This window comes from Gemmatimonadetes bacterium SCN 70-22 (assembly GCA_001724275.1).
Lineage (GTDB): Bacteria > Gemmatimonadota > Gemmatimonadetes > Gemmatimonadales > Gemmatimonadaceae > SCN-70-22.
Genome location: MEDZ01000015.1, coordinates 115,343 through 165,556 on the forward strand (window position 1 = coordinate 115,343; position 50,214 = coordinate 165,556).

Genomic DNA, 50,214 nt, shown 5'->3' on the forward strand with positions numbered 1-50,214 from the left:
GCCCCACGAGCCAGCACCTCCTCCTGGGACTTCGCTCCCTCGATCAGCGACCGGGCAGCCCGGATCGCGTCGTCGTCGTCGATGGAGCGGCGCGCCTCGACCGCGGCCCCGAAGACGTAGCGCGTCACCTCGCGGGCGATCAGCAGCGAGATGATCGGCGCCGCGTCGTCGTAGATCGCCCGGTCGAAGGTGAGGCCGCGCTGCTGCATCACCCGCCAGAGCCCGTCGCGCATCGCCGGGGTCACCTCGAAGCCCGGCGAGGCCGGTGCGCTCGCCGACGCCTTCACCGAGAGCGCATACGCGGTGAGCGCGTCGCGGAACTCGGGAATGCGCCTGCCTAACGCACCGGCCAGGGCGAGCTCCTGCGGCGATTGCACGGTGTCGCCCACGACGACGTCGGGCGTGATCCCGCCGCCGCCGACGATTTCGCGGCCGGCATCGGACTCGAACCGCTCCACGCGCGCCCTCGTCCCGTCACCCGCGCCGCCATCGTCGTCACGGCGGCGATCGATGCTGCGCCCCGATGGGGTGAACCAGCGGGCCACCGTCAACTTGAGTGCTCCACCCGACGACGTGGGATACAGCGATTGGGCGCTCCCCTTGCCGAACGTGGTGCGCCCCACGAGAAGCGCCCGGTCATGGTCCTGCAGCGCCCCGGCAACGATCTCCGACGCGCTCGCGCTCCCGTCGTCCACGAGGACGACGATGGGGAGCGACGGCCAGCGCTGCGGTGCCTCGTCCTCGAACGTGGCGTTGGCCTCGGCGGCACGCCCCTTGATCCGGACGATCACCTTGCCGGGGTCCAGGAAGAGGTCGGCCACGCCGATCCCCTGCGACAGCAGCCCCCCGAGGTTGCCGCGAAGGTCGAGGACGAGCGAGCGCATCCCGAGCTTGACCAGCGAGTCGATCGACTGGGCCACCTCGACCTGCGTCGAGTCGGAAAAGACCTTCACGTCGATGTAGCCGACGCCCCCATCCAGCATCGCGGTGCGACGCACGGCACGGCGGTGGATCTCGCCGCGTGTCAGGCGCACCGGGATCGATGCGTGCGACCCCGGACGCTCGATGGTGATGTCGACCGACGTTCCCACCGGTCCGCGGAGCATGCCGCGCGTCTCCTCACCCGTGAGGCTGCGCGTGCTCTTGCCGCCGATCTCGATGATGCGGTCACCCGCCTGGAGCCCCGCCCGCTCCGCCGGCCCACCGGGGAGCGTGGACAGCACCGTGGGCCAGCCGTCGCGCACGTCGGTCTGCACCCCCAGCCCCGTGTAGTTCCCGGTCGTCGTCTCGTTGAGCCGCTTGAGGCGCTCGGGCTGGAGGTAGAGCGTGTTGGGGTCGCCCAGCTCCTCGAGCATCCCGTCCAGTGCCTTGTCGAACAGGGCCGGGGCCGGGATCGAGTCGACATAGTAACGGCTGACGTGTGCCAGGACCTGCTCGAAGAGGCGCTCCCCGGCCACCGGGACGACCGTGCCGCGCAGGCCGCGGCCCAGGAGCCACCCTCCAAACAGGAGGGAGCTCCCGAGCACGGCCAGTACCACGAACAGGCGCGAGCGCATCGACATGGTGCTGCCTATAAGACCCGGGTCAGGGCAAAAACGTTTCAGGCCAGCGGGCCACGAGCCGGGCCCAGATACGCCCCGCCACGTCGTCCACGCTCCCGCTCGCGTCCACCAGCGTCACCGGCCCGCACTCCGGGTGTTGCACCTGCCAGGCGGCCTCCGCGAACGCCCGAAAGGCGGCGGCGACGCGCGTGTGGAACGCATCGCCCGACCGCTCGATCCGGTCGTGCTCCCCGCGCGCGGCGATGCGGGCGAAGCCCTCCCCGTCCGGGAGGTCCAGGAGGATCGTGAGATCGGGGACGAGTCCCGCGGTGGCGAATGCGTTCGCGTCCCGCACGCCCCCCTCGGCCAGCCGCCGCCCGGCGATCTGGTAGGCGTACGTGGAGAGGAAGAAGCGATCGAGGACCACGAAGTGCCCGCGGGCGATGGCGGGCCGTATGACCTCATCCACGAGCTGGGCGCGCGACGCCATGAACAGCAGCGCCTCCGCCCGCGGGGTGATGTGCATCGCCGGGTCGAGCAGGAGGCGACGAATCTCGTCGCCGGCCGGCGTCCCCCCCGGCTCGCGCACGGTGGAATGGGGGATCCCCGCCAGCTGCATGCGCGCGGCCAGGCGCCCGAGCTGCGTCGTCTTGCCGACGCCTTCCGTCCCCTCGAGAACGATGAGCGCCCCGGCGCCGGCCGGCATCGTCAGGACAGGGTGATGATGGGAGAGGCGGCGCCGCTCTTGATCCCCTCCGCGATCCACGTGTTCACCTGCATCATCAGCTTGTCGAAGTTCTCCTGGGCGGCGACGGCCTGCTGGTAGGCGGGGCTCGCCTGCACGCGCCCGAGGAGTTCGTCCATCTCGCGCTCCATCTCGGCGGTGGGCTCCTGCCCCCCCTCGATCATCGCCTGCGCGTTCGTGCGGAGCTCCTCCATCCGGCGCAGCATCGCGACCGCGTCCGTGTCGGCGCCGAGACCATCGTTGGACCGCTTGAGCGCCTTGTACTGGTCGCTCTGCCCGAGGAGGCGGCCGAGTTCCTTGGCCTTCGTGTCAATCATGTCAGGAGTCGTGAGTCGTGGCGTGATGCCCGCTGGCGGCGCACAGGCGCCTCCTGGCTGGCCGTCCGGACGGACGGAACGCTTCCACACCGCATCGGCCGCAGCGTTGCGCGGCAGTCATCGATTGGCCATCGGCCGGGTCGCGAAGACGAATCGCTCCCGCCCGGTCAGGTCGGACAGCACCCGCACCTCGCCGAAGTCTCCACCCTGTTCGACCATGCGAGCGACCGCCCGTGCGCGACGCGAGTCCGTCTCGAGAGCCAACAGCCCCCCGGGACGCAGCAGCGCACCGGCACCACCGACGATCGCCCGGGTAACCGCCAACCCCTCGTCGGGGCAGGCCAGCGCCAGCGGCGGCTCCCAGTCTCGAACCGAGGCGGGGAGCTCCGGGACTTCGGCAAAGGCAATATAGGGAGGATTCGAGACGAGCACGTCCACCGAGTGCACGAGATCGCCGAGCGGAGCGAGCGCCTCACCCATCCGGAACTCGACCGTCCCGACGAGCGACGCCGCGAGGCGGCGTGCGTTCTCCCGTGCGACCGCGATGGCATCGGCCGAGACGTCGCTTGCGACCACGCGCCCGAAGCTCCCCTCCGTGGCGAGCGCCAGGGCGATGGCCCCTGTCCCCGTCCCGACGTCGACCGCAACCCCTCCGGCGCGCCCCTGCGGCGTGGCGAGGATCAGGTCGACCAGGTACTCCGTTTCGGGGCGCGGGATCAGGACGCGCTCGTCCACGTAGAGCGTGAGGGCGCGAAACGGCGCCGAACGCACCGCATAGGCCAGCGGAGCCCCATCGGCGCGACGTTCGGCCGCCTGTGCGATGGCCGCGAACTCCTCGGGCGCGAGCACCAGGGCGGCGGCGGTCGACGGCCAGAAGCGCGGCTGTCGCATCACGGCGGCGACGAGCTCGCGCGCCTCGCCGGCCGCCAGCGGGCCGAGGGAGGGGTGCAGGACGGCGGTGGTCCGTGCAACGGCGTCGGAGACGGTGGCGCCGGCGGAGGATGCCTGGCGGGTCACGCCCTGCGCCTCAGGCGGCGGAGGCGTCGCCGGAGAGCTTCTCCTCCGTGTCGGCGAGCCTGAGCGCTTCGATCAGCTTGCCGATGTCGCCATCCATCACGCGCGAGATGTCGTACAGCGTGAGGTTGATCCGATGGTCGGTGACGCGGCTCTGCGGGAAATTGTACGTGCGGATCTTGGCCGAGCGGTCGCCCGTCCCGACCTGCGTCTTGCGCATGCGGGCGCGCTCGGACTGGATCTCGGACAGACGCTGGTCGAGGATGCGTGCGCGAAGCACTTCCATCGCCTTGGCCTTGTTCTGGATCTGCGAGCGCTGGTCCTGCTGCGCGACGACGATCCCCGTGGGGAGGTGGGTGATGCGGACGGCGGAATCAGTGGTGTTGACTCCCTGGCCACCGGGCCCCGATGCGCGAAAGACGTCGATGCGGAGGTCTTTCTCGTCGATGTGGACGTCGACCTCTTCGGCCTCCGGGAGGACGGCGACGGTGGCCGCGGAGGTGTGAATGCGCCCGGCCGCTTCGGTGGCGGGGACGCGCTGGACGCGGTGCACGCCCGACTCCCAGCGCATCTCGCCGAACGCGCCGTCGCCGATGACCTTGAAGACGACTTCCTTGATGCCGCCCAGCGTCCCGTCGGAATGCGACATGACCTCGATGCGCCACCCGCCATGGCGTTCGATGTAGCGGGAGTACATGCGATAGAGGTCGGCGGCGAAGAGGGCGGCCTCATCGCCGCCGGTGCCGGCCCGGATCTCGACGATCGCGGGACGGTCGTCGAGCGGGTCGTGGGGGACGAGCAGCGGCTTGAGCTCCTGGTCCATTTGCTCGAGGGCAGCCGAGAGCCGCTCGACCTCGGCGGTGGCCTCGGCGGCCATCTCGGGGTCGTCAATGGAAACGAGCTCGCGCGCCTGCGCGAGCTCGTCCTCGGTCTTCCGGATGCGGTTCGCCAGATCGACGACGGCGACGAGGCGCTGATGTTCCCGGCCCAGCGACGCCAGCTTCCTGGGGTCCTTGGCAGTCGCGGGGTGGGAAAGTTCGCGTTCGACTTCGGCGGCGCGGGCGACGGCGTCCGCGAGACGGTCGCGGAGGCTCAGGCCGACTTCCCGGCGTACTTCTGGCGGAAGCGCTCGACGCGTCCGGCGGTGTCAACGAGCTTCTGCTTCCCGGTGAAGAACGGGTGGCAGTTGGAGCAGATATCGAGATGGAGCTCGCCCATCGTGGAGCGCGTCTGCCAGGTGTTGCCGCAGGCGCACTTCACGGTCGCGGTGGCGTACTCCGGATGGATGTCGGCTTTCACGTCGGCCTCAGGGAACTTGGAGAGAGCTGAATAATATAGCGACAGAGGCTGGACGCATTCAAGGCGACCGGGGGACTGTGATCCACGCCACAGCCTCCCCGTGAATTCGCGGCAACCGTAACGCCGCGGCCGCCAGGGCCGGAATCGCCCGGCGCCCCTGACCCGGCGGGAGGGCCGTCGCGCTGTGACGTGCCCCGCTGGCCGGCGTCAGTGGTAGAGTACCTTTCCGATTCCCCGCTGCACGAGCGCCCCCATGGCTCTCCCATTCGCAATCGACCCGACCCCAGCACGACAGGCTTCCCGGATGGACTATAGCAACTTCCTCCGCTCCATTCCGATCTTCTCGCGGCTCGACGACGCGGAGCTCCAGCGGTTCTCCGAGTTGACCCGGGAGAAGACCTACCCCAAGGGGAGCGTGATCGTCTTCGAGGACGACCCCGGCGATTCGCTCTTCATCGTTCGCGACGGCCGCGTGAAGGTGGTCCTCATCGGGGAGGATGGGCGCGAGGTGATCCTCGGCGTCCTCGGCGTGGGCGAACACTTCGGCGAGCTCTCGCTCATCGACGACCAGCCGCGCTCGGCGCACGTCATCGCGATGGAGGACACCAACCTCCTGGTCCTGCGCCGCGACGACTTCCGCCGCCGCGTGGAGGCCAACCCGGCCGTCGCCTGGTCGCTGCTGGTCGAGCTCGCGCGTCGCCTGCGTCGCGCCGACGCCAAGATCCACGGCCTCGCCCTGCTCGACGTCCCCGGGCGCATCGCCCGCCTCATCCTGGACTTTGCCGACGAGGCCGGCAAGGAGACCATCGAGAAGCCGCTCACGCACCAGACGATCGCCCACATGATCGGGGCGAGCCGCGAGACGGTGTCGCGCACCATCCGCGACTTCCAGATCCAGGGACTCATCCGGGTCGAGCGGCGGCGGATTTCCGTCGCCAACCGCGCCGCGCTCAAGCAGCTGGCGCAGGCCCGCATCTAGCCTCGCCGGCACCCCGGCCCACCGGCCGGGGGCGCCGCCGCGAGCGCCTCCCCCTTCCTCACCCCGCCCGACTCCAGCACCTCCGGCTGCCGACATGCGTGTCCGTTTCTGGGGAACTCGTGGTTCCTGTCCGTCCCCCGGCCCGGCGACGGTGCGCTATGGCGGCAACACGACGTGCGTCGAGGTCCGCACCGACGACGACGAGCTGGTGATCCTCGACGCGGGCACCGGCATTCGCGAGTTGGGGCGCACGCTGGTGGCGCAGGCCGAGGGACGCCCCATCCGCGGCGACGTCTTCTTTTCGCACGCGCACTGGGACCACATCCAGGGGCTCCCCTTCTTCACCCCGGCCTTCCAGACGGGGAACCAGTTCACGCTCTGGGGTTCGCCCTCGCTCGAGCGCTCGCTCGAGGTGGTGCTGCGCCAGCAGATGAGCCCCGTCGTCTTTCCGGTCGCCTTCGACCAGCTGAGCGCGCGCGTGGAAGTGCGCGAGCTGGCGCGCCACCAGCACTCGGGCCCGGGCTACGATGTACGGACCATCAACGTGCGACACCCCGGGAGTGCGCTGGGCTTCCGCCTGTCGCCGACGGCCGACCCGTCGCGCTCGGTGATCTTCATCCCGGACAACGAGCTGGATCGCGACGGCGACCAGGCCGACGCGGCATCGACGCGCGACGCCCTCGTGGACTTCGCGCGCGGGGCCTCCATCCTCATTCACGACGCGATGTACACCGGGGCCGAGTACATGGAGCACCGCGGCTGGGGACATTCCTCGTACCGCGACGCGATCGACTTCGCGATCGCGGCCGAGGTCGAGACGCTGGTCCTGTTCCACCACGAACCCGATCGCAGCGACGCGGCGCTGGACGAGATGCTCTCCCTCTGCCACAAGATGGTTGCGGAGCGCGGCGGGGCGGTGCGCGTCATCGCGGCCGCCGAGGGGATGGAGCTGGCGCTCTAGCCGCCTAACGCCGGAAGAGGTAGGCCAGCTTCACGAAGAAGCCGTCGTTGCGCCGGCGGAGGTCGATGTCGTCCGGGACACCGGGGGATTGCCACCCGTCGCCGTAGCCGAAGAAGGCGATCGTCCCGGGCGAGGGTTCGTACTGGACCAGCCAGTCGGTCCGCAACGTCCGCGCGTCGGTGGCCCCGATCGCGCGTCCCGCCATGTCATAGAGCGGGAGGGTCGTCCCCCGCAGGCGCAGCGCCGACACGCGGTCGGCGCGATACTGCGACACCACGCGGAAGAACAGGGCGCGGGTCGGCTGGTACTCGGCCTTGAGGCGGGGGATCGTCACCCGGGCGTAGGTCGAGCCGTCGAGCTCGCGGCGAATGCGCGACTCGGTGATCGTCGCCTCGACCCGCGTTCCGGGCGTGGGGCGGACGAGCAACGACGCCGTGGTGCGCAGCTCGCGCCCCTCGATCCCCTCCACGAAGACCGGGACGGCGCCGTAGAGGACGGTGACCGACGCGTTGAACCGCCCATACACCGGGGTCGTCACCCCCAACGACCCCTTCCAGAGCCCCTCCAGGCGGGTCGAGGGATCCCAGGGGACGAGCTCCCCCTCCACGGTCGGGGCCTGGACCCCGGCGGCGACGCTCGGGTCGATGACGTAGAAGTTCCGGTTGACCGAGGGGTTCAGCTGCCATCCCCCGCGCAGCGTGACGAAGCTCCCCACCTGCTCCTCCCCTTCCAGTTCGGCGTCGCGGGCAAATGATCCGTAGCGCCAGAGGCGCGTGGGGCCGAAGAAGGTGGTGAAGTTCTGGACGAGTGACGACGGCTCGCCGAGCCAGGCGAGGCGGTTGAACGCGCGGGCCTGCTGGTAGCCGACGCGCGGGACGAAGCCGGCGTCGCTCTGGAAGCGATCGCCAAGGGCGTTGAGCTGGTAGTTGAACCCCCAGGTGCGCCCGGTGCGGTCCAACTCCGCGCGCCAGACCGGGGCGCTGCGCACGTCGTTGGCGTGCGACGTGAACGACTGCCCCAGCTGCGTCTCGAAGTAATACAGCTTGCGGAAGACGAGGCGGTTGTCGAGGGCGAGGACCGTGTTCCCCTCCCCGCCGCGCCGGCGATCGGTCAGGGTCACCCCGGCCACCGAGCTGCCGCCGTAGTCGGCGCGCAGTCGCGCGATGTTGAACAGCGCGTCGTCGCCCGACACCTCATCGAGGGCCGACAGGAGGGCGACGCCGAAGCGCCCGCGCTTGCCCGTCAGCTTGGTCCCGGCGATCGGGTTGGCGATGCGGCGCGAGTACACCAGCTGGTTCGGCGTGGCGAAGAGCTCGATCCCCTCGAGGAAGAACGGACGACGCTCGGGAAGGAAGAGGGTGAACCGCTCGTTCACGGTGACGAGCCCCGCGTCCGACTCGACCTGGGAGAAGTCGGGATTGACCGTCGCCTCGACGGCAAACGACGGAAAGCCGAGCCTGGCGTTGAGTCCGGCGTCGAACGTCCCGTCGTCGCGGGTGAAGCGCCCATCGGCGGCGCGCGCCCCGGCCACCATCCCGGTGACGAACGGTTGCAGGTCGGTCACCACGCCACGCTCGATGTCGTCGAATCCGACCAGGAGCCCCGACTGCGCGAGGAGCGACGAGGCGCCGCGCTGCGCGTCGGTCCAGGTGTCCTCCGCCGAGCGGGCGGGGATGTTCCGGACCACCTGCACTCCCCATTTCTGCGCCCCGGAGGGGAAACGCAGGCTCTTGAAGGGGATCCGCATCTCGATCACATAGCCGGTCGCGGTGAGGCGGCCGCGCGTCTCGAAGCGGAAGTCCGGGTTGAGGTCGACGCTCCCCCCGAACATGCTCCCCGCGCTCACGGCCCCCTCGGTGCGCACGCCGTCCAGCTGGACGCCCAGCGCGTTGGCCCCGAAGAAGAACGCGCGCCGCCGGTCGTTGAAGGTGTCCAGGTAGATGGTGACGCGGTCGTCATTCCCGATGTTGTCCCGCTTGGAGAGCGTGGCGCGGACCGTCCCGGGATCGGTCGCGGTGGCGATGATGCCGAAGTAGATGGCCTGCGGCGTGTACAGCACGCGCACCTCGGTCGGCTCGGCGGCGGGGCGCTGGTCCACCGGCTGGTACTGCGAGAACCCCGTCAGGCGCACCGCGCTCGCCCAGGCGGCCTCCGTGAGCTCACCGTCGACGACCGGGGCCTCGCTCGCGCGGGGCACCGTGACGGTCGGCGCGCCGCGCCCCGGAAAGTTGCCCGCTGCCTGGGCGCCGCCGGCCGACGGGTGCAACGCGGCGAGCGCAAGGAGCGTTGCGCCGAGCGCGCCAGGCATGGCACGAGACGAGCATCGCACGGCGCCGCGGGCACGGGACATCGAACCGGGCACGAGGCGGGGGGCGCCGGGCACGGCGAAAGGCAGGAGTGGCAGGAGTGGCAGGAGTGGCATGCGTGGCAGGAGTGGCAGGAGTGGCATGCCACGAAGTTAGGCGAGTCCGGCGCCGGGGGGAGCCGCCACTGGTGTCGACCGCGACGGGGACGCCGGTCCGCAGTTCAGCCGGGCGTTCCCCACCCTCCGCCGCCGGGGGTCAGGATGCTGATGACGTCGCCCGCAGCGAGCTCGAGCCGGCACTTGGCCGGGATCGGCTCGCCGTTCCTGAGGTTGAGCCCCGGGAGCCCCGCCGCGCCCCCCGCCGCGCCTAACGGCGCGCGCCGCCGGCGCTCGGTCACGAGCGTCACGGTGCACGGCTCGAGCACGCGGTAGCGCCGGACCACGCCGTCACCCCCGGCGTGCACGCCCGCGCCCCCGGACCCGCGACGAATGGCGTACTCGTCGATGCGCATCGGATAGGCGTGCTCGAGCGCCTCGATGGGGGTATTGCGCGTGTTGCTCATCCCGACGTGCACGGCACTGGGCCCCGGGCCGCGCGACGCCCCCCCTTGTCCCCCACCCAGCGTCTCGTAGAACGTCCACCCTCGCCCGCCGAACGTGATGTTGTTCATCGTCCCCTGCCCTTGTGCCGGGACGTCGACCCCCGCGTCGGCCAGGGCCGCGAAGATCGTGTCGGTCACGCGCTGCGACATCTCGACGTTCCCCGCGGCCACCGCCGCCGGCCAGCGGGCGTTGATCGCCGACCCTTCGGGGACGATGAGCTCGATGGCGCGGGCAATCCCGTCGTTCGTGGGGACATCGTCGTCCAGCAGGGTGCGCAACACGAAGACCGCCGCCGAGCGCGTCACGGCGAACGGGGCGTTCACGTTCCCCGCGACCATCGGTGACGTCCCGGTGAAATCGAGGCGCAGCCGATCGCCGAGCGCCTCGAACGCGACCACGATCGGCACCTCGTCGTCGGTGACCCCGTCTCCCTCGAGGGCGTCGCGCGCGGCTCCCCGCACGCTCCCCAACTGTGCGATGCGTGCGCGGGCGCGGCGCTCGGTATAGGCGAGCAACGCCTCGCACGCACCCTCCACCACCCCCGCCCCCTCACGCGCCCGCAGGGCGAGCCAGCCATCACGCCCCGCCGCACAGGCCGCGCGCTGGGCGCGCAGGTCGCCCTGCCGTTCCTCGGGGGTGCGCACGTTGGCCAGGAGTAGCGACAGGACCTCCGCGTGCCACTCGTCGCCGCGCGCGATGCGCACCGGGGGAATGATGATCCCCTCCTGTACCAGCTCGGTGGCCCCGCGCGGCATGCTCCCCGGCGAGATGCCGCCGACGTCGGCGTGATGCGCGCGAACCGCCGCATAGCCCACGATCGCGTCGCCCTCGCCGATCACCTCGACCATCGTGAGGTCCGGAAGGTGCGAGCCTCCATGGTTCGGATCGTTCAGGAGGAAGACGTCGCCCGGGCGTGGCGCGCGTGCGCGCACCGCGCGCACCGCCTCGGGCATCGCCCCCAGGTGGACGGGGATGTGTGCCGCCTGCGCGACCATCCGCCCCTGCGCATCGAACAGGGCGGAGGACGCGTCGCGGCGCTCGCGAATGTTCGGCGAGAGCGCGCCGCGTTCGAGCACGGTCCCCATCTCCTCGGCAATCATCGCGACCGCGTTGGAGAAGACGGTCAGGGCGAGGGGGTCGAAGGACATCGCGAGGCGGACGGGAGATGGGAGACGGGCGTTCGGGGTCGCCTACGCCGGGGGTCAGCCGGCGGACTCGAGGATCCAGCCGCCCATGTCGAGCGCGCGGGCGGTCCACCCGGGGGCGACGAGGAGCGTCGCGTCGGGGAGGGCGATGACGGCGGGTCCGCGAACCACGGCCGACAGCGCCCCCCCCGAATCCACGAAGCCCCCATCCCCCCACCGATTGGCCCCCTGGCGTCGCAGGACGAGCGCGGGGGCGGTCGAGGAGCGCGTGCAACGCAGGCTCACGACGTGGGCGGGGAGATCGAGGGTGAAGCCGTAACGCCGCGCGTGCATGGCGGCGAAGCGCGCATCGACCGCCGCCGGCGGGTCGTCGAGGGTGAAGGGAACCTCGAGTTCGTGTCCCTGCCCGCGGTAGCGGATTCGGGCGATGAACCGCGGGGTCCCCTCGCCCCCGGCGCGAGCGGCGCCCTCCTCGGCGAGCCGGGCGAGGGCGTCGCCCGGGAGATCGAGGAGCGGGCGCAGGACGCTGGCCAATCCCACCCGCCGTTCGGGGGCGACCGCGAGGCCGAGCGCCGAGAGCACGCCGGCGTGCGGCGGGACGAGGATGCGCGTCATCCCGAGGCGGTCGGCGAGGGCGCAGGCGTGCAGCGGGCCGCCGCCGCCGAAGGCCACGAGGACGCACCCGCGCGGATCGACGCCGCGCTCGACGCTGACGCGTCGCAGGGCGCGCGCCATCTCGGCGTCGGCGGTGTCGATCATGGCCTGCGCCGTGCGCTCGGGCGTGGCGCCTAACGCGGCGGCGAGGCGCGACACGGCGGCGCGCGCCCCCTCGGCGTCGAGGTGCACGTCGCGCGCCATGCGGTCGGCCCGGATGTTCCCGAGGGTCACGTGCGCATCGGTCACCGTGGCCTGCGTCCCGCCGCGTCCGAAGGCCACCGGGCCGGGGACGGCGCCGGCGCTGCGTGGCCCCACCCGCAGCGCGCCGCCGTCATCGACCCAGCCTAACGATCCGCCGCCCGCCGACACCGTCTCGACGAGCACGCGCGGGAGGGCGATCGGGATGCCGGCCACCGCACCGCCGGCCTCGACGAGCGGCTCGCCCTCGAGGATGAGGCCGACGTCGGCGCTGGTTCCGCCGATGTCGATCGACAGCGCGCGGTCGAAGCCGGCGAGGCGCGTGACGAGTGCCGCCCCGGCCACTCCCCCGGCCGGCCCCGACAGGGCGAGCGAGGCGGCGTGGCGCGCCGCGTCGCGGGCATCGCGCATGCCGCCACTGGACGAGACCACACCGGGCGCCGGCATCCCCAGCGCCGCCACGCGCGTCGTCAGGTTCTCGAGGTACCGCCGCACCCCGGGGCGCGCATACGCTTCGCACGTGGTCGTCGCCGTGCGCTCGAACTCCCGGATCTCGGGGAGCACGTCCGACGAGCACACGATGTCGACCGCGGGGAGGCGGGCGGCGATCGCCTCCGCCAGCCGCAATTCGTGGACGGGGTCGGCGTAGGCGTGCAGCAGCGCGATGGCCACGATCTCGGGATCGAGCGCGGCCACCTGCTCCGCGACATTGGCCGCCTCCGCGGGCGTCAGCGGGTCCTCGACCCCGCCGGGGACGAGTCGTTCGTGCACGGCGACCACGTGGGCGGCATCGACGAGGGGGGGCGGGTGACAGGCCGCGAGGTCGTACAGCGATGCCCGCTCCTGTCGCCGGAGCTCCAGCAGGTCGGTCGCCCCGCGCGTGGCACAGAGGGCGACCCGTGCCCCGCGCCGCTCGAGGAGCATGTTGGTCACGACCGTCGTCCCGTGCACGATACGGGCAACCCGAGGCGCCGGGGGGCCCTGCGCCTGCAGCGCTTCCTCCACCCCCTGGCTCTGGTCGTGCGGGGTACTGAGCACCTTGCCCGAGCGTGCCGTCCCGTCGTCGAGGGAGACGGCGACGAGGTCGGTGAAGGTGCCGCCGACGTCGATCCCGATGGAGTGCCTCATGCGCGGTTCCGTGGCCCGGCCGAGGGCCACTCCGCCGCAGCTGCCGCCTGCTGCGCGAGGTACACCACGCGCAGCACCAGCAGGTACGCGGCGAGGCACACCGGGACGGCGAAGGCGGCGATTGCCCCTGACGGCTGTCCGAGCGGCGTGAGGGCGAGGATGCCGCCGGTGACGGCGAGGGCGACCGAGAGGCGCACGAGGAGGAGCAAGCGGTCGCGCGCGCGCCTTCCCGACCGGGCAAGGGGGATCAGCGCCGCCACACCCAGCCAGAGCGGCTGGGTGAAGAAGAGGTTCTGGTTGCCGTGGGTGGCGACGTGCTGGGTCGCGATCCACAGGAGGAGGAGGAGGAGGCCGAAGAAGCCCGCGGCGACGGCCCACGCCATGGCGAGCGTTCCGGCGTCCGCGTCGCCTGGAAGAGCACGTCCTCCGACGCCACGAGGGGGACCATGGCCCCCGATGCATCCGGGATGCGCACGTCGCGCAGGCGGCGTTGCACCTCCATGGGGATGAACATCGCCTCCCAGGCCGTGATCGGGCGGTCGGTCGGGGCCCCCAGCCCGAGGTCGATCCCGGTGCGCGTCCAGAACATCCCATCCATCAGCCGCAACGAATGGTCACGGTAGGTCATGGCGGTCGGCTGCGGCTCGGTGGCGCGGCGAATCGCCCCACCGAGCACCAGGTCGAGCGCGTCGCGCACCCGCGTCGAGCAGTTGTCCCGGTAGTAGTCGTACCGGTAGAACTTGTTCTCGTCGCGGGCGTTCCACTCCACGACCCGCCGTAGGGAGTCCTTCTGCGCCGGGGAGAGGTTGAGCCACTGGATGGTGACCGATCGGTTGGCCATCTGGTAGGCCACCAACGTCTGCACCGCATCGAACGGGGCCATCCAGTACAGCATCTCCCCGCGCAGGAAGCGCGGAAGGAACCCCGGCTGGTCGAAGGAGAACATCCCCCAGTTGTAGACCAGGTCCGTCCCGGTGCTGCGGTCGCGAATCCCGATCGCGTTGTGGCCGAAGCGTTCCCAGAGGAGGTCGCCCTGCCCCATCGTCATCACGTAGACGTCGAGCTCGCTCCCGGCGACGGCCGGCGACGGGGGAGCCACGGCGCCTGGTGACGCGGCGACGCTCGGCTGGGCGGATGCGGCTGGCGGCACTCCGGCGGCGAGCGCGCCGGCCGCGAGGGCGGCCGTCGCCAGCGCGACTCGCCGCCGCCAGGGGCGCCGCCACCAGGGGCGCCGCGGCGTGCAATGGAAGGTCACAGCCGGACTTCCTTCCCTTCCTCTGCGGACTTGTAGGCGGCCTCGAGGATGCGGTGCACGATGAGCTGGTCCGTCGGGGCCTCGTACTCCGCGTCGCCGCGCAGCACCGAGATCCAGTGCGCCAGCTCCGCGCGGTACGACTGGATGAACGCGCTCTCGCGGGCCGCGGCGCCGGTGGGCGAGACGTCGACGGCCTTGCCGTTGAGCTCCTTGACCACGCGCAGCGGGGCCAGGCGGGCGCTCCCGCGCGAACAGAGCGTCTCGAACCACCAGCGCTCGTCCTCGCCGACGTACGCCCACGAGACGTCGAAGGTGAAGGCGACGCCGTTGGCGCACTCGACGCAGAGGATGGCCGACTCCTCCACGGCGTTGGTCCCGCGGGGGCGGTCCACGTGGGCCCAGACGCGCTGGGGAGCCGGGAAGTCGGCCATCCACATGGCGAGGTCGATGAGGGGGAACCCCTGCTCGAAGAGCGCGCCCCCCCCAGCCTCCTGCCGCCGCAACCGCCACCCCTCGATCTTGCCGCGAGGGTGATAGGCCCCGGTGCGCACGCCGGTCAGCTTCCCCAGCTCGCCGCCGGACAGGAAGCCGACCAGCGCCTGGACGTCGCTGCGGAAGCGATGGTTGTTGGCGACGGCCACCTTGCGGTCGGCCCGCGCCGCGGCCGCGAGGATCCGCTCGACGCCCTTGACCCCGAGCGCCAGCGGGCGCTCGGAGAGGACGTCGACGCCGGCGGCCAGCAGCTGCAACACGTGCGGCTCGTGCAGGTGGCTGGGCGTGGCCACGATCGCCGCATCGAGCTCGTCGTAGTCGATCAGGTCGTCGATGTCGGTGAAGACGTCGGGAATGCCGAAGCGGTCGGCGAGGGCCCGCGCCTTGGCCCGGTCATTGTCGCACAGGGCCACCAGCTGCGCGCCGCGCAGCTTGGAGAGGACCGAGAGGTGCGCCACTTGTGCGATGGCGCCGGCGCCGACGACGGCGATCCGAACGGGGGGGTGCATCAACGAGTCTGGGGTCGGCGTTAGGCAGTGAGGGCGTGCGTCGGAGGTCCGGCGGGTCCGGCCCCCCGCGGGACGGGGAACGGATCACGGGGACCGCGCCACCGTGGCACCGGGATAGTACGCCGACAGGATCGCGCGCACATCGTGCCCGGCGCGGGCGCGGGCAATCGCACCCCACTGGCACATCCCGACGCCATGGCCGTTACCCGTGCCCCGGAGCGTCAGCTGCATCAGCCGCCCGTCACGCCCGACGACCGGCTCCGGCGAAAAATAGGTGGAGGACAGGATCTCGCCACGTGCCGTTCGCAACGTCGTGCGCAACTCGGTCCCGCTCAACCGCACCGTGCCGGCGTCGGTCTCGAGCGACAGGGTGGCGACCCGCCCCGAGCGCGTCCGGGCGGTGACCCGCACCTCGCGCACCCCCCTCCCTGCCGACGCCCCGGTCCCCGCCACCAGCGTGGTGCGCGCCGCGAAGGCGGGGCCAGCCGCCGCCCCGTCCTCCGCGTGCGCGCGAACGTAGCGCGCGACCGCCTCGTCCAGGGCACGCCGGTCGAAGGTGCGCTCCCAGTGGAAGCGGGGCGAGATCGCGCACCAGGGCCGATCGCTCCCCGGCGGGGTGTCGCGCACCCCGCGCAGCCACGGGGCGTCCCCACCCTCCCCCCACGCCTCCGACGCGGGAACGGTGTGACCGCCGCAGGTGGAGTGATACGGCGCGGCCACCACGCGCCCGCCGTACGTCAGCACCAGCCCGGCGGTCGCCGTGATGGCCTCGTCGGCCAAGGGGTGTTCCGCCGCGATCCCCCCGTACACCTGGTCGAAGGCGCCACTGGTGAGGTCGTAGCGCCGGGCGCCCGCCTCGCGCTGCCGGACGACGGCGTAGCTGCGCGCCGCCACCGCCTGCGCCTCGAGGGCGGCCATCTCGTTAGGCGAACGCACCCCGAGCTCGAGGGGGACGACCCCGCGCAGGTACGCCTCCAGGGGGACGACGTTGACGACCAGGATGGCCGTGTCGACGGCGACGAAGGCGAGCATCCCGCGATAGCGCCGCCCGTCCCACGCCACCGCCCCCGACGCCGAGTCGGCCACCAGGACGAAGGGCTCGTCGCTCCAGGCCGTGGCCCGCGCCCCGCCGGCGAGGACGACCCGCGTCCGCAGCTGCCGGCGCTCGATGAGGACGTCGGGGCGACCGTTCCCCCGGGCGTGCACGCGCCCCCACGCGTCGCGGATGGCCCACCCGCCGTCGCCCTCCGGCGCCGCCTCGTACGCCGCCGATCCGACCACCACGCGGAGGTCGCGCGGCGGCGCGGTTCCACCATGCGCGGCGGGCGCCGGCGTCAGGGCGGACGCGACCAGAGAGGAGGCGAGCAGGGAGGACGCGACCAGGGAGGACGCGACCAGGGAGGACGCGACGAGCGAGAGGGGCGCGAGGAGCCGCATGTACGGGGGACGAACTTCCCCCGTGCGCCGTCAGCGCCCGAAGCTTCCCACGCTCCCCGCGGCGACGGGGAGGACGCGTCCGGTCCGCACGATGGGCCCGGGCGGCGGCGCGTCGAGGACCGACGACGCCGACGCCCGGAAGTCGTAGTCGTCGACAACCTCGTCGAGCCGAACCTCCAACACGGTTCCCGGACGAGCATCGGTGGTGATCCACGTCACCCCGTCGATGTCGTCCGCCTGCGCCTCCAGCCGCGCCTGTGCCACGCCGCGGGCGTCGGCCGGACGGTCGACCATGGCCCGCGCCCGGCGCCCGAGCCACGACTCGTAGCGCTCCGCGGTGATGAGGCGTTGCAGCTGCTGGACGCGCTCCACCCGCTCGCGCTTGACCGCGTCGGGGACGTCGTCCGGCATGTCCCAGGCGCGCGTCCCTTCCTGCGGCGAGTAGGCGAAGGCGCCCACGCGCTCCAGCTGCGCCTCCTCGAGGAAATCGAGGAGCTCCTGGAACTCGTCCTCGGTCTCGCCCGGAAACCCGACGATGACGGTCGTGCGGATCGCGACCCCCGGGATGCGCTCGCGAATGGCCCGCAGCCGCTCGCGCTGGCGCGCCTTCCGCTCGGGGCGGCGCATGCGGGCCAGGACGGCGTCGGCCGCGTGCTGCATGGGGATGTCGAGGTAGCGCACGATGCGCGGCTCGCCGGCGATGAGGTCGAGCATCGCCGGCGACAGCCCGGCGCTGTAGATGTACAGCAGGCGGTACCACGGGATCGCCGTCTCGCGCAGGAGCGCGCGCAGCAGCTCGGGGAGGGCGGTGCCGTCGCGCACGTCGCGCCCGTAGTGCGCCAGGTCCTGGGCCACGAGGTTGACCTCGCGCGCCCCCTGCGCCTCGAGGAGCTGCGCCTCGCGCACCAGGTCGCCTAACGCGAACGACCGGTGCCGCCCGCGCATCAGCGGGATGGCGCAGAAGGCGCACCCGTGGTCGCACCCCTCGCTGATCTTGAGGTAGCGGATGTGGGGGAGCTCGCCGGCGTACACCCGCACCCCGGGATGCTGCAGGAGCGGGGCGTCGGCCAGCAGGCCGCGCGCCTCGAGCTCGGGAACCAGCCGGTCGCTCTCGGCCGTCGACAGGAAGAGGTCGACCTCGGGGAGCGACTCGGCCAGCTCGTCCTTGTGGCGGGTCACCATGCACCCGACGGCCGCGACGAGCTGGCAGCGCCCCTCGTCCTTGTGCCGGGCCGCCTCGAGGATGGCGTCCAGCGACTCGCGCTTGGCGGCGTCGATGAAGCCGCACGTGTTCACGACGATCACGTCGGCCTCGCCCGCCGCCTCCGAGCGCTCGGCGCCGTGCGCCAGCAGCTCGGCGATGTAGCGCTCCGAGTCGACCGTGTTCTTGTCGCAGCCCAACGTGATGACCGAGAACTTCATGCTAGTACTGCCTCGTCCGGTCCACTTCCCAGCGGCTCTTCTCGCCTCGCTCGAGGCTCGCCAGGCATTCCAGGAATCCCTTCGCCGCCCCCTCGACGGTGGTGAGCCCGCTGATGTGCGGCGAGACCATCACGCGCGTGTCCTGCCACAGCGGCGATTCCACGGGGAGGGGCTCGACCCGGAAGACGTCCAGGGCCGCCCCCGCGAGCCATCCGCGGTCGAGCGCCTCGGGGATCGCCGCCTCGTCGACCACGGCGCCGCGCCCCGCGTTGATCAGGACCGCGCCGCGACAGGCCGCCAGGACGTCGCGGCTGATCAGCCCATCGGTCTCCGCCGTGAGGGGGAGCGTCACGATGAGCCAGTCGGCGACGGCCGCCACGTCCTTGAGCGCCGACACCTGTGCCGTCGCGTAGAAGACCGTCGCGTCGCCCTCGCCCGAGCGCGACACCCCGTACACCCGGCAGCCGAGCGCGTGGAACAGGCGCGCGATGTGGCTCCCGACGTCGCCCGTTCCCACCACCACCGCCGTGGTGCCGCGCAGGAGCGTGAGGTCGCGCGGCGCCCAGCGATGCAGGCGCTGGCACTGCGCGAGGTCCACGAGCTGCTGCGAGAAGGCCAGTGCGCGCGCCAGGGCCCACTCGGCGATCATCGGCCCGAACGACTCGCTGGTGCGCGTCAGCACGATGTCGCGCGGCAGTTCCACCGGATACAGCCAGGCGTCGACCCCGGCGCCGGTGCAGTGCACCCACTTGATGTTTCCCATCGTTGGCATCGGCGGACGCCTGAACCCGACGTACGCCTCGCCCCACGCCAGGTCCTCGGCCGTCAGGTCGGTGTACCGGTTGCCGCGGATCTCGAGGTCGGGACGCGCCGCCTGCAGCGCCTGCGCGAGTTCGGCATGGGCATTGGCCCCGATGACGATGCGTCGCGGGGCGAACGCGCCGGAGGGAGACGAGGACATGGGAAGGACGTGATGGAAACGGACGGGCGGGAGGCGCCGACACGCGCCTCCCGCCCGGGAAAGGTAACCGGTGCGGCCCCTACCCGGCCGAGTCGCCGGGCGAGGCGCCTCGCCCCCCGGCCACCGGCGCGTCGAGCGGGATGCGATCGCGGGCGATGCGACGCGCGGGCTCGATCCGCCAGTCGGCCAGGTGGATCCACCACCCCACCGCCGGGAGGGTCCCCGGATCGATGCGGTTGTTGATGCCGGCGACCATGCGCGGCTCGTACAGGAAGACCGCCGCGGCGTCGGCGATGATCCGGGCGTAGGCGCGCCGGTACATCGACCGCGCCCGTTGGGCGTCGAACTCGTGCACCGCCGAGTCGAGGAGGGCGTCGACCGTGGCGCTGGCGTAGCCGCCGAAATTGCCCCCCTGCCGGTCGGGAGTGCGGTCGCTCCCGTACATGGTGCGCACGTCGGACGGACTGGGGTTGGCGTGGCTGCCGTTCATGGCGGCGTCGAAGCGCCCCGACATGAGGCGCTCCACGAACGCGTTGAACTCGAGCTCCTCGATCGTCACGTCGGCCCCGATCGCCTTCCATTGCGCCTGCAGGAGCACCGAGGCCTGGCGGCGCGGGGCGCTGGAGGTCGGGACCGCCAGCGAGAACGCGAGCGGGCGCCCGCCCTTCTCGCGCACGCCGTTGCCGTCGAGGTCGCGCCACCCTAACGAGTCGAGCAGCGCCATGGCCGCGGCGGCGTCGTGGGCGGGGATCGCGATCGCGGTGTCGGCCGTCCACTGCGCACGCACCACGGGGCCGATGCCGAGATAGGCCAGCGTGTCGAAGACGTTGCGGGCAATGGCCTGGCGATCGACGCCGAGCGCGAGCGCGCGACGCACGGCGGCGCTGCCGAGCACCGGGTGCGGCGGCTGGCGACGGCCGCGGGCGCGGGTGTTGAAGGTCACGAATGCATAGTCGAGCCCCTGGTACGGCACGGGACGCGTGGTCGTGGAGGCCGCCACCTTGGCGAGCGGCTCGCCCCGGAGCATCTCGACGACGTCGGCTTCCTCGTTCACCAGGCGCGCCCACATCGCCGTGGGGTCGGGCGAGACGCTCCACATGACGCGGTCGATGGACGGGCGCCCGCGATAGTTCGCCGTGTCGGCCACGACCTCGATCACCTTGCCCCGCTCCCACCGCTTGAAACGGAAGCGCCCGTTCCCCACCGGGGCCCGCGCGAAGGGCGACTCCCCCAGCTTGTCGCGTGGCACGCCAGCCAGGAGGTGCTCCGGGACGACCGGGAGGTTGTAGACGAAGGTGAAGAACTGCTCCGGCGAACGCCGCGCGAACCACGCGACCGCGGTGAGCGAGTCGGGGGTGCTCACCGAGTCGACGTTCGACATGCTCTCGCCCAACGGCGCGCCGACGCGCGGGTCCTTCAGCAGTTCGAGCGAGAACCTGACGTCGCGCGAGGTCACGGGCCGGCCGTCGTGCCAGCGGGCGCGTGGATCGATGGCGAACGCGATGGAGAGCGAGTCGGGGGCCCACGTCCATCGGGCGGCGAGCCGTGGCTCGTAGCCCGCGTCGCCAACGGTGCTCATCGACGCCGGCGGGGCGGCGAGGGGTTCGAAGAGCTGGTCGACGACCTGCTTGGCGACGAGCTGCTGCACCAGCGTCGGGAGGAGGACGTCCGCGTCAGCGGCGGTCGCGATGACGACCGTGCCCCGCCCCCGGCCGTTCCCCACGCGCTCGCCGGCGCAGCCCAGGACGGCGATGGCAGCGGCGGCAGCGACCAGGGCCGGGACGAGGCTGAGCGAGCGAGACGCCATCGGAGAAGCTTCTGGTGGGAGGTCGATGCGCCAAGGACGCGCATCGGTGGGCGCGCGCAACGGGCTCGGGAGCGGGGAGCGACGCCTGGTGGCGCCCGGTGGCGCCCGGTGGCGCCCGGTGGCGCCCGCTGGCGACGAGGGGCGAGCGCCCCGTCGTCAGCGGTAGTTCCCGAACATGAGCTCGACCCCGAAGTCGGTGGAGCGCAGCAGGGCGATCGCCAGCTGCAAGTCGTCGCGGGAGGGGGAGCTCACGCGCACCTGCTCGCCCTGGATCGCGGCCTGGACCTTCTTGAGCTTGGCCTCCTTGATCGTCGCCGACACCTTCTTCGCGGTCTCGGCGTCGAGCGACATCTTGAGCCCGATCACCTTGCGGACGGTATCCCCGCCGGCGGCCTTCGTCTCGCCCACGTCGAGGTTCTTCACCGGGACCCCCCGCTTGATCAGCTTGCTCTGCAGGATGTCGAACAGCGCCCGCATCCGGAACTCGTCGTCGGCGGTGAGGGTGAGGGTCCCGTCCGCCCGGGAGAATTCGATCGTCGCCTTGGATCCCTTGAAGTCGTAGCGGGTGGCGATCTCCTTGTCGGCCTGGTTGACCGCGTTGTCGACTTCCTGGAGATCGACGCCGGTGGTCACGTCGAAGGAGCTCAGTTGGGCCATGGTGTAGTACGGTGCGCGCCGAGGAAGGTCAGGGTTCGCGTTCGGGACGGAAAGCGAGGTCGAAGGCGAGCCAGACGAGCTTGGAAATGGGGTAGAGCACGACGGGGGCGAGCGCCATGCCGAGCGGGGCGCCGACCTGGATCGCGTCCCAGGGGACCGTCGGCCACATGAACACCAGCACGGCGACGAAGATCCCCGTGAAGAGGAGTTCGGAGAGGACGAGGTTGAACATCATCCCGCCGAGGAAGTAGTCGGGCTCGCCACGCTCCAGCGCCTTGTGGCAGTGCCCGCACGCCTCGCGGAGGCGGAACCAGTGCACCAGGACCGGCCCTCCGCCACAGTGCGGGCAGCGGAGGGTGACGGCCCGCCCGACCAGCCGGAACAGGTGCGTGAAGCCCTCGAAGGTGAGGTCGAGGTGCTCGTTGGCATCGCGCAGCGATGCGGGCACCGGCGCCAGCGGACCTCCTGTCTCCCGTCCCCCGCCTCCCGTCGGATGCTCAGCCAAGATACGATTCGAGCGCCCGCGCCCGCGACACGTGGCGCAAGCGCGAGAGGGCCTTTTCCTTGATCTGGCGCACGCGCTCGCGCGTGATGCCTAACAAGGCGCCGATCTGCTCGAGCGTCATCGGTTCCTCCCCGTCGAGGCCGAAGTAGAGCCGGAGGATCTTGGCCTCGCGCTCCTTGAGCGACGACAGCGCCTCCTCGATCGATTCCGTGAGCGCTTTCTCGAAGGTCTGCTCGTCGGGAGTGGGGTTCAGGTTGTCGGGGAGGTAGTCGAGGAGCTTGTTGTCCTCGCCCGGCGTGAGCGGCGCATCGAGGGAGAGGTGCGCCTGCGAGATCGACATCGTCTTGGCGACTTCCTCCTCGGTGATGTCCATCCCGTCGGCGATCTCGGCGTGCGTCGCCTCGCGCCCCAGTTCCTGCAGCAGCGCGTTGGCGCGCTTGCCGATGCGGTGCAGCGTCCCGGCGCGGTTGAGCGGGACGCGGACGATGCGGGACTGCTCGGCGAGCGCCTGGAGGATCGCCTGCCGGATCCACCAGACCGCGTAGGAAATGAACTTGATCCCCTTGGTCTCGTCGAACTTGTGGGCGGCCCGGATGAGCCCGAGGTTCCCCTCGTTGATCAGGTCCGAGAGCGAGACCCCCTGGTTCTGGTACTTCTTCGCGACCGACACCACGAAGCGCAGGTTGGAGCGCACCAGCTTGTCCAGCGCATCCTGGTCCCCCTGGCGGATGCACTGCGCGAGCGACACCTCCTCCTCCCGCGTGATGAGCGGGTAGGCGCTGATGTCGCGGAGGTACTGGTCCAGCGAGCCTTCGTCGAACGACGACTTCTTGGAAGCGATGCGTCCTGCAGCCACGTGGGCTCCTGATGATCGGCGGTCGGGCGACGCCGAGGCGTCACCGGAAAGTGGGACGACTGCCCGTGGGTAAACTAGCGGACTCGATCGCCAAGTCGACTCCATCGCACGTGCGTGAGGAAGTCGAGGCGCGAGGTCGAATCCGGGAGATAGCTGTAGTAGACCACCATCGGTTGCCCGCGCACCAGGGAGTCCGGGACAAAGCCCCAGTAGCGCGAATCCAGTGAATTGTCGCGGTTGTCGCCCAGCACGAAGAGGTGCTCGCGCGGCACGACGAGCGGCCCCCAGTTGTTGCGTGAGGGGTGGTAGGAGAACGACGCCTGGGCCGAGCGCACCAGGTAGTCGCGCTGCCAGCGGAACTCGTCGCCCGCCGGATCGGCGCCGGGATCGGTGTGGCGTACGTAGGTCTCCTGCAGCCGCACGCCGTTGCGGTAGAGGATCCCGTCTTCCATCCGCAGCGTGTCGCCGGGGATCCCCACCAGGCGCTTGACGAAGATCTTGGACGGGTCGCTGGGCCACTGGAAGACGATGACGTCGCCGCGGGCCGGCGTGCGGACCGCGGGGAGGCGCCTGCCCGTGAACGGGACCTCGGCGCCGTAGACGAGCTTGTTCACCAGGAGGAAGTCGCCCACGAGGAGCGTCCCTTCCATGCTCCCGCTCGGGATCTTGAAGGCCTCGACCACCAGCGCCCGGATGACGAGAAAGAGGACGACGGCGAGCTGGAACGACTTGGCCCAGTCCCACAGGAAGCGCAGGACGCGTGGCGTGCGCTGGTTCACGCGATCGAGCGCCGCGGCCCGATGCTGGTCGGTGATCGTGACGCGCGTCTCCGACGAGGCCGTGTCGTGGATCATCGTCCCCCTCCTCTCCAGCTGATTCGCGCCCCCAACGCTTCCGCCGCACTGCGCACCGCCCCTTCGCTCGCCTCCGGGACGGCGATCGTCGCCACGGTGAAGCGCCCCTCCGTCGCCACCGCCATGCGGTGGATGGTCACGCCACTTCCCTCCAGCTCCCGGCGCAAGCGCGAGGCGAGGTCCGGCGTCGACGCGGCCGCAACGATCGCCACCCCCCGCGCCGCGCCGCCGCGCCCCTCCCGTTGCTCCTCGCGCACGCCCTCGCGCGATCCGTCACGCGATCCGTGACGCGATCCCTCGCGCGATCCCTCGCGCGATCCGTCGCGCGACGCCACGGACGCCGGTTCGGCAGCGGGGAGAGCGCCTAACGTGCGATCGACGACGTCACGGATGACGTCGCGACGCACCCCCCAGCGCCCGAGCTTCTGCTCGACGCGGCGCACCAGGTCGTCTCGTTCGGAGGAGGACAGCACCATCGGATTGTCGGCAATTAATTCGCGCCCCGCAGGGCACGCAACCACTCGAAAAGATACGAGCGGCGATGGGCGTTGTCCCGCCCCGCCGCCCCGCCCCCGCTAGTCGCCGTACGTGTCGATCTGCGCCCGCTGCAGCGCGCCGGAATAATCGACGTAACACACCTTCGTCTCGGAGTAGAACTCGTACACTTCCCACCCCCCTTCACGGTGGCCGTTCCCCGTCTGCTTCACGCCGCCGAAGGGGAGGTGCGCCTCGGCGCCGATCGTTGGAGCATTCACATACGTGATCCCGTTGTCGAGCTCCGACATCGCACGGAACGCCAGCTCCACGTTGCGCGTGTAGAGCGACGACGACAGGCCGTACTTCACGTCGTTGTTGACGGCGAAGGCCTCGTCGGCGTTGTCGACCCGGATCACCGAGAGCACCGGACCGAAGATCTCCTCCTGCTCGAGGCGCGACCCCGGACGGACATGCGTGAAGATCGTGGGCTCGAAGAACGTCCCCTTGGCCAGCGCGCCGGAGGTGGCGCGCTTGCCGCCGATGGCGAGCTGGGCGCCCTCGTCCTCCCCGATCTGCACGTAGCGTTCGACCTTCCGCACCGACTCCTCGTGAATGAGCGGCCCGACATCCGTTCCGGGCTGGCGACCGTCGCCCAGCCGCAGCTCCCGTACCCGATCGACGAGCATCCCCACCAGGCGGTCATGCACCCCGCCCTGGACGATGAGGCGCGACGTGGCGGTGCAGCGCTGCCCGGTCGTCCCGAAGGCCCCCCAGAGCACCCCCTCGAGCGCCAGATCGAGATCGGCATCATCCAGGACGATCTGGGCGTTCTTCCCCCCCATCTCGAGGGAGAGGCGCTTGTGCATGCGCCCACAGACCTCCCCCACCTTGCTACCAGTCTCGGTCGATCCGGTGAACGAGATGAGCGGAATGTCGGGATGCTGCACGATCGCCGCCCCTACCGTCTCGCCGACACCGTGCACGAGCTGGATCACCTCGGGCGGGAGCCCCGCCTCCAGCATGATCTCCACCAGCACGGTCCCCGTGTGGGGGACGTCCTCGGCGGGCTTGAAGACGCACGCGTTCCCGCACACCAGCGCCGGGAACATCTTCCACGTCGGGATGGCCATCGGGAAGTTGAACGGCGTCACGATCCCGGCCACGCCGATGGGGCGGCGATAGCTCATCGCCCACTTGTTGCGAAGCTCGCTGGGGACCGTGTGGCCGAAGAGGCGGCGCCCCTCGACCGCGGCGTAATACGCCGTGTCGATCCCCTCCTGCACGTCGCCGCGCGTCTCGGCCAGCGGCTTCCCCATCTCGCGGGTCATCAGGTTCGCGATCTCCTCCTTGCGCGCGGAGAGGAGGTCGCCGACGCGACGCAGCACGTCGCCGCGAAGCGGTGCCGGCGTCTTGCGCCAGAGTTCGAAGCCGCGCTGCGCCGAGGCGACCGCCTGCGCCACGTCCTCGCGCCCGGAAAGTGGGAACCGTCCGATGACGTCGGAGTTGTCCGCCGGGTTGATGTTCTCGAAGTAGTCACCCGTCGAGGGGGCGACCCACTGTCCAGCGATGAAGTTCTTGAAGACCGTGGTCATGGCGAGCGGAACGAGCCGTCGAGCGACGGCGAGTGATGGACGGGGCGAGGCGCCGGGCGCCGCATGCCCCGAAAGCTAGCCGGGAACGGCGGCAGGCGAAGTGTCCCGCGGGGGGCCGCCCCTGTCGAGCCGCCGCGAACGCCGAAAGCGGCTACTCGCACATCCAGATGGCGGGGTGCTCGGGCGACTCCCTGGCGTAGCCCGTGCGTGGGAGCACCTCGACGGCGGCAAGGACCATCCCCCAGAGGATCAGGAGGAGCGACAGGACGTGGGCGCGCGCGCTGCGATGACGCCAGGTCCACACGGAGGTCCAGACGCCGGAGAGGGCGACGACTCCGGTGGCGGCCAGGTAGCCGAAGAGCCCGGCGCCGCAGCGGGTGCCATAGGGCCAGAACAGCATCCCCACGCCCAGGGCCACCGAGAGGAGGAGGCGCAGCATCACGCCGAGGGTGGACGTGGAGCCCTGCTTGGCGACCACGTCGGCGCGAGCCTGCTGTGTGGGTGCCCCCTTGGAGGGGAGGAGCGCCTCGTCCGAGATCGACTCGAGCTGCTTGTCGATCTTCTTGAGTTGATCGTCCCAGTTGGTCATGGGAAGAGACGGGAGTGGGGAGACGGGAGACGGGAGTGCGCGAGGCAGGTACGCGTGACGCAGTGGTGCGCGGGACATCGGAGCGCGGGCCGGCTCTCCCGTCTCGGGTTCCCCGTCTCGCGTCCCGATCTCACCGTTCGCGCTCCAGCCCGTAGCGCTCGATCTTCTTGTACAGGTTCGAGCGCGGCATGTCGAGGGCGCGCGCGGTTTCCGAGACGTTCCACTCGAAGGTGCGGAGCTTGTGGAGCAGGTAGGCGCGCTCGGCGGCGTCCTTGAAGGCTTCGAACGTCTCGATGTCCAGGAGCGAGCCGAGACTGGCGCCGTCCGGGGGGCGGGGGCCGCCCAGCCGGGCGACGTCGGCGGCGGTGATGCGATTGCCTGGCGAGAGGATCAGGAGGCGTTCGATCGTGTTGCGGAGTTCGCGCACGTTCCCGGGCCACTCCATCTGCGCCAGCGCCTCCATCGCCCCTCCGTCGAGGATGCGGGGCGGGGCGCCGTCGCGACGGGCCAGCTGGTCGACGAAGTGCTGGGCCAGGAGCGGGATGTCCTCGCGCCGCTCGCGCAGCGGCGGAACGTGCAGCGGGACGACGTTGAGGCGGTAGAACAGGTCTTCCCGAAAGCGGCCGGCGGCGATCTCCTCCTGCAGGTCCTTGTTGGTCGCCGCCAGGACGCGCACGTCGACCTGGATCCGCTTGGCTCCGCCGATGCGCGTCACCTCGCCGTCCTGCAGGACGCGCAGGACCTTCGCCTGCGCCGACGGGCTCATGTCGCCGATCTCATCGAGGAAGAGGGTCCCCTTGTCGGCCTGTTCGAACTTCCCGGCACGATCCTGCACGGCGCCGGTGAACGACCCCCTCATGTGCCCGAACAGCTCGCTCTCGATGAGCTCCGAGGGGATCGCGGCGCAATTCACCTCCACGAAGGGCTTCTGGACGCGTGGGGAGAGACGGTGGATTGCCCGGGCGACGAGTTCCTTGCCCGTCCCGTTCTCGCCGGTGACGAGGACGCGGGCCGGCGTGGGAGCCACCTTCTCGATCTGCCCCATCAGGGTGCGAATGGCGAACGAGCGCCCGACGATCTCGTAGCGCGACTCGATCGACGCCCGGAGCTGCGCGTTCTCCTCCTGCAGCGACAGGTGCTGCAGGGTGTTGCGCAGGAGGACCAGGATGCGATCCGTGTCGAGCGGTTTCTCCAGGATGTCGTACGCCCCGAGCTGCGTCGCCTCCACCGCCGTCTGGATCGTGGCGTGCCCGCTGATCATCACCACGGTCGCCGTCGGGTCCAACGCGCGAATGCGCCTGAGGGCCTCGATCCCGTCCATCCCCGCCATCTTCACGTCGAGGAAGGTGAGTTGCGGGCGCCAGCGCTCGTACTCGGCGATGCCGTCGGCGGCGTTGGTGACCGCCTTGACCTCGTAGCCTTCGTATTCCAGCAGCTGGCCCAGGGCGGCCCGGACTCCCTGCTCGTCGTCAACGATCAGGATGCGACGGCTCATGACACGGCCTTGTAGAGGGTGACCCGCCCCTTCCCCACGCGCACGTCGCCCACGTACGGCGGGATCGCGAAGCCGATGGCCCGTGCGGGATCGCCCGGGGCGACCGCCCCGCGATCGAGCTGCCGCACCAACGAGGCGATGGCGGGCGACGGAACGGCGAACTCGTTCACGCGCACGTCCTGCACGATGAACAGGGCGCGCCCGGGCGCCGCGACCTCCAGCGTCCCCTCGAGGAGGACCCGCTGGCGCGACTGGAGCATCCGAGCCACGGGGCCAAGGGCGTCGATCCCCTTCAGTGCCGCCGGATCGAGGGTGGTGCGCAGGACGAGCCGATCGCCCACGACGGCCGCCTCCACCTTCTCGGCGAAGGCCGGCAGGCGCTGCGCGCGATCGGCCAGCACCAGCGCCGACGCCTCGGCGGCGGTGAGGTTGGTGAAGACGGGGCCGGACTTGCGTCCGAGCGCTTCCAGCTGCTGGCGGCCGCGCTCGCGCCGCTCGGCCGTGAGCGGATCGAAGGTCGCCGTCGACACCGCACGGGCACCACCCGTGAGCGCGGGGAGCCAGCGATCGCGGGTGACGATGCCCGCCACGACCAGCACGGCGACGACGGTAAGGCACCCGACGGTGCGCAGGCATCCGAACATCACGACCCTTCCAGGGCGAAGTGGTGGAGCCGGTCATGGTGCGGCCCGCCGGCCCCCAGCGTGCTGCGCATCAGCGCCACCTCCCGGATCGCGAGCGGCCACGTGGCACGCACGGCGCGCAGCGCGCGCTCGAGCGCCGCGACCTGCTGGCGTGGCACCCCGTCGGCCACCCTGCCTAACGTCACGTGGGCGCGGAAGGGGCGGGTCTCCGGGGTGACGCCGAGGGGGGCAAGGGCAGCGTCGAGGCGCCGGGCCAGTCCGGCGAGCGGGGTGGGAGGGTGCATGCCCAGCCATACGACGCGAGGGCGCCGAAAGTTCGGGAAGGCGCCCGTCCCGCCGACCGTGACCTCGAAGGGAGGGAGCGGCGCCAGGGCCGCGCGGGTGGCTCGCGCCACGCGCGCCTCGTCCTCCTCCGGGCGCTCGCCGAGGAACTTGACCGTCAGGTGCATCAGCTCGGGGCGTACCCAGCGCACCGCGGGGGCCGCGGCGCGAGCCGGCGCCACTTCCCGGGCGATGGCCGACTGCATGGCCTCAGGCAGGGTGATGGCCAGGAAGAGCCGCATCGGGATCGGCCACGGCGGGGAGGACCTCGAGGGCGACGTGCGTGAAACCGCAGTCGCGCGCCGTCTGCACCATCCAGCGGCGCGTGGCGACGTCGATGGGCGGCGCGTCGGGCGGGACGACCACCAGGGCCAGGGTGCCGCGCCCCTCGACGCGCGCCGCCAAGGCGCGACGGGCAAGGGCGCGTGCCAGGGCGTTGGCGCCGATGCCCAGCGAGGGGGAGGGCACGGACGCCTCGTCAGGTACCGACGTCCCGCCGGCCAAGGGAGCCGTCTCGCCGCGCCCGCTCCTCTCATCCAAGGTCATTCGCGAGTGACTCCTCCCAGCACGTTCAGCGATCCCGAGCGGAAGCCGCGGAGGTCGATCGCGACGCGTGCGAAGCCCGCCCCTCGCACCGCGGCCGCCAGCTGCACGGCGCGCTCCGGGGCCAACCAGTGCTGGAGCGCATCCGCGGCCAGCTCCACCCGCGCCAGCTCGTCGTGATAACGGACGCGGAGGTCGCCCGTCACCCCGAGGGCGCGCAGGGCCGACTCCGCCCGCTCCACGCGCGCGAGACGATCGGGGGTGACGGCGGTGCCATACGGCAGCCGCGAGGAAAGGCACGGGGACGACGGCTGCGACCACGTCGGGATTCCGCGTCGCTGCGACAAGATGCGGATGTGCGCCTTGGTGAGTCCCACCTCCGCCATCGGCGACGCCACGCCATGCTCGCGCGCCGCCGCCGTCCCCGGTCGATAATCGCCCGTATCGTCGGCGTTGGTGCCGTCTGCCACCACTGCCAGCCCGCGCTCGCGGGCGATGGGGACCAGGCGATCCCACAGCTCGTTCTTGCAGAAGTAGCAGCGATTGACCGGGTTGGCGGCATAGCGCGGATCGCTCATCTCGTCGGTGTCGATCTCGAAGACCGGGATCCCGAACTGATCGGCCACCGCGCGCGCCGTGGTCCACTGTGCCGTGGGATATGACGCCGACCGACCGATGACGGCGAGGACGCGATCGGGGCCGAGCGTTTCCACGGCCAGGGCCGCGAGGAACGCCGAGTCGACGCCGCCACTGAAGCCCACGAGCACGGATCCGCGGACGCGCAACCAGTCCTGCAACGCCCGTTCGCGTTCGGTTGCCTCGCGCTCGAGGTCAGGGGTCGAGCCCGGCGGGGCCCCCCCTTCGCCCCGGGCCTCCACGACCAGCTGCTGCGAAATGCGCATGTGGTGAAAGCTACGCGACCTCCACCTGTGCTGGCACCCTTTCGGGCGTGCGAACGAAGAGCGACTCGGCCACATGCGCGCGCTCGATCCCCTCGCTCTGGTCGAGATCCGCGATGGTGCGCGCGACCTTGAGCACGCGATGGTAGCCGCGCGCGGAGAGGGCGAGCCGCTCGGCCGACATCCCGAGGAGGGCCCGGGCATTCGGGGCAATGGGCGTGTGCGCGTCGAGCCAGCGCCCGGGAACGTGCGCGTTGCAGGTGACGCGCCGCAGCCGGCGATATCGCTCCCGCTGGCGTTCCCGCGCCGCCACCACGCGCGCGCGCACGAGGGCGGAGGGCTCGCCTTCGCCCCCGCCGCCCAAGGCGGCGATCGCAACGGCGGGGACGTGCACGGTCATGTCGAGCCGGTCGGCGAGCGGGCCGGAGACGCGCGCGCGATGACGGGCGATGTCGGCGGGCGAGCAGGTGCACGTGCGCCCGGCCTGTCCCGCTTGCCCGCACGGACAGGGGTTCATGGCGCCGACGAGGGCGAACTTGGCGGGGAAGGCGAGCGACTGCTGGGCACGCGAGATGACGACGCGCCCGTCCTCCATGGGCTGCCGCAGGGCGTCGAGCACCGAGCGCGGGATCTCCTGCAACTCGTCGAGGAAGAGGACGCCATGATGGGCGAGGGAGACCTCGCCTGGGCGGGGGAGGCTTCCCCCGCCGATGAGTGCCGCAACGGACAGGGTGTGGTGCGGGGCGCGAAAGGGGCGCTCGCTGGACAGCGCCCCTCCCGGCGGGAGGAGACCGGCCACCGACTGCACCGCCAGGACTTCCAGCGCTTCGTCGTCCGAGAGCGGGGGGAGGATTCCCGGGAGGCGCCGGGCGAGCATCGTCTTTCCCCCTCCCGGCGGGCCGACCAGGAGGAGGGCGTGCCCCCCGGCGGCGGCAATCTCGAGGGCGCGCTTGGCCCCCCCCTGCCCCACGACGTCGCGCAGGTCGAGGCGCTCGTCGCCGCCAGGAGGCATGGCCCCCACGGGAGCCGCCGCCGAGCCCCCGTGCTCCTCCCCCCATAGCTCCGGGGGGGCGTCTGCGCCCCGTCGCAGCGCTCGCACGAGGGCCTGCAGGGTTGGGGGGGAGAGGGTGGGGAGGCGCGAGGCCACGCGCGCCTCCCAGGCGTTGGCCGGGGGGACGATGAGGGAGAGGGGCGAGGCGTCACCCGGGGACGACCTGGCCAGGCGCAACGCCACCGGCAAGACGCCGCGCACGGCGCGGAGCGTGCCGTCCAGGCCGAGCTCGCCTAACGCGGCCAGGCGGCTGGTCGCCGACGGATCGAGCTGCCCGGTGGCGACGAGGACGCCGAGGGCGATGGGGAGGTCGAACGCCGTCCCGGTCTTCGGTTGATCGGCCGGGGCAAGGTTGATGGTGTACCGGCGCGGGGGAAGGGTGAAGCCGCTGTTGGTGAGCGCTGCCGCGACGCGTTCCTTGGCCTCCTTCACGGCCCCGGCGGCGAGCCCGACGATGGTCCACTGCGGGAGTCCCTTGGCGGCATCGACCTCGACCGTGACGTCGTAGGCATCCACGCCGAGCACGGCGGCGGAACGAATGGCAGCGAGCATGGCCCCAAGCTGGGGGGGCGCCACGCGGGCGCGCGTACCGAAAGCGTGCGCCGGCTACCGCTCCCTTGCACCAGGGCGTGGGCCGAAGGCGCCCGGTCCGCGGGCGCGGCGGTGCCTAGTTGGCGATGAGCCTGGGAAGCTCGCGCACGAGGGTGTACGCCCCCATCGCGGCCATCGCGAGCGCGACGGTCCACCCGGCCAGCATGAGCACCGGGGGGTGGCGATAGTCGCCGACGATGGTGCGCCGCGTCGCGGCCAGGAGCATCGCCCCCAGGGCGAGCGGGAGGATGAAGCCGTTGAGCGCGCCGACGAGGATGAGTGTCCGGACGGGGCGCCCGATGACCAGGAAGACCAGGGTGGAGATGACGATGAAGATGATGATCACGCGGGCCCAGTGACGGTCCACCCAGGTGCTGGCCGAGCGCAGGAAGCTGACGGAGGTGTAGGCGGCCCCGACGACCGAGGTGATGGCCGCCGCCCACATCACGGCGCCGAAGAGGCGATACCCCACCTCGCCGGTCGCCAGGCGGAAGACCGACGCCGGGGGATTGGCCGGGTCGAGCACGCCGCCGCGCGACACCACGCCTAACGCGGCGAGGAAGAGCACCACGCGCATGAGCGAGGCGATGCCGATGGCGCGTCCCGCCGAGCGCGTCACGGCGCCGATGGACTCGATGCCGCCGATCCCCGCATCCAGCAGCCGATGGGCACCGGCGAAGGTGATGTAGCCGCCCACCGTGCCGCCGACGAGCGTGACGATCGCGAAGACATCCAGCTGCTCGGGGACGAACGCGCGTTCGATCGCGAGACCCACGGGGGGCGACGACGAGAGCGCCACGTACAGCGTGAGCCCGACCATCACGAAGCCGAGCCACTGGGCGAACCGGTCCATCGCCCGCCCTGCCTCGCGGAAGAGGAACAGGGCAATGGCGAGACCGGCGCTGAGGGCGGCGCCGGCAGCCGGCGACATGCCGACCAGGACGTTGAGCCCCAGCCCCGCCCCGGCCACGTTGCCGATGTTGAAGGCGAGTCCGCCGACCGCCACCAGGATGGCCAGCGCCGTCCCGAGCCCCGGGAGCACGAGGTTCGCCACGTCCTGCGCCCGCCGGTTGGCGGCGGCGATCACGCGCCAGGTGGTGAGCTGCGCCCCCAGGTCGAGCAGGATGCTCACGAGGATGGCGAAGCCGAAGCTCGCGCCCAGCTGCTGCGTGAAGACCGCGGTCTGCGTGAGGAATCCCGGCCCGATGGCCGAGGTGGCCATCAGGAACGCCGCCCCGGCGAGGGCGCTCCGCCTGCTGGATCCGGTCCCGGACACGGGCTCCGTCGTCGCGGCGCGCTACGGCGAGCGGCGAGCGCCGGCGGCGCCCGGCGCCGGGAGGGCGGGACGCTCGGGATCGGGCGTGAAGTCCTCGCCCGGGTTCACGTACAGGTCGCGCTCGATACCGTACTGCCGGTCGTGCAGCTCCTTGTACCGGCCGCCTAACGCCATCAACTCGGCGTGGGTTCCCCGCTCGATGATGCGCCCCTCCTCGATCACGAGGATCTGGTCCGCGCTCTCGATGGTCGACAGGCGATGCGCGATCACGAAGGTCGTGCGCCCCGCCCGGAGGCGGCGCAACCCGTCGCGGATCATCGCCTCGCTCTCGCTGTCGAGCGACGAGGTGGCCTCGTCGAGGATGAGGATGCGCGGGTCGGCGAGGATCGCGCGCGCGATGGCCACGCGCTGCCGCTGCCCGCCCGAGAGCTTGACGCCGCGCTCGCCGACGATCGTGTCGTACTTCTTCTCCCAGCTCTCCACGAATTCGTCGACGTGCGCGATGCGCGCCACCGAGCGCACCTCCTCGTCGGTCGCGTCGGGGCGCGCATAGGCGATGTTCTCGCGTATCGTCCCGTCAAACAGGAAGTTGTCCTGCATCACCACGCCCAGGTGCCCGCGGTACTCGTGCAGCCGGAGTGTGTCCAGGTCCTTGCCATCGACGAGCACCATCCCCGTCTGCGGGCGATGGAACGCCATCACCAGCCCGATCAGCGTGCTCTTCCCCGCCCCGCTCGACCCGACCAGCGCCGTGGTCGAACCGGCCGGCGCGACGAACGACACGTCCTTCAGCACGGGTGTCCCCTCGACGTACGCGAAGTCGACGTGGCGGAACTCGATCTCCCCGCGCACATCGGGCACCGGAGCCTTGGGGGCGTCGAGGGCGTCTTCCGTCGCCATGTCGCGAATCTCGCGAATGCGGTCGAGCCCGGCGAAGGCCTCGGAGATCTGCGTCCCGATCGAGGCGATCGACACCAGCGGCGCCGCCACCAGGCCGATGAAGAAGATGTAGCGCACGAAGTCGCCTAACGTCATCTCGCCGCCGATGATGGCGCGTCCCCCCATGATCGTCAGGAGCACCCCGATCACCCCCACGATCGCGGTCGTCGCCGCCCCCACGGCCGAGGTCCCGGTGATCGTCGAGCGCACGTTGTCGAAGAGCCGCTCGGCCCCGGCACCGAAGACCTGTTCCTCGCGCTCCTCGGCCGTGTACACCTTCACGATCCGGACCCCCCCGACCGTCTCCGCCAGGCGTCCCGTGACCTCGGCGTTGATCACGCTTCGCTGGCGGAAGATCGGGCGCAGCCGCTTGAACGCGATCGCCATCATCACCCCGAACCCCGCCAGCACCACCAGCGTGATCGACGTGAGCTTCCAGCTGGTGTAGAACAGGACGCCGAGCGCCAGCAGTGCCGTGACCAGCCCTCCCACCAGCTGCACGATCCCCGTCCCCACCAGGTTCCGGATCCCCTCGGCGTCGGTCATGATGCGCGAGATGAGGACCCCCGTCTTGGTGGAATCGAAGAAGGCGACCGGGAGGCGCAGGATGTGCCGCTGCACGTCGATGCGCATGTCGGTGATGGCCCGCTGCGCCGCGATGCTCACCACCTGCGAGAGGGCGAACGAAGTGATCGCCTGGATGATCGTCGCCCCACCCGTGGCGAGCGCGAGGGGGACGAGGAGGTCGATGCGGTTCCGCGAGAGGACGTCGTCGATGAGGTACTTGGAACTCGCCGGGAGGACGAGCCCGGAGAGGCGGTTCACCAGCATGAGCGCCAGGCCGATGGCGAGCGGCCGGCGGTGCGTCCACATCAGCGCACGCGTCTCGGCCCAGGCTCGCGCCGTGTTCACCTTCGGCTTGGAGGGAGCTGTCGGTTCTGCCATGGTCGCGGGAACGGGTCGGGCGAAAAGTATCGACCACGACAAGCCGGCGCGCCCCACCGACGCGCGAAACCGCAGCGGCGTGCCCCCGTAGGGACCTGCATCCCCTCAGCGCCGAGGCCCCGTCATGTGGATCCTGCTCAAGTCCTTGCTGGCCAGGTGGGTCGTACTCAAGCTCGTGCTGAAGGGACTCGGGAGCCTCGGATGGTTGCTCCCGCTCGCGATCCTCCTCAAGGCGTTCGGGCTCCCCTTCCTGGTGATGCTCGCCGTCCTCGCGCTCCCGCTCCTCCTCGTCCTGGCGGTGATCGGGCTCCCGCTCGGGCTCGTGGTGCTCGTCGGCGGCTTCCTGCTCACCATGACCGTCTGGCTCGTGGGATTGGGGGTCACGGTGCTCAAGCTCGCGCTCCCCTTGCTGCTGCTGTACTGGGTGGTCCGGTGGATGTTCGGGCGCGGCGAGGCGTCGCCGGACATCCCGCTGGAGCCCGAGGCGAGCTGATCCGGGCAACGGCTGCAACGCGTGGCGATCACCGACGGCGCGTCCCGACCGCGGGGCGCGCCGTCGTGCCTCGGGAGGTGTCGGGCGCACGTCCGCCTCGTGCCCCGGGTCGCGTCACCAGTGTGAGGGAGCCGGCGCCACGTCGCGGGGTGTAAGACTGGGGTTTCCCCGAGTTGTTGGCGCCACGCGCGTGCGACACCTTGGTGGCAACGCCACGGGCCGCCTCCTTCACCGTCCCCCAGCCGCGATGCCGCACCGCGACCACCCCTTCGCCGCCCTCGGACAGCGCACGCACACGGTGTCGGAGCTCGCCCGCGCCGCGCGATTCGCGACGACGCTGCAGGAGGTGGCCGAGGCCCTCGCCTCGTCCATGGAGAAGCGGAACGTCCTCGAGGCGATCGTCCGGGTCAGCATCGACGCGGTCCACGCCCGTGCCGGCGCGGTGACCGCGCTGTCGGATGACGGCACGATGCTCTCCGTCGTGTCGTCGGTGGGCTACGACGAGGAGCTCGTGAAGCGCCTCGCGCGGCTGCGCGTGTGCGACTTTCCCGCCATCGGCCGGCTCATCGCCGACCGCGAGCCGCGCTTCATCGCCTCGCAAGAGGAGCTGGAAGCGGTCGCCCCCCTCGTGGCCCGCCATTCCGAGCCCGCCGGGGCGCGCGTCGCATTGCCACTGGCCACGGCCGATCGCTTCCTCGGCATCCTGGTCCTCACCTTCCCCGAGGCACGCGACTTTGCATCCGACGAGCGCGAGTTCCTCGTGGCGCTGGCCCGGCAATGCGCCGTCGCGCTCGAACGCGCCCAGCTCTTCATGCGCGAGCGGAAGGCGCGGCAGGCCGCCGAGGCCGAGAGTGCCCAGCACGCCGGATCGCTGGAGCGCATGAGCGACCAGTACTTCGCATGCGATGGCGAGTGGCGGTACCTGCGCATCAACCGCGCCATGCGGGCCTTCTTGCGCGAGCACGGTTTCGAGCCGGAGACGCTGATGGGCCGCGTCATCTGGGACGTCTTTCCCCGACTCGTCGACGGCCCGATGCATCGCGCCATGCTCCGCGCCAGGCGCGACGGCGTCACGGTCCCGTTCACCGCGCGCGGTACGTACGCCGACACGCAGTACGAGGGGTACGCCTTCCCGCTCGGCGCGGGCGTGGGCGTTCACGCCTACGACCTCACCGATCAGCGTCGCGCGGAAGCCGAGGTCGGACGCCTCACCGCCGCGCTCCGGCGGCGCGTGGAGGAGATGGAAGCGCTCCTCAAGGTGATCCCGGTGGGGATCGGCATCGCCAGCGATCCCGCGGGGCGCGACGTCGCCGTCAACCCGGCGTTCGCCAGGCTGCTGCGCATGCCGTACACGGAGGGCACGTCGACGACCCCGCTCGGCGAGGGTGCCCTCCCGTTCCGCGTCGTGCGCGATGGCGTCGCGCTCCCCCTCCCCGAGCAGCCGCTCCAGAAGGCGGCGCGCGCCGGCGAGGCGATCCCGTACCACGAGCAGGAGCTGCACTTCGCGGACGGTACACGCGTCACCCTGCTCGCCAGCGCGGCCCCGATCCGCGACGAGCACGGCGCGGTGAGCGGGAGCGTCGGTGCGTTCGTGGACATCACCGAGCGCAAGCGCGCCGAAACCGCGTCGAGCGTCCTGAACGAGGCGTCGGCCGCCTTCGCGTCGTCGCTCGACATCGCGCAGACGTTCGCCACGCTATCGCAGCGCGTCGTCCCGGGCATGGCCGATATCTGCGTCATCTTCGTCGTGCGAGAGTCGGGGAGCATCGGCGTCGTGGCCATGGAGTCCACCGATCCCGGGATCCTCGACCGGCTGCGCGCCTTCGATCGCAAGAACCCGGTCGACTCCACGCCCACGCATCCCGTCTGGCTCGCGCTGCGCGACCAGCAGTCCGTCTTCATTCCCAGCGTCCATGACGCCAGCGTCGCCAGCCGGCGCCCGGACGAGCGGTCGGTCGTCGAGTTGGCGCGCGCCACCGGGGCGACCAGCCTCCTGATGGTCCCCCTCGCCGCCCGCGGACGCGTCCTGGGGGCGATGGGAATGGGGACGCTCGGCCACCGACGCCCGTTCGACGAGGGAGACCTCGCCCTCGCCAAGGAGCTCGGCAGCCGGGCGGCGATGGCACTGGACAATGCCTACCTCCTCGCCGCCGAGCATCGCGCGCGCAGCGAGGCGGAGAGCGCGCGGGCCGAGGCCGAGCGCGCCAGCCGGAGCAAGGGCGACTTCCTGGCGATGATGTCACATGAGCTGCGCACGCCGCTCAACGCCATCGCCGGCTATGCGGAGCTGATCGAGCTGGGGCTTCGTGGCCCCGTCACCGACGCGCAGGTCACGGACCTGCGCAAGATCAAGCACAACCAGCGCCACCTGCTCGGGCTCATCAACGCCGTGCTGAGCTTCGCCCGCCTCGACGCCGGGCGCGTGCTGTACGAGGTCACCAACGTCCCCGTGGCCGCCGCGGTCGGCGCCGTGGAGTCGCTCATCGAGCCGCAGCTCCGGGAGCGCCAGCTGCAGTACCTGCTGTCTGCGTGCGACGCCGCCACCACCGTGCGCGCCGACGTGGAGAAGGTGCAACAGATCCTCCTCAACCTCCTCGGGAACGCGGTGAAGTTCACGGCGCCGGGCGGGAAGATCGACGTGTCGTGCGAGGTGGTTGCCCGTCAGGTGCATCTCCGGGTGCGCGACACCGGGATCGGCATCGCGCGCGACCAGCTGGAGCAGGTCTTCGAACCGTTCGTGCAGGCGGGCCGCTCGCTGCGCAGCGCCACCGAGGGGGTCGGGCTCGGGCTCGCGATCTCGCGCGAGCTCGCCCGAGGCATGGGGGGCGAGCTGTCGGTCGAGAGCGAAGTCGGGGTCGGATCCACCTTCACCCTCACCCTCCCCCGCGGCCCCGATCGCACGCCGAGCAGCTGACGCCCCGTCAGGCGCCGTTCACCTCGACCCCGGCGGCACGCCAGGTGCCAACGGCCGCGTCGGCGATCCCCTCCCGCACCAGCAGGATGTCGGTGTCGTACGTGGAGATGGCGAGGAGCGGGATCCGGGCCTGCGCCAGCGGCGTGCTGAGCGCCGAGAGCACGCCGACCATCGAGAACGGGAGCGGGCCGCGCACGGCGAAGGCGGTGAAATCGCGCTCCGCCTGGACCGTCGCGGGAACGAGGGCCGCGGTGCAGATCACCGATGTCTCAGACGCCGTGCGGGTCACGGACACGACGTCGCGCGACCAGGTCGCCCAGTGTGGCCACCCGGCGTCGGGGGCGAGGCGCGCGACGGCGAAGGTCCCTGGAAGCCGGTCGAGGTGGATCGTCATGCCGACCCCCGTTGGCTCGCGCTGGCGGCAATGACCCGTCGCATCAGCGCCAGGTGCCGGCGCTCATGGTCGGCGATCATCGCCACCCACTCGTACAGGTTGAGACGTCCCAGCGCGGGGTGCGGGAAGTGCACCGCCGTGAGCGCCCATCCATCCGCCTCGGCGCCCCACGCCCGGAGCCCGGCGCGCGACTCGGACAGGCGCGCGCGCGCCGTCGGGACGTCCGGCGCATCGACCGGCGTCACGAAGTCCGGGGCCACGCGCTTCGTGGTGGCCTGCGCAAGCCCGGTGTGGGCCAGCACACCGAGCAGCGACGACGTCTCCGACTCGCGTTCCAGCCCGGCGGCCCGGGCGTCCCGCAGCGCGCGGAACATGGCGCGCACCGACGACTGCTCCACCAGGTGCAGGTGCGCCAGGTGCTGCGCCACGCTCCATCCTCCCTCCGGGCCGGCCACCTGCAGCTGCTGGGGGGTCAGCTCGGCGACGAACGCCAGCAACTCGTCGCGAACGTGGTCGGCGTCGGCGAGGAGCTCGCCAAGTCTCGGATGCATGGTTGACATGTCAAAGGAATCGTAAGGAACGCGGGTGGCAGTCGACCGCGCCGCCCGAGGCGCACGCGCCGCTGCAGGAATGCGTGCAGATTATACCGTGATCCGTCGGCGTTGCCCCGCAGCGCACCACTCTCACCCTCCTGGAGCCCCGTGCTCGTCCCCAAGCTCGTCACCACCCTCAAGTCGTACGACCGCCAGCAGTTCGTCTCGGACCTCACGGCGGGGACGATCGTCGGCATCGTAGCCCTGCCGCTGGCCATCGCCTTCGCGATCGCGAGCGGCGTCACGCCGGAGCGGGGACTCTACACGGCCATCGTCGCCGGATTCCTGATTTCCGCGCTTGGCGGGTCGCGCGTGCAGATCGGCGGTCCCACGGGCGCCTTCGTGGTGATCGTCTACGGGATCGTGCAACAGTACGGGCTGGAGGGGCTCACGGCGGCGACGTTGATGGCGGGGGTGATACTGGTGCTGATGGGGGTCGCCCGGCTGGGGACGATCATCAAGTTCATTCCGCAGCCTCTCATCACCGGTTTCACCAGCGGCATCGCCGTGATCATCTTCACGAGCCAGGTGAAGGACTTCCTGGGGCTGAAGATGGGGTCGGTCCCCGCCGACTTCGTGGAGAAGGTCGGCGCGTACGCCGAGCACATCACGAGCATCACCCCCGAAGCCATCGGCGTCGCCGTCGTGGCGCTGGCCATCATCATCTGGTGGCCCAGGGTCAACCGGAAGATGCCCTCGCCCTTCGTCGCGCTGATCGTCACGACGGCCGGCGCCCAGCTGCTCGGCCTTCCCATCGAGACGATCGGAAGCCGCTTCGGCGAGCTGTCCGCCTCGCTGCCGCATCCCGTCTGGCCCGACATCCGGTTCTCGGACCTGCAGCGCCTGGTTTCGCCGGCATTCACGATCGCGCTCCTCGGGGCCATCGAGTCGCTCCTATCGGCGGTCGTCGCGGACGGGATGATCGGGTCGCGGCACCGCTCCAACATGGAGCTCGTGGCGCAGGGCGTGGCCAACATCGCCTCGCCGATCTTTGGCGGGATCCCGGCGACCGGGGCCATCGCGCGGACGGCGACCAACGTGAAGAACGGGGGACGCACGCCGGTGGCGGGGATGGTCCACGCGCTCGTCCTCCTGCTCATCACGCTCTTCTTCGGGAAGTGGGCGGGGTTGATCCCGATGGCGACGCTGGCGGCGATCCTGGTGGTGGTGGCGTACCACATGAGCGAGTGGCGCACCTTCGTCGACGAGCTGCGGGGGCCGCGGGCCGACGTGGCGGTGCTCCTGGTGTCGTTCGTCCTCACGGTCATCGTCGACCTCACCGTGGCCATCGAGGTCGGGATGGTGCTCGCCGCGTTCCTGTTCATGCACCGGATGTCGGAGGTGACGCAGGTGAGCGCGGTGCGTCGCGAGCTGCAACGCGAGCAGGGGGCGGAGGACGACGACGAAGACGACCGGGGCGCCGCCGCGACGCACGACATCCCCGAGGGGGTCGACGTCTACGAGATCACCGGCGCCTTCTTCTTCGGGGCGGCGGAGACGTTCAAGGACACCGTGAACCAGGTGGCACGCAAGCCGAAGGTGCTGGTGATCCGGATGCGCCACGTCTCGATGCTCGACGCCACGGGGCTGCGCGCGCTGCGCGACGTGGTCAGGCGCAGCAAGGGGGACCGGGCGCTGGTCCTGATCGCCGAGATCCACGCGCAACCGCTGGCGGCGCTGGAGCGCTCGCCGCTCGCGGAGGAGCTGGGGCGCGACGCGATCTTCCTGTCGCTCGACGACGCGCTCGATCGCGCCCGGAGCTACCTGGCGGCCCGCACGCCGACGCCGCCGAGGGGGGGGCCGTCCGCCGGGACGCGTTAGGCAGACCGGGCGCGTCAGGCAGACGGGGCACGTGGGGCCGCCGGGACGCGCGGCGCGAGCGGGACGCCCCGGCGCAGGGGGGCGCGCGGGGGGGTCGAGCGGGGCTCAGAGCCCCGGCGGAAGCGCTCGGCGCACGTCGCGCTGGCCGTTGGCGACCCCCATCCCCACGCTGATCCCGAAGGCGAGCGCGGTCCCCCCGCCCACCAGCGGGAGGAGCGCAACGATGGGGCTGGCGATGATCGCGGCGCCGAAGCCGGCCAGGAGCGGGGCGATACCCGACTGCGCGGCGTCGACGTAGCGGAGTCGCTCGCGGACGAAGGCGCGCGATTGCGTGTAGCCGATGACCACCGCCGCAATCGTGGCGGCGAATCCAAGCAGTCCAAGCATGGCGGTACTCCTGGGAAGCGACCGGGCGCTCGACGCGGACCCGTGTGCAGGATCCTACGGCCGCGCGGAGGCGAGGTTTCGTCGGGACGCGGCCCGCGCCTCGGCCAGCTCGCCCCGGGGCGCGCGCGCCCGGATGGGAGACGGTAGCTTGGGGATGTCCGGCGACGACGGCCGACACCCGCCCTCGTCTCGCCTCGCCTCGCCTCGCCTCGCCTCGCCCTGCACGTTCCACCCCGCCCGCGATGATCGCCGCCGTCATTCCGCGTTTCGGCCCCCCCGAAGTCCTCCAACTCCGGGAGGTCCCGCCTCCCACGCCGTCATCGCACGAGGTGCTGGTGCGTGTGCACGCCTCGGCACTCAATCGCGCCGACCTGCTGCAACGCGTCGGGCGCTACCCCGCCCCCGCCGGATGGCCGGCCGACATCCCGGGGCTGGAGTTCGCGGGCGAGGTGGCGGCGACCGGGAGCGACGCCACGCGCTGGCGCCCGGGCGACCGGGTGTTCGGCCTGGCCGGCGGCGGGGCGCATGCCGAGTACCTCGTGGTGCACGAGGCCACGATCGCCGCCATTCCCGATGCACTCACGTGGCACGAGGCGGCGGCGATCCCCGAGGCCTTCATCACCGCCCACGACGCGATGGTCACCCAGGGGGGACTGCGCGCCGGCGAGTTCGTCGTCGTGCACGCGGTCGCCAGTGGCGTCGGGCTCGCGGCCGTGCAGGTCGCGCGCGCGTGGGGGGCGCGCACCTTCGGGACGTCGCGCAACGCCAGCAAGCTCGCGATCGCGCAATCGTTAGGCATGGACGAGGGCATCGCGCTCCCCGTCGCGCTCGACCCCTTCGCCCCCGCCGTGGCCGCGTGGAGCGGCGGACACGGCGCCGACCTCACGCTCGACCTCGTGGGGGGCGGCTACCTCCCCGCCAGCATCCAGGCGGCCGCGCCGCGCGGGCGGATCCTCCTCGTCGGCGCCGTCGGCGGCGGTACCGCCCAGGTGGACGTGCGGCAGATCCTCGGAAAGCGCCTGACGCTGCAGGGGACGGTGATGCGCGCCCGATCGCTGGAGGAGCGGATCGCCGTCGCCGCTCGCTTCGCGGCCGAGGTCGTCCCGCGCGTGGCGCGAGGGGAGCTGGTCCCCTCGATCGACGCCGTCTTCCCGCTGTCGGAGATCGCCGCCGCGCACCGACGCCTCGAGTCGAACGAGACGGTCGGGAAGGTCGTCATCGAGCTCCCGACGCGCTGAGCCGACGCGCTGAGCCGACGCGCTGAGCCGGCGCGCTGAGCCGACGCGCTGAGCCGGCGCGCTGAGCCGGCGCGCTGAGCCGGCGCGATGAGCCGGCGCGCTGAGCCGGAGAGTACTTGCAGGCGAAGCCGTGTGTATTTATGCATTATACATGCATAAGTTCGCACGCCAGCGCCGCGCCGCCTCCCGGGCGCGCTCCCCCCGCCCGCACCTCAGCGCCACCCACGTGGTGCGCGGAGCGGTCGCGTCCGACGTCGGGGACATTCACGCCCTGGTGGCGCGCCACGCCCCATCGGGGACGCTCCTCCCGCGCACCCTCGACGAGATCGCGGCCGCCATCCAGGACTACGTGGTGGTGGCCGATGGGCAGGGGAGCGTGATGGCGTGCGCGGCGTTGCAGGAGTATTCGCCGTCGCTGGGCGAGGTGAGTTCGGTCGTGGTGGCGCCCGAGGCGCAGGGGCAGGGGCTGGGGAGCATCGCCGTGCGCGCGGTCGAGGCGATGGCCCGTCGCCGCGGTATCGACGAACTGTTCGCCCTCACCCTGGCCGACGGCTTCTTCGACTCCCTCGGGTACGAGCGGTGTGCGGTCGCCCGCTATCCCGAGAAGCTCGCCCGCTACGAGCAGCTCGTGCGCCGTGGCGTCGCGATCATCCCCAAGTCCTGCTATCGCAAGACCCCTGCCTGGGGGTAAGGCGTCAGCGGGGGGTGGGGACGCCGACGATCGCGAGGCGATCGCCCGCGGGTGACACGGCGAGCCGCGTGATGCCGCCGACCCCGGCTCCCGCCAGGTCGGCGACCTCTTCCCACGTGGCGCGTTTCGCGACGTCGCACACGAGAAGCCGGCTCCCACTGCCGGCAATCAGGCGACCATCCGGAAGCCACGCGTAGTCCTCGACGCCCTGCGGGAGGCGCGCGAGCGGACGCATGGCGCGCGTCCGGACGTCGAGTTCCATGACCCAGGAGGCGTTCTCGTACGCCTTGCTCACGAAGCTGATGTGGGATCCGCCCGGAATGCGGTGGAGCGACCGCCCGATGTTGGCCATGAGCGTGTCGCTGCGCCCGGTGGACAGGTCGCCCAGCACGAGCACGGGCGGGGTCCCGAGGACGAACATCGCGATGTGGGTCGCGTCGGCCCAGGCGTGATAGCCGACGGGCTTCAGCGCGGGGAAGATGACCGACTCCTCCATCCCCGCCCCCTGGCGGAGGGGGATGCGCCAGAGGCGCTGCGTGGAGTCGCGCTCGACGCGGATCACCGAGATCGCGCCCCCGCCCGGGACCTCGGCCGCCGAGTACTCGCTCTCCGGGGCGGTGGCGGTGACCCGCGTGGTCCGCGCGGTGGCGATGACGTAGCGGTAGATGTCCGCCTGTGCATCCTCACGCGTGGAGGTGTAGAAGATCGCTCCGCCGTCCCGCGTGAACGACGGCTGGTTGTCGTAGCCCGGACGGCCGGTGACGTTGCGCGGCGTTCCCACGCGCAGGGCACCGTCACGCAGCTCTATCGAGGCGAGATAGACATCGGTCTCACCCTGGGCGCGCCCCGCGGCGGGGAGGGTGACGAGGAGCGCTGTGGCGAGCGCGAGGGCTCGGCGGTCGAGGGTCGCGGACATGGCGTGGAAGTTCGTGGCGATGCCGGAGGATAGCGAGACGCCAGGCGCTTCGCATCGGCCGTCCGGCGAGGCGTCGCCCCCCCGCGCGCCGCGCGAAACCCGCTCGCGCGCGGCCGGATTCGAGCTCACTCACGCCCGCGGCATCACGCCCCGGTTGTGCGCCTCCCTGCCGGTCGGCACTTTCTCCCCCCCGCCCGGCTCCTCGCCCCCCGTTCGGCGCGCCCACCTCGGACACCGCCAGGAGAATCCCCGATGCTCGGCCTGATGCAGGAAGTCCCCCTGTCCATCCCGATGATGTTGCGGCGCACGCGCGACCTCTTTCCCGAGAAGCTCGTGATCTCGCGCCGCCCCGACCGGAGCATCACGCGCACGTCGTATCGCGAGGTGCTGGAGCGCGCCGGCCGCCTGGCACATGCGCTGCGCGTGCTTGGGGTGCGCGATGGCGATCGCGTGGCCACCCTGGCGTGGAACCATCAGCGCCACCTCGAGGCGTACTTCGCGATCCCGTCGTCCGGCGCGGTGCTCCACACGCTCAACCTGCGCCTGCACCCCAGCGACCTGGCGTACATCATCTCCCATGCCGACGACCGGGTCGTCCTGGTGGACCAAGTACTGTGGCCGCTGTGGGAGAAGGTCGCGCCGCTGGTCCGGGTCGCGCACGTGATCGTGATGGGCGACGGGGGCGAGACGCCGGCAGGTGCAATCGACTACGAGGCGCTCCTGGCCGGCGCCCCCGATGCCCCGTTCCCGTTCGACGACCGCGACGAGCGCACGGCGGCCGCCATGTGCTACACCTCGGGGACGACCGGGCGCCCCAAGGGCGTGCTCTACTCGCACCGGGCCATCACGCTGCACACGATGATGTCGCTCGCGGCCGACGGCCCGGGCATCAGCGAGCGGGACGTGCTGCTGCCGGTCGTCCCGATGTTCCACGTCAACGCGTGGGGGTTCCCGTTCACCGCGGCCTTCGTCGGGGCGTCGCAGGTGCACCCCGGGCCGCACCTGGATCCCGCCTCCCTCCTGGACCTGATGGCCGGCGAGCGGGTGACGATGGCGGCCGGCGTCCCGACCATCTGGCTCGGCATCCTGCAGGCGCTCGACCAGGCCCCCGGCAAGTGGAACCTCTCGGCGCTGCGCATGACGCTGGTGGGCGGGGCGGCCCCCCCGGAGGCGATGATCCGCGGCTTCAAGCAGCGCCACGGCGTCGTCGTGCAGCAGGGGTGGGGGATGACCGAGATGACCCCGATCGGGACGGTGTCGCACCTGCGCGGCGAGCACGAGGCGCTTCCGGAGCACGAGAAGTACCATCTGCTCGCCAAGGCCGGCTACCCGGTCATCGGGGTCGAGATTCGCGCCCGCAGCGAGGGAGGGCTCCTCCCCTGGGACGGGACGACGATGGGCGAGCTCGAGGTGCGGGGGCCGTGGATCGCCCGCGAGTACTACCGACCCGAGGAGGAGATCACGCAGTTCACGGAGGACGGCTGGTTCCGCACCGGCGACATCGTGACCATTGCGCCTGACGGCTGCGTCACCATCACCGACCGCGCCAAGGACGTGATCAAGTCCGGCGGCGAGTGGGTGAGCTCGGTGGCGCTGGAGGGGGCGCTGATGGGGCACACCGAGGTCTTCGAGGCGGCGGTGGTGGGACTCCCCCATTCCCGATGGTCCGAGCGCCCCTTTGCCGTCGTGGTGCGCAAGCCGGGAGCGCAGGTGGACGAGCAGGCGCTCAAGGCCTGGCTGGCGGAGCGCTTCGCCACCTGGTGGGTCCCCGACGCGATGACATTCGTCGATGCCCTCCCCAAGACGGGGACGGGCAAGGTGCAGAAATCGGTCTTGCGCGAGCAGTATCGCGACCGCTACGCCCACGCCGCCGACGCGATCCAGCTCCCTCCGGCGGAAGCCGAGGCGTAGCGCGGGGGACGGCGAGCGCACCGCCCCCCGCAGGGGCGGCGCGCCGCCGTATCTTCATGGCGACCCGACCGGCCATGGCGCACACGGCACCTCCTCGCCCCGCCCCCTCCTCCCCCGCCCCGCCGCGCCGCATCCTCCTCGTGGATGCGGACGCGTTCTTCGTGGCGGTCGCGCGGATGGTCGACCCCGAGGGAGCCGGCAAGGCGCGCCTCCTCATCGTCGGCGGCGCGCCGGGGTCGCGCGGCGTTGTCTGCTCGGCGTCGTACGAGACCCGGCAGTACGGCGTCCGCTCGGCGATGCCGATCGCCCGGGCGATGCGCCTCTGCCCCCAGGCCATGTGCGTCCCCGTGCCTCGCGGCGCGTGCGGGCGCAAGAGCCGCGAGATCGCTGCCGTCCTTCAGCGCTTCGCCCCGGTGGTGCAGGCGGCGAGCATCGACGAGTGGTACCTCGACCTGACGGGGACCGAGGCGCTCTACCGTGGCGCGCCGCTGGACGACGTGGCCCACCGCATCCGGGACGCCGTGCACCAGGCGACCGGGCTCTCCGTATCGTTAGGCGGCGGCACCAACAAGCTGGTCGCCAAGCTGGCCGTGGAGTTCGCCAAGCCCCGGCCCGGGACGGACGGGACCGGCGTCTGCATCGTCCCCCCGGGCGAGGAAGCGCGCTTCCTGCAGCAGGTCCCCCTCGCCGACATCCCCGGTGTCGGGCCGCGCCTGCGCGACCGGCTCCAGGCGCTCGGGCTCCGCACCGTCCCCGACGTCACCGGCGCGGGGCTCGCGGCGCTGGAGCGGATGCTGGGCGAACGCGCGGGGCAATGGCTGTTCGACCGCGCACGGGGAATCGGGAGCACCGAGGTGGTGGCGCGCGAACGCCCGAAGAGCGTGAGCCATGAGGACACCTTTCCGCACGACCTCGACGACGACGCGGCGCTGGAGGCAGAGCTGGTGCGCCTGGTGACGCGCGTCGCCTCGGACCTCCGGGCCCGGGGGCTCGCGGCGCGCACGATCTCGGTCAAGCTGAAGGACGCCGACTTCCGCCTTCGCGGCGCCAGCCGGACGCTCGATGCACCGGTGGTGGCCGACCGCGTGATCCGCGCCATCGCGCGCGAGCTGCTGCAGCGGCTGCGCGCCGCGCGTCGCATCCCGGCCCGGCTCCTCGGCGTGGGGCTCTCGGGACTCGGCGAGAGCGAGGAGGCCGACCAGCTGTCGCTCTTTGGGGAGGAATCGGCACCGGCGGAACGCGAAACCGCGCGTGACCGCGCCCTGGCGACCGCCGTCGACCAGCTACGCGCCAGGTTCGGGAGCGCGGCGATCGTCCCGGGCCGCCTCGCCGTGCGCGCGCGTGCGCCTAACGCTGCCCGGGCTGGGGAAGCCCCGCCCCCAGCGCCAGGGCGAGGCGCTCGACCGTCCGGTCGTTGAGGCTCAGGATCACCGCGGCCAGGTTGTTCGACGTGACCAGCGTGGGCGGCGCCTTCCACATCACGCGCGTCCCGCGAGGGGCAACGGTCGCGCTGTCCAGGGCGTCGGTGTCGCGCGCACGCGCCGCGGCCGAGGGGTACAGGAAGACCTGCAACTCGTGGTCGGGGCCGCCGACCTGATACAGGATTCCCTCCACGGCGAAGAACGGGTGGCGCACGGGCGCTGGCTGGCGCTCGGCGACGACGCCGGCGCGCAGCAGGCGATCCTCGACGGCGCACGGGGTCCAGTCGCCCTCGAGTGCGCACGCCGGCTTCGACCCCGGGGCGGGCGACGCCGGTGCCCCAGCGCCGCCCGCGGGGGGCGGTGCCTTTTCCCCCTCCCGCGGCGCTGGCCCGGAGCAGGCGGACAGGAGCGCGACGAGCAGGAGGCCAGCGGACAGCCGCGCGAGCCGCCGCCCCTCGATGCTGGAGCAAACATGGGGAGCCATGCCGCGGAAGCTAGCGCCGGCGCGTCGACCGGCGCGAGCGCTCCGCCCCCTCTACCAATTCCGCGCACTCCTCGTTCATTTCTGTCGGTCTGGCGCCGGGAGGTGCCCGATGCACCAACCTGCACGCGACACCCGGACGAACGAGCAGAGGCGATGAGAGCAGACGAGATCGACTATCGGTTGGTTGGCGACGACCTGCAAGGCGTGGTGGTGACGCTCGATCCCGGCGAGGCGGTCGTGGCCGAGGCTGGGGCGATGATGTACATGCAGGACGGGATCCGGATGGCCACCACGCTCGACCAGACCGGGCGCGGGGGTGGATTGTTCGACAAGCTGATGTCGGCCGGAAAGCGCGTCCTGTCGGGCGACTCGTTCTTCGTGACGTTCTTCATGAACGAATCGACGCGGCGCCGCGACGTGGCCTTCGCCTCGCCCTATCCGGGGAAGATCCAGCCCATCGACCTGCGCACGTGGGGCGGGACGCTGATCGCCCAGAAGGACTCGTTCCTGTGCGGGGCGCGCGGGGTGGACGTCAGCATCGCCTTCGCGCGCCGCATCGGCGCCGGCTTCTTCGGGGGAGAGGGGTTCATACTCCAGAAGCTGCTGGGAGACGGGCTCGTCTTCCTTCACGCCTCCGGGACGCTCATGGAGATGGAACTCGCCGCCGGCGAGCAGCTGCGGGTCGACACGGGGTGCCTGGTCGCGATGCAGCCGTCGGTGGGCTACGACATCCAGATGGTACCGGGCGTCAAGACGGCGCTGTTCGGGGGAGAGGGGCTCTTCCTCGTGCAGCTGACGGGTCCAGGGCGGGTCATCCTCCAGACGCTCCCGTTCTCGCGCCTGGCGGACCGCATCATCGCGGCCGCGCCGCGGGCGGGCGGCGCGCGGCGCGAGGAAGGATCGGTGCTGGGCGCGCTGGGCGGGATGCTGGACGGAGACCGCTGATGTCGGGACGACTGGGGCGGGTGAGGTGCGCCGCGCTGCCGGCGGTACCGGCGGTACCGGCGGTGCCGGCATTGCTGGCGCTGCTGGCGGTGCTGGGGGCAGCCGCCCCGGCGACCGCGCAACAGAACCTCGACACCGTGCGGGTGACGGTGCAGCCGGTGGCCGGCAACGTGCACGTCCTGTTCGGGAGCGGAGGGAACATGGCGCTCCTGGCCGGCGATGACGGGGCGGTGCTCGTCGACGACCAGTATGCCCCGCTGCGCGAGCGAATCCGGGCCGCGGTGGCCACCGTCAGCCGCACGCCCGTGCGCTTCGTGATCAACACGCACGTGCACGGCGACCACACCGGCGGGAACGAGAACTTCGGCCGCACCGGGGCGGTGATCGTGGCGCACGACAACGTGCGCACGCGCCTGAGCGCCGAGCAGTTCAACGCCCGGCTGAACCGGCGGACCCCGGCCGCGCCGCGCGGCGCCCTCCCGATCGTCAGCTTCAGCGAGTCGGTCACGTTCCACCTGAACGGCGACTCGGTGCGCGTGGTGCACCTCCCGCCGGCCCATACCGACGGCGATGCGTACATCCACTTCACCCGGGCGAACGTGATCCACACGGGCGACGTCTTCAACAACGGCGCCTACCCGCTGGTCGACACGTACAGCGGCGGATCGATCGATGGCTACATCACGGCGATCGACGCGGTGCTTGCGGTGGCCGACGACCGCACCAGGATCATCCCCGGGCACGGGCCGGTGGCCACGCGCGCCGACCTGGTGGAGTATCGCCGCGTGGTCGCGACCATCCGCGACCGCGTCCTCGCGCTGGTGCGGGCGGGGAAGAGCCTCACCGAGGCGGCCGCGGCCAAGCCGACGGCCGAGTTCGACGACCGGTGGGGGAAGGGGTTCGTGACCCCCGACTTCCTCCTCGACGTCGTCTACAACGACCTCAAGGCGCGGCACGGAAGTCGTTAGGCGCGCCGGCACGGCGCGCCGGCTCGGCG

At 71.7% G+C, this 50,214-nt stretch carries 45 protein-coding genes (1 of these 45 running past the window's edge); 11 read left to right on the forward strand and 34 right to left on the reverse strand.

Annotated features, from left to right (window positions below):
• The 5 genes from ABS52_09550 to ABS52_09570 all read right to left on the reverse strand — a co-directional run.
• Positions 1-1,562: the 5' portion of a hypothetical protein gene (locus tag ABS52_09550; protein ID ODT03439.1), read on the reverse strand. It extends 25 nt beyond the left edge of the window; only the first 1,562 of its 1,587 coding nucleotides appear in the window; its start codon is at positions 1,560-1,562; its stop codon lies off the left edge, out of view.
• A 22-nt stretch (positions 1,563-1,584) separates the two neighbouring features.
• Positions 1,585-2,247 carry a dTMP kinase gene (locus ABS52_09555; protein ID ODT03440.1) on the reverse strand — a complete coding sequence of 221 codons (663 nt, stop codon included), beginning with the start codon at positions 2,245-2,247 and terminating at the stop codon, positions 1,585-1,587.
• A gap of 2 nt (positions 2,248-2,249) precedes the next feature.
• A complete protein-coding gene (locus tag ABS52_09560; protein ODT03441.1) occupies positions 2,250-2,603 on the reverse strand; it encodes a hypothetical protein in 354 nt (117 codons plus the stop codon).
• A 117-nt stretch (positions 2,604-2,720) separates the two neighbouring features.
• Complete coding sequence (locus ABS52_09565; protein ODT03442.1) at positions 2,721-3,620, reverse strand: protein-(glutamine-N5) methyltransferase, release factor-specific; 900 nt, start codon at positions 3,618-3,620, stop codon at positions 2,721-2,723.
• Between the two features lie 10 nt (positions 3,621-3,630).
• Positions 3,631-4,713 (reverse strand): peptide chain release factor 1, encoded by a 1,083-nt coding sequence (locus tag ABS52_09570; protein ODT03443.1) that lies wholly within the window; start codon positions 4,711-4,713, stop codon positions 3,631-3,633.
• 507 nt (positions 4,714-5,220) lie between these two features.
• Between ABS52_09570 and ABS52_09575 the strand changes: the two genes are divergently transcribed.
• Together ABS52_09575 and ABS52_09580 are read left to right on the forward strand one after the other, a co-directional pair.
• Positions 5,221-5,895: a hypothetical protein gene (locus tag ABS52_09575; GenBank protein ODT03444.1), complete on the forward strand. Its 675-nt coding sequence runs from the start codon at positions 5,221-5,223 to the stop codon at positions 5,893-5,895.
• Positions 5,896-5,989: 94 nt separating this feature from the next.
• A complete protein-coding gene (locus ABS52_09580) occupies positions 5,990-6,856 on the forward strand; it encodes a hypothetical protein (GenBank protein ODT03445.1) in 867 nt (288 codons plus the stop codon).
• 4 nt (positions 6,857-6,860) lie between these two features.
• Here ABS52_09580 and ABS52_09585 read toward each other — a convergent pair whose 3' ends face one another.
• The 24 genes from ABS52_09585 to ABS52_09700 all read right to left on the reverse strand — a co-directional run bounded on the left by ABS52_09585 (position 6,861) and on the right by ABS52_09700 (position 34,976).
• Entirely contained in the window at positions 6,861-9,164 is a 2,304-nt protein-coding gene (locus ABS52_09585) for a hypothetical protein (GenBank protein ODT03446.1), read from the reverse strand.
• 218 nt (positions 9,165-9,382) lie between these two features.
• Positions 9,383-10,912: a 5-oxoprolinase gene (locus ABS52_09590; GenBank protein ODT03447.1), complete on the reverse strand. Its 1,530-nt coding sequence runs from the start codon at positions 10,910-10,912 to the stop codon at positions 9,383-9,385.
• Between the two features lie 54 nt (positions 10,913-10,966).
• Positions 10,967-12,892: a hypothetical protein gene (locus ABS52_09595; GenBank protein ODT03484.1), complete on the reverse strand. Its 1,926-nt coding sequence runs from the start codon at positions 12,890-12,892 to the stop codon at positions 10,967-10,969.
• A complete protein-coding gene (locus tag ABS52_09600; GenBank protein ID ODT03448.1) occupies positions 12,889-13,152 on the reverse strand; it encodes a hypothetical protein in 264 nt (87 codons plus the stop codon). Before ABS52_09600 ends, ABS52_09595 begins: the two co-directional genes overlap by 4 nt.
• Positions 13,140-13,991 (reverse strand): hypothetical protein, encoded by an 852-nt coding sequence (locus ABS52_09605; GenBank protein ID ODT03449.1) that lies wholly within the window; start codon positions 13,989-13,991, stop codon positions 13,140-13,142. The genes ABS52_09600 and ABS52_09605 overlap by 13 nt, the downstream gene beginning before the upstream one ends.
• A gap of 152 nt (positions 13,992-14,143) precedes the next feature.
• A complete protein-coding gene (locus ABS52_09610; GenBank protein ODT03450.1) occupies positions 14,144-15,148 on the reverse strand; it encodes a hypothetical protein in 1,005 nt (334 codons plus the stop codon).
• 84 nt (positions 15,149-15,232) lie between these two features.
• Complete coding sequence (locus ABS52_09615; GenBank protein ID ODT03451.1) at positions 15,233-16,585, reverse strand: hypothetical protein; 1,353 nt, start codon at positions 16,583-16,585, stop codon at positions 15,233-15,235.
• A gap of 30 nt (positions 16,586-16,615) precedes the next feature.
• Positions 16,616-18,007: a ribosomal protein S12 methylthiotransferase RimO gene (locus tag ABS52_09620; protein ID ODT03452.1), complete on the reverse strand. Its 1,392-nt coding sequence runs from the start codon at positions 18,005-18,007 to the stop codon at positions 16,616-16,618.
• Between the two features lies 1 nt (position 18,008).
• On the reverse strand, positions 18,009-18,968 hold the full coding sequence (locus ABS52_09625) for a hypothetical protein (protein ODT03453.1): 960 nt from the start codon (positions 18,966-18,968) through the stop codon (positions 18,009-18,011).
• A 79-nt stretch (positions 18,969-19,047) separates the two neighbouring features.
• Positions 19,048-20,775, reverse strand: a complete 1,728-nt coding sequence (locus tag ABS52_09630) for a hypothetical protein (GenBank protein ODT03454.1) — start codon at positions 20,773-20,775, stop codon at positions 19,048-19,050.
• A gap of 156 nt (positions 20,776-20,931) precedes the next feature.
• On the reverse strand, positions 20,932-21,432 hold the full coding sequence (locus tag ABS52_09635; protein ODT03455.1) for a YajQ family cyclic di-GMP-binding protein: 501 nt from the start codon (positions 21,430-21,432) through the stop codon (positions 20,932-20,934).
• 28 nt (positions 21,433-21,460) lie between these two features.
• Positions 21,461-21,937, reverse strand: a complete 477-nt coding sequence (locus tag ABS52_09640; GenBank protein ODT03456.1) for a hypothetical protein — start codon at positions 21,935-21,937, stop codon at positions 21,461-21,463.
• On the reverse strand, positions 21,930-22,793 hold the full coding sequence (locus tag ABS52_09645) for an RNA polymerase subunit sigma (GenBank protein ID ODT03457.1): 864 nt from the start codon (positions 22,791-22,793) through the stop codon (positions 21,930-21,932). The genes ABS52_09640 and ABS52_09645 overlap by 8 nt, the downstream gene beginning before the upstream one ends.
• Before the next feature lie 74 nt (positions 22,794-22,867).
• Positions 22,868-23,572 (reverse strand): signal peptidase I, encoded by a 705-nt coding sequence (locus ABS52_09650; GenBank protein ID ODT03485.1) that lies wholly within the window; start codon positions 23,570-23,572, stop codon positions 22,868-22,870.
• A 71-nt stretch (positions 23,573-23,643) separates the two neighbouring features.
• Entirely contained in the window at positions 23,644-24,123 is a 480-nt protein-coding gene (locus ABS52_09655; GenBank protein ODT03458.1) for a hypothetical protein, read from the reverse strand.
• Positions 24,124-24,222: 99 nt separating this feature from the next.
• The gene (locus ABS52_09660; GenBank protein ID ODT03459.1) at positions 24,223-25,716 is read right to left on the reverse strand and encodes an aldehyde dehydrogenase; all 1,494 of its coding nucleotides are present in this window, start codon (positions 25,714-25,716) and stop codon (positions 24,223-24,225) included.
• 151 nt (positions 25,717-25,867) lie between these two features.
• Complete coding sequence (locus ABS52_09665; GenBank protein ID ODT03460.1) at positions 25,868-26,305, reverse strand: hypothetical protein; 438 nt, start codon at positions 26,303-26,305, stop codon at positions 25,868-25,870.
• A 130-nt stretch (positions 26,306-26,435) separates the two neighbouring features.
• Complete coding sequence (locus ABS52_09670) at positions 26,436-27,800, reverse strand: Fis family transcriptional regulator (GenBank protein ODT03461.1); 1,365 nt, start codon at positions 27,798-27,800, stop codon at positions 26,436-26,438.
• Positions 27,797-28,444: a hypothetical protein gene (locus tag ABS52_09675; protein ODT03462.1), complete on the reverse strand. Its 648-nt coding sequence runs from the start codon at positions 28,442-28,444 to the stop codon at positions 27,797-27,799. The genes ABS52_09670 and ABS52_09675 overlap by 4 nt, the downstream gene beginning before the upstream one ends.
• Complete coding sequence (locus ABS52_09680; protein ID ODT03486.1) at positions 28,444-29,013, reverse strand: 2'-5' RNA ligase; 570 nt, start codon at positions 29,011-29,013, stop codon at positions 28,444-28,446. The genes ABS52_09675 and ABS52_09680 overlap by 1 nt, the downstream gene beginning before the upstream one ends.
• 294 nt (positions 29,014-29,307) lie before the next feature.
• Entirely contained in the window at positions 29,308-30,105 is a 798-nt protein-coding gene (locus tag ABS52_09685; GenBank protein ODT03487.1) for a TIGR00268 family protein, read from the reverse strand.
• A 115-nt stretch (positions 30,106-30,220) separates the two neighbouring features.
• Positions 30,221-31,810, reverse strand: a complete 1,590-nt coding sequence (locus tag ABS52_09690; protein ID ODT03463.1) for a hypothetical protein — start codon at positions 31,808-31,810, stop codon at positions 30,221-30,223.
• A gap of 115 nt (positions 31,811-31,925) precedes the next feature.
• Positions 31,926-33,071 carry a hypothetical protein gene (locus ABS52_09695; protein ID ODT03464.1) on the reverse strand — a complete coding sequence of 382 codons (1,146 nt, stop codon included), beginning with the start codon at positions 33,069-33,071 and terminating at the stop codon, positions 31,926-31,928.
• A gap of 75 nt (positions 33,072-33,146) precedes the next feature.
• On the reverse strand, positions 33,147-34,976 hold the full coding sequence (locus tag ABS52_09700; GenBank protein ID ODT03465.1) for an ABC transporter permease: 1,830 nt from the start codon (positions 34,974-34,976) through the stop codon (positions 33,147-33,149).
• Positions 34,977-35,187: 211 nt separating this feature from the next.
• On the opposite strand from ABS52_09700, the gene ABS52_09705 reads away from it, so the two are divergent.
• Both ABS52_09705 and ABS52_09710 read left to right on the forward strand, forming a co-directional pair.
• Complete coding sequence (locus ABS52_09705) at positions 35,188-35,502, forward strand: hypothetical protein (GenBank protein ODT03488.1); 315 nt, start codon at positions 35,188-35,190, stop codon at positions 35,500-35,502.
• 247 nt (positions 35,503-35,749) lie between these two features.
• Positions 35,750-38,416 (forward strand): hypothetical protein, encoded by a 2,667-nt coding sequence (locus ABS52_09710; GenBank protein ODT03466.1) that lies wholly within the window; start codon positions 35,750-35,752, stop codon positions 38,414-38,416.
• A gap of 7 nt (positions 38,417-38,423) precedes the next feature.
• Here the strand turns inward: ABS52_09710 and ABS52_09715 are convergent, their stop codons facing one another.
• Together ABS52_09715 and ABS52_09720 are read right to left on the reverse strand one after the other, a co-directional pair.
• A complete protein-coding gene (locus ABS52_09715) occupies positions 38,424-38,810 on the reverse strand; it encodes a hypothetical protein (GenBank protein ODT03467.1) in 387 nt (128 codons plus the stop codon).
• A complete protein-coding gene (locus tag ABS52_09720) occupies positions 38,807-39,361 on the reverse strand; it encodes a hypothetical protein (protein ODT03468.1) in 555 nt (184 codons plus the stop codon). The genes ABS52_09715 and ABS52_09720 overlap by 4 nt, the downstream gene beginning before the upstream one ends.
• 150 nt (positions 39,362-39,511) lie before the next feature.
• On the opposite strand from ABS52_09720, the gene ABS52_09725 reads away from it, so the two are divergent.
• Entirely contained in the window at positions 39,512-41,224 is a 1,713-nt protein-coding gene (locus ABS52_09725; protein ODT03469.1) for a sodium-independent anion transporter, read from the forward strand.
• Between the two features lie 105 nt (positions 41,225-41,329).
• Here ABS52_09725 and ABS52_09730 read toward each other — a convergent pair whose 3' ends face one another.
• Positions 41,330-41,611 carry a hypothetical protein gene (locus tag ABS52_09730; protein ODT03470.1) on the reverse strand — a complete coding sequence of 94 codons (282 nt, stop codon included), beginning with the start codon at positions 41,609-41,611 and terminating at the stop codon, positions 41,330-41,332.
• A 242-nt stretch (positions 41,612-41,853) separates the two neighbouring features.
• Here ABS52_09730 and ABS52_09735 point away from each other — a divergent pair, with 242 nt between their 5' ends.
• Positions 41,854-42,849, forward strand: coding sequence for a hypothetical protein (locus tag ABS52_09735; GenBank protein ODT03471.1), 996 nt, complete (start codon positions 41,854-41,856; stop codon positions 42,847-42,849).
• Positions 42,850-43,075: 226 nt separating this feature from the next.
• Positions 43,076-43,540 (forward strand): hypothetical protein, encoded by a 465-nt coding sequence (locus ABS52_09740; GenBank protein ID ODT03472.1) that lies wholly within the window; start codon positions 43,076-43,078, stop codon positions 43,538-43,540.
• A gap of 4 nt (positions 43,541-43,544) precedes the next feature.
• Here ABS52_09740 and ABS52_09745 read toward each other — a convergent pair whose 3' ends face one another.
• Entirely contained in the window at positions 43,545-44,456 is a 912-nt protein-coding gene (locus ABS52_09745) for a hypothetical protein (protein ODT03473.1), read from the reverse strand.
• Between the two features lie 252 nt (positions 44,457-44,708).
• On the opposite strand from ABS52_09745, the gene ABS52_09750 reads away from it, so the two are divergent.
• Both ABS52_09750 and ABS52_09755 read left to right on the forward strand, forming a co-directional pair.
• On the forward strand, positions 44,709-46,367 hold the full coding sequence (locus ABS52_09750) for a long-chain fatty acid--CoA ligase (GenBank protein ODT03474.1): 1,659 nt from the start codon (positions 44,709-44,711) through the stop codon (positions 46,365-46,367).
• Positions 46,368-46,441: 74 nt separating this feature from the next.
• On the forward strand, positions 46,442-47,785 hold the full coding sequence (locus tag ABS52_09755) for a hypothetical protein (GenBank protein ID ODT03475.1): 1,344 nt from the start codon (positions 46,442-46,444) through the stop codon (positions 47,783-47,785).
• Here ABS52_09755 and ABS52_09760 read toward each other — a convergent pair.
• Positions 47,715-48,002, reverse strand: a complete 288-nt coding sequence (locus ABS52_09760) for a hypothetical protein (GenBank protein ODT03476.1) — start codon at positions 48,000-48,002, stop codon at positions 47,715-47,717. The two genes, ABS52_09755 and ABS52_09760, sit on opposite strands and share 71 nt — an antisense overlap.
• A 423-nt stretch (positions 48,003-48,425) precedes the next feature.
• Here ABS52_09760 and ABS52_09765 point away from each other — a divergent pair, with 423 nt between their 5' ends.
• Both ABS52_09765 and ABS52_09770 read left to right on the forward strand, forming a co-directional pair.
• Positions 48,426-49,217 carry a TIGR00266 family protein gene (locus ABS52_09765; GenBank protein ID ODT03477.1) on the forward strand — a complete coding sequence of 264 codons (792 nt, stop codon included), beginning with the start codon at positions 48,426-48,428 and terminating at the stop codon, positions 49,215-49,217.
• 80 nt (positions 49,218-49,297) lie between these two features.
• Entirely contained in the window at positions 49,298-50,185 is an 888-nt protein-coding gene (locus tag ABS52_09770; GenBank protein ODT03489.1) for an MBL fold metallo-hydrolase, read from the forward strand.
• Positions 50,186-50,214: the final 29 nt, after the last annotated feature.

What these genes read in the sequence shown, in the direction of transcription:
- ABS52_09555 (ODT03440.1), bottom strand. Translation starts at nt 2,247, where the DNA reads ATGCCGGCCGGCGCCGGGGCGCTCATCGTTCTCGAGGGGACGGAAGGC.
- ABS52_09560 (ODT03441.1), bottom strand. Translation starts at nt 2,603, where the DNA reads ATGATTGACACGAAGGCCAAGGAACTCGGCCGCCTCCTCGGGCAGAGC.
- ABS52_09575 (ODT03444.1), top strand. Translation starts at nt 5,221, where the DNA reads ATGGACTATAGCAACTTCCTCCGCTCCATTCCGATCTTCTCGCGGCTC.
- ABS52_09580 (ODT03445.1), top strand. Translation starts at nt 5,990, where the DNA reads ATGCGTGTCCGTTTCTGGGGAACTCGTGGTTCCTGTCCGTCCCCCGGC.
- ABS52_09585 (ODT03446.1), bottom strand. Translation starts at nt 9,164, where the DNA reads ATGCCTGGCGCGCTCGGCGCAACGCTCCTTGCGCTCGCCGCGTTGCAC.
- ABS52_09590 (ODT03447.1), bottom strand. Translation starts at nt 10,912, where the DNA reads ATGTCCTTCGACCCCCTCGCCCTGACCGTCTTCTCCAACGCGGTCGCG.
- ABS52_09595 (ODT03484.1), bottom strand. Translation starts at nt 12,892, where the DNA reads ATGAGGCACTCCATCGGGATCGACGTCGGCGGCACCTTCACCGACCTC.
- ABS52_09610 (ODT03450.1), bottom strand. Translation starts at nt 15,148, where the DNA reads ATGCACCCCCCCGTTCGGATCGCCGTCGTCGGCGCCGGCGCCATCGCA.
- ABS52_09615 (ODT03451.1), bottom strand. Translation starts at nt 16,585, where the DNA reads ATGCGGCTCCTCGCGCCCCTCTCGCTCGTCGCGTCCTCCCTGGTCGCG.
- ABS52_09620 (ODT03452.1), bottom strand. Translation starts at nt 18,007, where the DNA reads ATGAAGTTCTCGGTCATCACGTTGGGCTGCGACAAGAACACGGTCGAC.
- ABS52_09625 (ODT03453.1), bottom strand. Translation starts at nt 18,968, where the DNA reads ATGTCCTCGTCTCCCTCCGGCGCGTTCGCCCCGCGACGCATCGTCATC.
- ABS52_09630 (ODT03454.1), bottom strand. Translation starts at nt 20,775, where the DNA reads ATGGCGTCTCGCTCGCTCAGCCTCGTCCCGGCCCTGGTCGCTGCCGCC.
- ABS52_09635 (ODT03455.1), bottom strand. Translation starts at nt 21,432, where the DNA reads ATGGCCCAACTGAGCTCCTTCGACGTGACCACCGGCGTCGATCTCCAG.
- ABS52_09655 (ODT03458.1), bottom strand. Translation starts at nt 24,123, where the DNA reads ATGGTGCTGTCCTCCTCCGAACGAGACGACCTGGTGCGCCGCGTCGAG.
- ABS52_09660 (ODT03459.1), bottom strand. Translation starts at nt 25,716, where the DNA reads ATGACCACGGTCTTCAAGAACTTCATCGCTGGACAGTGGGTCGCCCCC.
- ABS52_09665 (ODT03460.1), bottom strand. Translation starts at nt 26,305, where the DNA reads ATGACCAACTGGGACGATCAACTCAAGAAGATCGACAAGCAGCTCGAG.
- ABS52_09670 (ODT03461.1), bottom strand. Translation starts at nt 27,800, where the DNA reads ATGAGCCGTCGCATCCTGATCGTTGACGACGAGCAGGGAGTCCGGGCC.
- ABS52_09675 (ODT03462.1), bottom strand. Translation starts at nt 28,444, where the DNA reads ATGTTCGGATGCCTGCGCACCGTCGGGTGCCTTACCGTCGTCGCCGTG.
- ABS52_09690 (ODT03463.1), bottom strand. Translation starts at nt 31,810, where the DNA reads ATGCTCGCTGCCATTCGTTCCGCCGCCGTGCTCGGCGTGGATGCCTAC.
- ABS52_09695 (ODT03464.1), bottom strand. Translation starts at nt 33,071, where the DNA reads ATGGCCACCTCGGCCATCGGGCCGGGATTCCTCACGCAGACCGCGGTC.
- ABS52_09710 (ODT03466.1), top strand. Translation starts at nt 35,750, where the DNA reads ATGCCGCACCGCGACCACCCCTTCGCCGCCCTCGGACAGCGCACGCAC.
- ABS52_09715 (ODT03467.1), bottom strand. Translation starts at nt 38,810, where the DNA reads ATGACGATCCACCTCGACCGGCTTCCAGGGACCTTCGCCGTCGCGCGC.
- ABS52_09720 (ODT03468.1), bottom strand. Translation starts at nt 39,361, where the DNA reads ATGCATCCGAGACTTGGCGAGCTCCTCGCCGACGCCGACCACGTTCGC.
- ABS52_09730 (ODT03470.1), bottom strand. Translation starts at nt 41,611, where the DNA reads ATGCTTGGACTGCTTGGATTCGCCGCCACGATTGCGGCGGTGGTCATC.
- ABS52_09735 (ODT03471.1), top strand. Translation starts at nt 41,854, where the DNA reads ATGATCGCCGCCGTCATTCCGCGTTTCGGCCCCCCCGAAGTCCTCCAA.
- ABS52_09745 (ODT03473.1), bottom strand. Translation starts at nt 44,456, where the DNA reads ATGTCCGCGACCCTCGACCGCCGAGCCCTCGCGCTCGCCACAGCGCTC.
- ABS52_09750 (ODT03474.1), top strand. Translation starts at nt 44,709, where the DNA reads ATGCTCGGCCTGATGCAGGAAGTCCCCCTGTCCATCCCGATGATGTTG.
- ABS52_09755 (ODT03475.1), top strand. Translation starts at nt 46,442, where the DNA reads ATGGCGCACACGGCACCTCCTCGCCCCGCCCCCTCCTCCCCCGCCCCG.
- ABS52_09765 (ODT03477.1), top strand. Translation starts at nt 48,426, where the DNA reads ATGAGAGCAGACGAGATCGACTATCGGTTGGTTGGCGACGACCTGCAA.